This window comes from Limnohabitans sp. TS-CS-82 (assembly GCF_002943475.1).
Genome location: NZ_PTQX01000003.1, coordinates 346,029 through 401,937, shown reverse-complemented (window position 1 = coordinate 401,937; position 55,909 = coordinate 346,029). Strand labels below are relative to the sequence as shown.

At 58.5% G+C, this 55,909-nt stretch carries 59 protein-coding genes (2 of these 59 only partly in view); 18 read left to right on the top strand and 41 right to left on the bottom strand.

Annotated elements, in window-relative coordinates; all coding sequences use genetic code 11:
• The 5 genes from lptB to argS all read right to left on the bottom strand — a co-directional run.
• Window positions 1-142, bottom strand: the beginning of a protein-coding gene (gene lptB / locus C5F52_RS09655) for an LPS export ABC transporter ATP-binding protein (RefSeq protein ID WP_369952004.1). 647 nt of this gene lie to the left of the window's left edge; the window shows 142 of its 789 coding nt (coding positions 1-142); its start codon is at window positions 140-142; the stop codon falls past the left edge of the window.
• Window positions 139-699, bottom strand: coding sequence for a lipopolysaccharide transport periplasmic protein LptA (gene lptA, locus C5F52_RS09650; protein WP_104798128.1), 561 nt, complete (start codon window positions 697-699; stop codon window positions 139-141). Before lptA ends, lptB begins: the two co-directional genes overlap by 4 nt.
• Before the next feature lie 97 nt (window positions 700-796).
• Window positions 797-1,447, bottom strand: a complete 651-nt coding sequence (locus tag C5F52_RS09645; RefSeq protein WP_104798127.1) for a thiol:disulfide interchange protein DsbA/DsbL — start codon at window positions 1,445-1,447, stop codon at window positions 797-799.
• Between the two features lie 21 nt (window positions 1,448-1,468).
• Window positions 1,469-2,149 (bottom strand): SPOR domain-containing protein, encoded by a 681-nt coding sequence (locus tag C5F52_RS09640; protein ID WP_104798126.1) that lies wholly within the window; start codon window positions 2,147-2,149, stop codon window positions 1,469-1,471.
• A 24-nt stretch (window positions 2,150-2,173) separates the two neighbouring features.
• The gene (gene argS, locus C5F52_RS09635; RefSeq protein WP_104798125.1) at window positions 2,174-3,883 is read right to left on the bottom strand and encodes an arginine--tRNA ligase; all 1,710 of its coding nucleotides are present in this window, start codon (window positions 3,881-3,883) and stop codon (window positions 2,174-2,176) included.
• Window positions 3,884-3,938: 55 nt separating this feature from the next.
• Here argS and C5F52_RS09630 point away from each other — a divergent pair, with 55 nt between their 5' ends.
• Together C5F52_RS09630 and C5F52_RS09625 are read left to right on the top strand one after the other, a co-directional pair.
• Complete coding sequence (locus C5F52_RS09630) at window positions 3,939-4,994, top strand: glycosyltransferase family 2 protein (protein ID WP_236657801.1); 1,056 nt, start codon at window positions 3,939-3,941, stop codon at window positions 4,992-4,994.
• A gap of 4 nt (window positions 4,995-4,998) precedes the next feature.
• Window positions 4,999-5,370 (top strand): GtrA family protein, encoded by a 372-nt coding sequence (locus C5F52_RS09625; protein ID WP_104798123.1) that lies wholly within the window; start codon window positions 4,999-5,001, stop codon window positions 5,368-5,370.
• On the opposite strand, the gene C5F52_RS09620 is transcribed toward C5F52_RS09625, so the two are convergent.
• Genes C5F52_RS09620 through C5F52_RS09610 form a run of 3 tightly spaced genes read right to left on the bottom strand, consistent with a single transcriptional unit; the run spans window position 5,293 to window position 8,816 of the window.
• Window positions 5,293-7,002, bottom strand: a complete 1,710-nt coding sequence (locus C5F52_RS09620; protein ID WP_104798122.1) for a glycosyltransferase family 39 protein — start codon at window positions 7,000-7,002, stop codon at window positions 5,293-5,295. The genes C5F52_RS09625 and C5F52_RS09620 overlap by 78 nt on opposite strands.
• A gap of 36 nt (window positions 7,003-7,038) precedes the next feature.
• On the bottom strand, window positions 7,039-7,878 hold the full coding sequence (locus C5F52_RS09615; RefSeq protein WP_236657800.1) for a ChbG/HpnK family deacetylase: 840 nt from the start codon (window positions 7,876-7,878) through the stop codon (window positions 7,039-7,041).
• A complete protein-coding gene (locus tag C5F52_RS09610) occupies window positions 7,875-8,816 on the bottom strand; it encodes a LysR family transcriptional regulator (RefSeq protein ID WP_104798121.1) in 942 nt (313 codons plus the stop codon). The genes C5F52_RS09615 and C5F52_RS09610 overlap by 4 nt, the downstream gene beginning before the upstream one ends.
• A 55-nt stretch (window positions 8,817-8,871) precedes the next feature.
• Between C5F52_RS09610 and C5F52_RS09605 the strand changes: the two genes are divergently transcribed.
• From C5F52_RS09605 to C5F52_RS09595, 3 genes are all read left to right on the top strand, one after another.
• Complete coding sequence (locus C5F52_RS09605; protein ID WP_104798191.1) at window positions 8,872-9,912, top strand: SLAC1 anion channel family protein; 1,041 nt, start codon at window positions 8,872-8,874, stop codon at window positions 9,910-9,912.
• A gap of 130 nt (window positions 9,913-10,042) precedes the next feature.
• Window positions 10,043-12,262, top strand: coding sequence for a malate synthase G (locus C5F52_RS09600; protein ID WP_104798120.1), 2,220 nt, complete (start codon window positions 10,043-10,045; stop codon window positions 12,260-12,262).
• A 105-nt stretch (window positions 12,263-12,367) separates the two neighbouring features.
• Window positions 12,368-12,763: a hypothetical protein gene (locus C5F52_RS09595; protein ID WP_104798119.1), complete on the top strand. Its 396-nt coding sequence runs from the start codon at window positions 12,368-12,370 to the stop codon at window positions 12,761-12,763.
• Here C5F52_RS09595 and C5F52_RS09590 read toward each other — a convergent pair.
• On the bottom strand, window positions 12,729-13,940 hold the full coding sequence (locus C5F52_RS09590) for an FAD-binding domain-containing protein (protein ID WP_104798118.1): 1,212 nt from the start codon (window positions 13,938-13,940) through the stop codon (window positions 12,729-12,731). The two genes, C5F52_RS09595 and C5F52_RS09590, sit on opposite strands and share 35 nt — an antisense overlap.
• 47 nt (window positions 13,941-13,987) lie before the next feature.
• On the opposite strand from C5F52_RS09590, the gene C5F52_RS09585 reads away from it, so the two are divergent.
• Entirely contained in the window at window positions 13,988-15,463 is a 1,476-nt protein-coding gene (locus C5F52_RS09585) for an MFS transporter (protein ID WP_104798117.1), read from the top strand.
• Between the two features lie 64 nt (window positions 15,464-15,527).
• Window positions 15,528-16,301 carry a class II glutamine amidotransferase gene (locus tag C5F52_RS09580; RefSeq protein WP_104798116.1) on the top strand — a complete coding sequence of 258 codons (774 nt, stop codon included), beginning with the start codon at window positions 15,528-15,530 and terminating at the stop codon, window positions 16,299-16,301.
• Window positions 16,302-16,305: 4 nt separating this feature from the next.
• Here C5F52_RS09580 and gshB read toward each other — a convergent pair whose 3' ends face one another.
• The 11 genes from gshB to C5F52_RS09525 all read right to left on the bottom strand — a co-directional run bounded on the left by gshB (window position 16,306) and on the right by C5F52_RS09525 (window position 28,731).
• Window positions 16,306-17,253, bottom strand: a complete 948-nt coding sequence (gene gshB / locus C5F52_RS09575) for a glutathione synthase (protein WP_104798115.1) — start codon at window positions 17,251-17,253, stop codon at window positions 16,306-16,308.
• A 3-nt stretch (window positions 17,254-17,256) separates the two neighbouring features.
• Entirely contained in the window at window positions 17,257-19,128 is a 1,872-nt protein-coding gene (locus C5F52_RS09570) for a potassium transporter Kup (protein WP_104798114.1), read from the bottom strand.
• An 8-nt stretch (window positions 19,129-19,136) separates the two neighbouring features.
• Entirely contained in the window at window positions 19,137-20,432 is a 1,296-nt protein-coding gene (gene gshA, locus C5F52_RS09565) for a glutamate--cysteine ligase (RefSeq protein ID WP_104798113.1), read from the bottom strand.
• Between the two features lie 81 nt (window positions 20,433-20,513).
• Window positions 20,514-21,794, bottom strand: coding sequence for a glutamate-5-semialdehyde dehydrogenase (locus C5F52_RS09560; RefSeq protein WP_104798190.1), 1,281 nt, complete (start codon window positions 21,792-21,794; stop codon window positions 20,514-20,516).
• 14 nt (window positions 21,795-21,808) lie between these two features.
• A complete protein-coding gene (gene holA / locus C5F52_RS09555) occupies window positions 21,809-22,879 on the bottom strand; it encodes a DNA polymerase III subunit delta (RefSeq protein WP_104798112.1) in 1,071 nt (356 codons plus the stop codon).
• Between the two features lie 2 nt (window positions 22,880-22,881).
• Window positions 22,882-23,388 (bottom strand): LPS assembly lipoprotein LptE, encoded by a 507-nt coding sequence (gene lptE / locus C5F52_RS09550; protein ID WP_104798111.1) that lies wholly within the window; start codon window positions 23,386-23,388, stop codon window positions 22,882-22,884.
• A gap of 9 nt (window positions 23,389-23,397) precedes the next feature.
• A complete protein-coding gene (leuS, locus tag C5F52_RS09545; RefSeq protein ID WP_104798110.1) occupies window positions 23,398-26,172 on the bottom strand; it encodes a leucine--tRNA ligase in 2,775 nt (924 codons plus the stop codon).
• A gap of 141 nt (window positions 26,173-26,313) precedes the next feature.
• A complete protein-coding gene (locus C5F52_RS09540) occupies window positions 26,314-26,766 on the bottom strand; it encodes a biopolymer transporter ExbD (RefSeq protein WP_104798109.1) in 453 nt (150 codons plus the stop codon).
• Window positions 26,766-27,392 (bottom strand): MotA/TolQ/ExbB proton channel family protein, encoded by a 627-nt coding sequence (locus C5F52_RS09535; protein ID WP_104798108.1) that lies wholly within the window; start codon window positions 27,390-27,392, stop codon window positions 26,766-26,768. The genes C5F52_RS09540 and C5F52_RS09535 overlap by 1 nt, the downstream gene beginning before the upstream one ends.
• A 26-nt stretch (window positions 27,393-27,418) precedes the next feature.
• Window positions 27,419-28,237: a 4-hydroxy-tetrahydrodipicolinate reductase gene (gene dapB / locus C5F52_RS09530; protein ID WP_104798189.1), complete on the bottom strand. Its 819-nt coding sequence runs from the start codon at window positions 28,235-28,237 to the stop codon at window positions 27,419-27,421.
• A gap of 20 nt (window positions 28,238-28,257) precedes the next feature.
• Window positions 28,258-28,731: an outer membrane protein assembly factor BamE gene (locus C5F52_RS09525; protein WP_104798107.1), complete on the bottom strand. Its 474-nt coding sequence runs from the start codon at window positions 28,729-28,731 to the stop codon at window positions 28,258-28,260.
• A gap of 153 nt (window positions 28,732-28,884) precedes the next feature.
• Between C5F52_RS09525 and fur the strand changes: the two genes are divergently transcribed.
• Complete coding sequence (gene fur / locus C5F52_RS09520; RefSeq protein ID WP_104798106.1) at window positions 28,885-29,319, top strand: ferric iron uptake transcriptional regulator; 435 nt, start codon at window positions 28,885-28,887, stop codon at window positions 29,317-29,319.
• Between the two features lie 6 nt (window positions 29,320-29,325).
• Here the strand turns inward: fur and hprK are convergent, their stop codons facing one another.
• From hprK to hpf, 3 genes are all read right to left on the bottom strand, one after another.
• A complete protein-coding gene (gene hprK / locus C5F52_RS09515) occupies window positions 29,326-30,273 on the bottom strand; it encodes an HPr(Ser) kinase/phosphatase (protein ID WP_104798105.1) in 948 nt (315 codons plus the stop codon).
• The gene (locus C5F52_RS09510) at window positions 30,270-30,734 is read right to left on the bottom strand and encodes a PTS sugar transporter subunit IIA (RefSeq protein WP_104798104.1); all 465 of its coding nucleotides are present in this window, start codon (window positions 30,732-30,734) and stop codon (window positions 30,270-30,272) included. The genes hprK and C5F52_RS09510 overlap by 4 nt, the downstream gene beginning before the upstream one ends.
• Before the next feature lie 99 nt (window positions 30,735-30,833).
• Window positions 30,834-31,163, bottom strand: a complete 330-nt coding sequence (gene hpf / locus C5F52_RS09505) for a ribosome hibernation-promoting factor, HPF/YfiA family (protein ID WP_104798103.1) — start codon at window positions 31,161-31,163, stop codon at window positions 30,834-30,836.
• A gap of 279 nt (window positions 31,164-31,442) precedes the next feature.
• On the opposite strand from hpf, the gene corA reads away from it, so the two are divergent.
• Window positions 31,443-32,429, top strand: a complete 987-nt coding sequence (gene corA / locus C5F52_RS09500; RefSeq protein ID WP_104798102.1) for a magnesium/cobalt transporter CorA — start codon at window positions 31,443-31,445, stop codon at window positions 32,427-32,429.
• 43 nt (window positions 32,430-32,472) lie between these two features.
• On the opposite strand, the gene C5F52_RS09495 is transcribed toward corA, so the two are convergent.
• From C5F52_RS09495 to C5F52_RS09475, 5 genes are read right to left on the bottom strand one after another with little or no spacing between them, the layout of a single operon-like run.
• Window positions 32,473-33,234 carry a 5'-methylthioadenosine/adenosylhomocysteine nucleosidase gene (locus C5F52_RS09495; protein WP_104798101.1) on the bottom strand — a complete coding sequence of 254 codons (762 nt, stop codon included), beginning with the start codon at window positions 33,232-33,234 and terminating at the stop codon, window positions 32,473-32,475.
• The gene (locus tag C5F52_RS09490; protein WP_104798100.1) at window positions 33,231-34,907 is read right to left on the bottom strand and encodes a long-chain-fatty-acid--CoA ligase; all 1,677 of its coding nucleotides are present in this window, start codon (window positions 34,905-34,907) and stop codon (window positions 33,231-33,233) included. Before C5F52_RS09490 ends, C5F52_RS09495 begins: the two co-directional genes overlap by 4 nt.
• 2 nt (window positions 34,908-34,909) lie before the next feature.
• Window positions 34,910-36,394: an NAD(P)(+) transhydrogenase (Re/Si-specific) subunit beta gene (locus C5F52_RS09485; protein ID WP_104798188.1), complete on the bottom strand. Its 1,485-nt coding sequence runs from the start codon at window positions 36,392-36,394 to the stop codon at window positions 34,910-34,912.
• Between the two features lie 11 nt (window positions 36,395-36,405).
• Entirely contained in the window at window positions 36,406-36,729 is a 324-nt protein-coding gene (locus C5F52_RS09480; protein ID WP_104798099.1) for an NAD(P) transhydrogenase subunit alpha, read from the bottom strand.
• An 18-nt stretch (window positions 36,730-36,747) separates the two neighbouring features.
• Window positions 36,748-37,878, bottom strand: a complete 1,131-nt coding sequence (locus tag C5F52_RS09475) for a Re/Si-specific NAD(P)(+) transhydrogenase subunit alpha (RefSeq protein WP_104798098.1) — start codon at window positions 37,876-37,878, stop codon at window positions 36,748-36,750.
• Between the two features lie 102 nt (window positions 37,879-37,980).
• On the opposite strand from C5F52_RS09475, the gene C5F52_RS09470 reads away from it, so the two are divergent.
• A complete protein-coding gene (locus C5F52_RS09470) occupies window positions 37,981-38,481 on the top strand; it encodes an NUDIX hydrolase (RefSeq protein WP_104798097.1) in 501 nt (166 codons plus the stop codon).
• 7 nt (window positions 38,482-38,488) lie between these two features.
• Window positions 38,489-39,616: a tRNA 2-thiouridine(34) synthase MnmA gene (mnmA, locus tag C5F52_RS09465; protein ID WP_104798096.1), complete on the top strand. Its 1,128-nt coding sequence runs from the start codon at window positions 38,489-38,491 to the stop codon at window positions 39,614-39,616.
• A gap of 23 nt (window positions 39,617-39,639) precedes the next feature.
• Here the strand turns inward: mnmA and C5F52_RS09460 are convergent, their stop codons facing one another.
• The 3 genes from C5F52_RS09460 to C5F52_RS09450 form a co-directional block, all read right to left on the bottom strand.
• Complete coding sequence (locus C5F52_RS09460) at window positions 39,640-39,870, bottom strand: hypothetical protein (RefSeq protein ID WP_104798187.1); 231 nt, start codon at window positions 39,868-39,870, stop codon at window positions 39,640-39,642.
• A gap of 138 nt (window positions 39,871-40,008) precedes the next feature.
• Window positions 40,009-40,788, bottom strand: coding sequence for a hypothetical protein (locus tag C5F52_RS09455; RefSeq protein WP_146100059.1), 780 nt, complete (start codon window positions 40,786-40,788; stop codon window positions 40,009-40,011).
• Window positions 40,789-40,798: 10 nt separating this feature from the next.
• Entirely contained in the window at window positions 40,799-41,272 is a 474-nt protein-coding gene (locus C5F52_RS09450; RefSeq protein WP_104798094.1) for a J domain-containing protein, read from the bottom strand.
• Window positions 41,273-41,467: 195 nt separating this feature from the next.
• Here C5F52_RS09450 and C5F52_RS09445 point away from each other — a divergent pair, with 195 nt between their 5' ends.
• Entirely contained in the window at window positions 41,468-41,953 is a 486-nt protein-coding gene (locus C5F52_RS09445; RefSeq protein WP_104798093.1) for a DoxX family protein, read from the top strand.
• A 168-nt stretch (window positions 41,954-42,121) separates the two neighbouring features.
• Here the strand turns inward: C5F52_RS09445 and C5F52_RS09440 are convergent, their stop codons facing one another.
• From C5F52_RS09440 to C5F52_RS09410, 7 genes are all read right to left on the bottom strand, one after another.
• Window positions 42,122-42,694 (bottom strand): sigma-70 family RNA polymerase sigma factor, encoded by a 573-nt coding sequence (locus C5F52_RS09440; protein ID WP_104798092.1) that lies wholly within the window; start codon window positions 42,692-42,694, stop codon window positions 42,122-42,124.
• A gap of 15 nt (window positions 42,695-42,709) precedes the next feature.
• Window positions 42,710-42,991, bottom strand: a complete 282-nt coding sequence (locus tag C5F52_RS09435; RefSeq protein ID WP_236657799.1) for a putative DNA-binding domain-containing protein — start codon at window positions 42,989-42,991, stop codon at window positions 42,710-42,712.
• On the bottom strand, window positions 42,958-43,749 hold the full coding sequence (locus tag C5F52_RS09430; RefSeq protein WP_236657798.1) for a DUF692 family multinuclear iron-containing protein: 792 nt from the start codon (window positions 43,747-43,749) through the stop codon (window positions 42,958-42,960). Before C5F52_RS09430 ends, C5F52_RS09435 begins: the two co-directional genes overlap by 34 nt.
• A 7-nt stretch (window positions 43,750-43,756) precedes the next feature.
• Entirely contained in the window at window positions 43,757-43,939 is a 183-nt protein-coding gene (locus tag C5F52_RS09425; RefSeq protein ID WP_104798090.1) for a hypothetical protein, read from the bottom strand.
• A gap of 165 nt (window positions 43,940-44,104) precedes the next feature.
• Window positions 44,105-44,602, bottom strand: coding sequence for a single-stranded DNA-binding protein (gene ssb, locus C5F52_RS09420; protein ID WP_104798089.1), 498 nt, complete (start codon window positions 44,600-44,602; stop codon window positions 44,105-44,107).
• Window positions 44,603-44,629: 27 nt separating this feature from the next.
• Window positions 44,630-45,817: an MFS transporter gene (locus C5F52_RS09415; protein WP_104798088.1), complete on the bottom strand. Its 1,188-nt coding sequence runs from the start codon at window positions 45,815-45,817 to the stop codon at window positions 44,630-44,632.
• Between the two features lie 127 nt (window positions 45,818-45,944).
• Window positions 45,945-46,646 carry a glutathione S-transferase family protein gene (locus C5F52_RS09410; protein ID WP_104798185.1) on the bottom strand — a complete coding sequence of 234 codons (702 nt, stop codon included), beginning with the start codon at window positions 46,644-46,646 and terminating at the stop codon, window positions 45,945-45,947.
• 128 nt (window positions 46,647-46,774) lie between these two features.
• On the opposite strand from C5F52_RS09410, the gene uvrA reads away from it, so the two are divergent.
• Window positions 46,775-49,861 (top strand): excinuclease ABC subunit UvrA, encoded by a 3,087-nt coding sequence (gene uvrA, locus C5F52_RS09405; RefSeq protein WP_104798184.1) that lies wholly within the window; start codon window positions 46,775-46,777, stop codon window positions 49,859-49,861.
• A 1-nt stretch (window position 49,862) separates the two neighbouring features.
• Here the strand turns inward: uvrA and C5F52_RS09400 are convergent, their stop codons facing one another.
• Window positions 49,863-50,333, bottom strand: a complete 471-nt coding sequence (locus C5F52_RS09400) for a peptidylprolyl isomerase (protein ID WP_104798183.1) — start codon at window positions 50,331-50,333, stop codon at window positions 49,863-49,865.
• A 77-nt stretch (window positions 50,334-50,410) separates the two neighbouring features.
• Here C5F52_RS09400 and C5F52_RS09395 point away from each other — a divergent pair, with 77 nt between their 5' ends.
• The 4 genes from C5F52_RS09395 (at window position 50,411) to C5F52_RS09380 (ending at window position 53,373) form a co-directional block, all read left to right on the top strand.
• The gene (locus tag C5F52_RS09395) at window positions 50,411-50,806 is read left to right on the top strand and encodes a glutaredoxin (RefSeq protein WP_104798087.1); all 396 of its coding nucleotides are present in this window, start codon (window positions 50,411-50,413) and stop codon (window positions 50,804-50,806) included.
• Between the two features lie 73 nt (window positions 50,807-50,879).
• Window positions 50,880-51,440: a cytochrome b gene (locus C5F52_RS09390; RefSeq protein WP_104798086.1), complete on the top strand. Its 561-nt coding sequence runs from the start codon at window positions 50,880-50,882 to the stop codon at window positions 51,438-51,440.
• Between the two features lie 19 nt (window positions 51,441-51,459).
• Entirely contained in the window at window positions 51,460-52,071 is a 612-nt protein-coding gene (locus C5F52_RS09385) for a CYTH domain-containing protein (RefSeq protein ID WP_161499676.1), read from the top strand.
• 105 nt (window positions 52,072-52,176) lie between these two features.
• A complete protein-coding gene (locus tag C5F52_RS09380; RefSeq protein ID WP_236657797.1) occupies window positions 52,177-53,373 on the top strand; it encodes a serine hydrolase in 1,197 nt (398 codons plus the stop codon).
• 42 nt (window positions 53,374-53,415) lie between these two features.
• On the opposite strand, the gene pyrF is transcribed toward C5F52_RS09380, so the two are convergent.
• Entirely contained in the window at window positions 53,416-54,267 is an 852-nt protein-coding gene (pyrF, locus tag C5F52_RS09375; protein WP_201746992.1) for an orotidine-5'-phosphate decarboxylase, read from the bottom strand.
• Window positions 54,268-54,371: 104 nt separating this feature from the next.
• Here pyrF and C5F52_RS09370 point away from each other — a divergent pair, with 104 nt between their 5' ends.
• A complete protein-coding gene (locus C5F52_RS09370) occupies window positions 54,372-55,253 on the top strand; it encodes a DMT family transporter (RefSeq protein ID WP_104798180.1) in 882 nt (293 codons plus the stop codon).
• Here C5F52_RS09370 and C5F52_RS09365 read toward each other — a convergent pair.
• On the bottom strand, window positions 55,250-55,909 hold the 3' portion of the coding sequence (locus tag C5F52_RS09365; protein ID WP_104798084.1) for a uracil-DNA glycosylase. The gene runs 342 nt beyond the window's last position; 660 of the gene's 1,002 nt are visible here — the last part of the coding sequence; its start codon lies beyond the right edge, outside the window; its stop codon occupies window positions 55,250-55,252. The genes C5F52_RS09370 and C5F52_RS09365 overlap by 4 nt on opposite strands.

Here is a 55,909-nt window from a genome sequence, read left to right as displayed (position 1 = left end):
CCACTTCGCCCTTGTTCACCGCAATCGAAACGTCGTGCACCACCTTGCGGCTGCCATACGACTTTTGCAAGTGGCGTGCTTCCAAGCGGCTCACAGCCGCAGGCGCAGTCGTTGACGTGGCGGGAGACAAGGGAACGATCACTTTTTATCTTTGTCCAAAGTTTTGTTGCGCGGCGCCAAAGTCACGCGGACGCGGCCGCCCGTGGCCTTGTCACCGTCTTCGGGGCGTTGTCCATCGATGGCAAACACATCGGTCAAGTTGTCATAGGTGATGAGCTTGCCGGTCATTTGGTCGCCCAGCACAGCGCCTCGGTAACGACGCACCTCGGCTTGGTCGATCAGCTTGATGCGGTCGGCGCGGCCGTCGTATTCAATGCGCAAGCCTTCGCCTTCCATGAATTCATCAACGCCTTCGCGTTTTTGACGAAAGAATGCGCGCTTGTTGGGCTCCGGCAGGACGATGCCGAATTGGTAGCCATCGGGGTCTTGGCGAATTTCAATGCGCGAGCCGCGCAGAATCATGGTGCCTTTGGTCAGCACGGCACGCCCGGTGAACACGCTGACTTGCTTGAGTTCATCGTGCACCAAGCTGTCAGCCTCGATGTTCATGGGCTTGTCGCGGTCAGCTTTTTCAGCCCACACCGCAGCTGGGGCAAACGCCACCAGCAAGGCGATCAACAGGGAAAGAAAAGAGTTCAAGGCACGAATATTGCTGTATTTAACTGAGGCTGATTCTAACCACGCCCCAGACAGCGCCTTCAGGCCTCCCGCTGGCCACCTTGGCGGCCACTCAGGCTCAGCGGCCGCGGCGCACTTCTGCTAACAAATAATCGGTCACTTGAACGGCACGCTCCATGCTGCCCGTCAACGAACCGTCGGTGTAGAAACGACCGGCAATGCCCAAAGCAGGCACACCTTGCACCTTGAACGCCTCTTGCAACTGGGTGGCGCGGCGGGCTTTGGTGGCCACGCCAAAACTGTTGAAGGTTTCGGTGAACTTTTGCTCGCTCATGCCGTTTTTGCCAGCCCAAGCCGCCAAGGCCGCGCCGGTGTTGAGCGTCTGGCGCTCGGTATGGATGGCGTGAAACAGCTTGCCGTGCATGGCATCCACCACGCCCAAGGATTCAAACACGTAGTACGCACGCTGTTGCGCTTCAAAGTCGTCACGGAAACGCACGGGCACGCGCTTGACCACCACGTCTTTGGGCAAGGCCTTGATCCAAGCGGCGAAGCGTGGTTCAAATGCGTGGCAATGCGGGCAGCTGTACCAAAAGAACTCGATCACTTCGATCTTGCCGGCATCCACTTCGGTGGGCACGCGCTTGTCGAGCGAGATGTACTCAATGCCTTCTTCCGGCTTCTTACCGGCAGCAGGGCCTTGGGCTTGTGCGAACAAGGGCAAACCAGCCATGGAAATGGCGGTCAAAGAAAAATCACGACGTTTCATAAGTCACCCTAGAAAGAAAATTTAACGTTGCACCCGCACCATCGCGGAGTCGAGATGCGCAGCTTCGAGCTTGGCGCGCACGCGTTCAGCTTCGGTTTTGTCCAAAGGCCCGACGCGAACGCGGTACACGGTGCGGCCGCCTTGGTCGCGTTCGCTGACCTTGGCGTCCAGACCCAACAAGCCCATTTTGGCGCGTTGCGCGTCGGCCTCTTCGGGCGTGCGGTAAGCACCGGCTTGCACAAAATAAATGAACGGGTCCGCGGCCATGGGCATCGGAGCGGGCTTGTTGGCATCCACAGCCTTGGGCTCGGCGGGCTTCAAATCAGCTTTGGCTTTGGCCAAATCGCCCAAGGGGTCGGCGCTTTTGGGGTCGATCTTGACGGCGGGGTCAGGCTTGGGCTCCACAGGTTTGGCCACCGGCTTCACGTCGGCTTTGACCTCGGGCTTAGGGGCCTCTGGCGCGGCGTCAGCTTTGTCTGTCGATTTGGCGGGGTTCTTGCCGTAGAGCGGGGCGTTGGGGTCCCAATCTTTGTTTTTCTTTTCTTCGGCCGCGTCTTGCTCTGCCGAGCGGGTCATGCCCTTGTTCATGAAAGGCATGGGTACCTTGGTGACGTAAACGGCCACGCCCAAGGCCACCGTCATGCCCACCACCAGGCCCATGATGAAACCCACCAAGGTTCCGCCGCGTTGTTGATTCAACATTGAAATAGGTCTCCGAAGACGGGGTTACATGCTGGCAGGCGCAGACACACCCAACACCGCCAAGCCATTGTGCAGCACCTGCGCGGTGGCAGCCACCAGCGCCAAGCGCGCTTTTTTCACGGCTTCATCATCCACCAAGATGCGCTCGGCATCGTAGTAGCTGTGGTAGCTGGCCGCGAGGTCGCGCAAGTAGAAGGTCACGTCATGCGGCGCAAAGTCGGCCGATGCTGCACTGAGCATGGCGGGGTACTTAGCCAGTTGCAGCATGAGGGCTTGGGCTTGCGGGCTTTCCAACGCTGACAAATCCACCCCTTGCAAAGAGGCGACATCGCCGCCGTCTTTGTCGGCCCAGGCACGCAGCACCGAGCAAATGCGGGCGTGGGCGTATTGCACGTAGTACACGGGGTTGTCGTTGTTCTTTTGCACGGCCAAGTCCACGTCGAAGGTGTACTCGGTGTCGGGCTTGCGGCTCAGCAAGAAGAAACGCACCGCGTCTTTGCTGGTCCACTCGATCAGGTCGCGCAGGGTCACGTAGCTGCCCGCACGCTTAGAAATCTTCACTTCTTCGCCGCCGCGCATCACGCGCACCATGGTGTGCAACACGTAGTCGGGGTAGCCCTCAGGAATGCCCACATTGGCGGCTTGCAAACCAGCGCGCACGCGGGCAATGGTGCCGTGGTGGTCGGTGCCTTGGATGTTGACCACCTTGGTGAAGCCACGCTCCCACTTGGTGATGTGGTACGCCACGTCCGGCACAAAGTAGGTGTACGTGCCGTCTGTCTTTTTCATCACACGGTCTTTGTCGTCGCCGTAGTCGGTGGACTTGAGCCACAAGGCGCCGTCTTGCTCGTAAGTTTTACCAGCAGCTTGCAAGCGGCTCACCGCATCGGCTACCTTGCCGCTGGTGTAGAGGCTGCTTTCCAAGTAGTAATTGTCGAACTTGACGTCAAACGCTTTCAAGTCGAGGTCTTGCTCGTGGCGCAGGTAGGCCACGGCGAATTCGCGCATGCCGTCCACGTCGTTCACATCGCCGCTGGCGGTGAATTCGCGGTCATCGGACTTGACGGTTTTGCCAGCCAAGAAATCGGTGGCAATGTCTTGGATGTAGTCGCCGTTGTAAAACGCTTTGCTCTCTGGGTTCTCAGGGTCCACCGGCCAGCTGGCGTCGCCGGGCTTGATGCCTTGGGCGCGGAAGTGCGTGCTCTTGGCCAAGGTGTTGATTTGCACGCCCGCGTCGTTGTAATAAAACTCGCGGTAAACGTTGAAACCTTGCGTGGCAAACAAATTACAAATCGCATCGCCCAGCGCGGCTTGACGGCCGTGGCCCACGTGCAACGGGCCGGTGGGGTTGGCAGACACAAACTCGACCAACACACGTTGGCCGTTGTCGGCTTGAAAGCCAAATTGTTCTTTGGCCACCAACACCTCGCGCACGATTTGCTGTTTGGCGGCGGGCTTCAAACGGATGTTGATAAAGCCGGGGCCTGCAATCTCGATGTCTTGCACCCACTGTTGGTACACGGGCGCGGCCAACAGCGCGTCGCGCAGCTGTTCGCCGAGCTGACGGGGGTTGAGCTTGAGGGGTTTGGCCAACTGCATCGCAGCTGTCACAGCAAAGTCGCCATGCGCGGCGACCTTGGGCGATTCAAAAGCAGCCTTGTTGCCGGAACCGGGCAACAAACCGTCGAGGGCTTGGCTCAGAGCGGCCAGCAATTCTTGTTTAACTTGGAGCATGGCGAGATTTTACGGGGCGGCCCTCACTTTCACGGGGCACGCCTTATTTTTTGGCATGATCTACCCCTATATGCGCGACGCCCACACACTCCCCCAACCCGACCGTTTCCAATACACCCCCACCCTGTCGTGCGTCATGCCCGCTTACAACGAGGGACAAAACTTGGGCACCGTGGTGCCGCAGGTGCTGCAAGCCTTGCAGGCGCTGGGCTCACAAGTGGAAATCGTGCTCATCAACGACGGCAGCCGTGACGACACGGCGCAGGTCATGCAAGCCTTGTGCGAAGCGCACCGCGAAGTGGTGGGCATCAACCTGTCGCGCAACTTTGGCAAAGAAGCCGCGCTGACCGCCGGCATCGACGCGGCGCGCGGCGAGGTGGTGGTGCTGATGGACTCCGACGGCCAGCATCCCGTGTCGCTGGTGGCCGACATGCTCAAGCGCTGGCGCGAGGGCTCGGACGTGGTGTACGCCATTCGCCGCACGCGCGATGACCAATCGGCCTTGCACGCGGGGCTGACAGGCATGTTTTACAAGCTCATCAACATGGGCAACCGCGTGAAAATTCCTGCGCACGCGGGCGACTTCCGTTTGATGGACCGCCGGGTGGTGGACGCCCTCAAATCGCTGCCCGAGCGCAACCGGTTCATGAAGGGCTTGTACGCTTGGGTCGGCTTTGCCAGCACCGCCATTGACTACGAGCCACTGCCCCGTGCCGCGGGCGAGAGCAGCTTTGGTTTGCGTGGCTCATTTGCCTTGGCCTTGACAGGCGTTTTGGCGTTCTCCATTGCCCCACTGCGCGCCTTGACATTGGTCGGCTTGCTGCTCGCCACCGTCGCCTTGGGCTACGGCGCTTGGGTGGTGGCCGAATATTTCATGTGGGGCATTGATGTGCCAGGCTATGCCACGCTGGTGGTGGGCATGATGTTTTTCAGTGGCATTCAACTGCTGTCCATCGGCATCTTGGCCGAGTACGTGGGGCGCATTTACGAAGAGGTGAAGCAACGACCCATGTATTTGGTGAGTCACCACTGGGGCTCAGGCTTGGCTTTGGCCCCCGTCAAGGCGCCAGCGCCTTCGATGGCTCAATTCGACAACGAACACCCGATCTAAAACGATGCACAGTGGTTTTTGGTTTTTGGTGGTGGGCAGTGCGGCAGCCGCCACCCACATGGGCGTGTTTGAGCTGACCAAAGCCCATCTGTGGCCCGAGTTGGCCAATGCCGCTGGGTTTTGCGTGGCGTTTGTGGTGAGTTTTGCGGGTCACCGTCGCTTGAGTTTTCAAGACGCAGGCACCAGCTTTTGGCAAAGCTTGCGCCGATTTGCAGCGACCGCCCTTGCGGGCTTTGTCGCCAACGAACTCATGTTTGTGGTGCTGCTGCGCGGCTTGAATTTGCCAGACTGGCTGGCCTTATTTTTTGCCCTGGTCTTTGCATCCGCGCAGACCTTTTTGCTCAGCCGCTTCTGGGCTTTTCGCCGACGCGCTTGACGCCGACGCAGTTGCCGCCGTCGCACCTGAGGCGGCCGCACTGGATTGGTACAGGCTCCAAGCGCGGCCTGCCAACACCAACTCAAACCCAGCGTGTTGCGCCATGTTGAGCGTGGTCGAGGTGTTGGGTGCCACCACCCATGCGTGTGGTGTGTGCTTCAAGCTGTCTAAACGCGACAAGGGCACCAAGCTGCGGGCGGCTTGTGCATCAAAGTCGGCGCCTTCAAACAGCTCACGGCGCCAGTTGTCGCCCGCGGTTTGACGCAAGGTGTCCCAGTCTTGAATCACCTCCAGCGGTTGCATGACTTGCGCGTAGAACGGCAAATCGTAGGGGTACTCGTCCACGGCAGCCACCACGTCTGAGGCGCGGGCTTGACAAGCGAGGACCTCGGCCACATCCAAGCTGCTGTGTTTTTGGGTGTAGCGCTCCGCCGCCACTTGCGCACCCACCGCCAGCGCCACATTGAGCCCCACGACGACAGCAAACACCCGATCACCCCAAGCACGCGGTGCCACATGACGCTGCCACCAGAGCGCCGCGAGCAGCGCCAGCGGGGGCATGACGGGCAAGGCGTAGCCAATGAGTTTGGAGTTGGGGATGGAGAGAAATCCCAAAATGGCGATCAGCCAAATCCAGCACAGCGCGGTCCAACGCGGGTCCACGCTCACGCCAACGTCTACGCGCAGTTGTTCATGTGACGTATTTGCCGAAGGCGTTGTTGAAGAAGGCGGCATGCGGCCTTGACCGTTCAACGCAGTCAGGCGCTCGCGCAAACTGCGTCCAGCACTGGCGACCACCAAGAACACCCACGGGAACATCAACACCACGACGGCAAGCCCGTAAAACCACCAAGGTCTGGCGTTGTTAAAGGTGGTGGCGGTGTAGCGACCGAACTGATGCTTGCCAAACATATAAGCCAACATATCGGGATGCTCGCGCGCCGCCAGCACAAACCACGGCAACGCCACGGCCGCAAACAACAGCATGCCGCTGAACCAAGGCAAGGTCCACACCTTGCGCCATTGCCGCGTCCACGTCACCCAAAGGCACAACACCAAACCGGGCAACAGCAAACCAATCAAGCCTTTGCTCAAGACACCCAACGCGCAGGCGATGAAGCCCGCGCGTGCCCAACCCGCATGCACGCCATCCGCGTGCATCAACGCCCGGGCAAAACACCAAATGCCCACGCCCATCCACGTCGCGACCATCGTGTCGTGGTTCACGTATTGGCCGCCTATCAAAAACGCCAAGCTGCTGCCCAACATCCAAGCCGCGCGGTTGGCCACGGTCACGCCTGCGATGTGGCGCGCGCACGCCCACAACAAGCCAGCCATCAGCATGGCATGCAAAGCCACCACACAACGCGCCGCCCAAGGCGTGACGCCCAGCACCGCCATGGCACCGGCTTCGAGCCAGTAAAGCAAAGGGGGTTTGTGAAAGAAAGGAATGCCGTCCAAGCGCGGCGTGAGCCAGTCACCGCTCATCACCATCCATCGGCCCACCTCTGCGTAGCGCCCCTCATCGGGCAAGGCCAAAGGACGCAAAGCGGCCAAGACCAGCAACAACAGCGGCAGCACGCACAGGGCCCAAGTGCGACCGCGTGCGGAGAAAAAAGAAGAAGAGGTCATGTGAAAACGCAGGTGAGGCGCAGCGAAGGTGCGCGGTTAAACCGAGGCCATAGGCAAACCACTGCCTCGGACCAAGCGAACGCCAGCATCGCGCAAATCTTGGACAAAGTCGTGGCTGGCCAAATAGGCAAATTCACGGGCGCGGGCGGGGCCAATGTCGTCATCCGCTTGGGCCGAAGCGGCGGGGTGACACATGATGAGCGCGGGGCTTGCCGAGGCCTTGGGCAAATCAGCCAGCCAACCTTGCATGCGTTTTGCATAGTCGGCCACGCTGCCGTCAAACGCGTAGGCCCCCGACAAAGGGCCAACCGTCGGCCAGTGGTGGTCATCCGCCCAAGCTTGTAAAGTTTTCGAACCCATCGTAGAAATCACGCGTGCTTTGAACCCCGCTTGTGCCACGTTAGAAATACGCAACCACGGACGCGGCGCAGCGCTGCCGTAACGGCGCATCAGCACCTCGGTCAGCGCATCACGCAAACCCTTAAATTGGTGCACATGCTGGTGGCCATCGACATGGTCTGGCGCGGCGTGCCAATGTTGTTCAAAGGCGTCGAGTTGGCGCTCTATCTCATCGCGCAAGGCGGAGACATCGAAGCGGCGCAGCGCAGCACGGCGCATCACCGCACTCAAACTCCCGCCAAAACCGGCGCTTTGGGCAAAGGTGCTGGTCCAATCCAAATGCAAGCCCACATCCAAACGACCGCGCAAATCGCGCAAGGCAGGGGCATCTTCGGACCAACGGGGCGAGCGCGTCATCACGCTGGTGGCGCTCAAACGGCCCAGCACCACCAAGGCAACGATGCCTTGTGAGGTGGGCGCGTTGACCGCGTAGTCGTCGGCGCACAGCACCACGTCTCGGATGGACGCGATGCTCATGCGGCAGCGCTCCAGTACGCGGCTTGGCCGTAGTGGTCCTTGAGAAAATCGATCCACAAACGCAGACGCAGCGGCAGGTGCTTGCGCTGCGAAAAAATGGCGTAAATGCCGTTGGGCGGCGCGGCAAAGTCATCCAACACCGTCACCAACTGGCCGCTGCTCACCTCAGCCTCCACCTCCCAAGTGCTGCGCCAAGCGATGCCGTAACCTGCCATGCACCAGTCGTGCAGCACTTGGCCATCGGAGCAATCCATCGGGCCGCTGGGGCGCAAGTGAATCACCTCATGACCCGCTGCCTCGCTGGCTTTGGCGGGAACGGGCACACGAAAGGCCCAGCCACGGGTTTGCGACGCATCGCTGGAGAGCGTGAGACAACGCAAGCGCATCAAGTCATGCGGGGTTTGGGGCGTGCCGTAGCGTTTCAAAAATTCAGGCGTGGCCACGCACAGGCGGCGGTTGTCGGCCATGCGCACACTGACCAGCGAGGAATCGGGCAAATCGCCCACACGCACGGCGCAATCAAACCCTTCGGCGGCCAAATCGACCACGCGGTCGCTGAGGTTGAGCGACACCGTCACGTCGGGGTGCAGGGTGTGAAACTTGGGCACCAAGGGCGCCACATGGCGACGCCCAAAGCCCGCAGGGGCCGTGATGCGCAAATGGCCACTGGCTTTCAAGCCACCCGCGCTGACGCTGGCCTCGGCGTTGGCGACATCGGCCAGCAAGCGTTGGCAGTCTTCTAAAAAAGCGGTGCCTTCATGGGTGAGCGTGATGCGCCGCGTGGTGCGCACCAAGAGCTTGACGCCCAAGTGCGCCTCCAAACTGTCCAAACGACGCCCCATGATGGCGGGCGCGACACCTTCGGCTACAGCGGCCGCGGTCAAGCTGCCCTTTTGGGCCACCGACACGAAGGACTCGAAGACTTTGAGTTTGTCCATGCGGTGGATTATCCACGGGGGCTGGCGCAAAGCGCCACGCCTAGAATCGCGCCTCATGAACGCCAACACCCCCACACATCGCAGCAACACGCAGACCACATGGGTTCACCACGCCACGGCCCGTTTGGCGCACATGGGCCCCGCTTGGTTCGTGTTGGTCATGGGCTGGAGCGGGTTGGCCCAGGCTTGGCTGCGCGCCACCGATGTGCTGGGTGACATGGCGCTGGGCTTGAGCTTGGTCGCTGGCGGATTTGCGCTGTTGATTTTCAGCGTGCTGTGCTTGGCTTGCATCGTTCGGCTGAACGTCCACAACGCCGCTGTCCAAGCCGACTTGAAGCACCCCGTGCGCCATGCCTTCATGGCCACACTGCCGATTTCGATGATGCTGCTGTCTACGTTAGGCGCCGCCCTGTTTTGGAACACGGCCCCTTGGCTCGACCACCTGCTGCGCGCCACGTGGTTGATCGGCTCGCTGTTGGAGCTGGCCGCCACCGTGTGGGTGCTGGGGCGCTGGCTTCGCCCCAAAGAAGAAGGCGGCTTGCAGTGGGCCACGTTCACCCCCGTGTTGTTCATCCCTGTGGTCGGCAATGTACTGGCGCCCTTGGGTGGCGTGACGATGGGGTTTGCGCCTTGGGCCACCGCCCAAATGGGCATCGGTCTGCTGCTGTGGCCGGTGCTGCAAACCTTGCTCATCGTGCGTTTGGTGCAAGCGGGTCCCATGCCTGCGCGCATGAGCCCTGCGCTGTTCATCACCGTGGTGCCGCCGTCCATCATTGGCCTTGACATGCTGCAACTGAATGCTCCCATGCCCTTCGTTTGGGCGCTGTGGGGCGTGGGCGTGTTCTTTTTGATGTGGGCGCTGACGCAACTCGACGCCATGCGCTCGCAAGCCTTTGGCATGGGGCATTGGGGCATGAGCTTTCCCTTGGCCGCCTTCACCACCCTGACCTTGCGCCTGAGCAGCGCCCCCGAAGGCGCTTGGCTTCAGCTGCCCGCCACCGCCCTGTTGGCCATCACCTCTTTGGTGATTTTGGGCTTGACCTTAGGCACTTGGCGCGGCCTGCGCACGGGCACGCTGCTGGTCGCCGAAGGCTGATTAGGCATCTAGAAGTCACGACATCTGAAAAATTTAGCCACGCAATACGGGCGCGGCTTTGACCTAAGATTCGTCTTGAATTTCTGTTTTTGAGATCTGTATTTTTAAAACTACCTGAGAGCGTTGACCCATGACCCAAACCACCACACCACGCACGCAAATTCACAGCCTGCAAGTGGCCACCCAACTGCAAGATTTCATCAACACCCAAGTGTTGCCAGACACCGGCGTGAGCCAGGAAAAGTTCTGGCGCGGCTTTGACGCCATCGTGCAAGACTTGGCCCCCAAGAACATCGCCCTGTTGGCCGAACGTGATCGCATCCAACTCGACATGGATGCTTGGCACACCAAGAACCCCGGCCCGATCAAGAAGATGAAGGCCTACCGCGCCTTCCTCGAAAAAATTGGCTACCTCGTGCCCCAGCCTGCCAACGTCAAAGCCACCACCAAAAACGTGGATGCCGAGTTGGCCTTGCAAGCCGGCCCCCAGTTGGTGGTGCCCGTGTTGAACGCCCGCTACGCCTTGAACGCCGCCAACGCACGTTGGGGCTCGCTGTATGACGCCCTGTACGGCACCGACGCTTTGCCCGAAACCAACGGCGCAGAAAAAGGCAAGGGCTACAACCCCGTGCGCGGCGCCAAAGTGATTGAGTACGCACGCTACGTGTTGGACCGCACGGCGCCTCTGAAGAGCGGCTCGCACATTGACTCGACCGGCTACACCGTGGTCGGCGGCGAGTTGGTCGTGTCCCTGAATAACGGCAAGACCACCAAGCTGGCGAAAGCGGCGCAATTCATCGGTTTCCAAGGCAACGCCGCTGCACCTTCTTCGGTGCTGTTGCAACACAACGGCCTGCATCTGGACATCCAAATCAACCGCAACACCGCCATCGGCGCGTCTGACGCAGCGGGTGTGAGCGACTTGATCGTGGAAGCCGCCTTGTCCACCATCTTGGACTTGGAAGACTCCGTGGCCGTGGTCGACGCCGAAGACAAAGTGCTGGCCTACGGCAACTGGTTGGGCATCGTCAAAGGCACCTTGACCGAGTCGGTCGAGAAAAACGGCAAGACCTTCACCCGTGGCCTGAACGCTGACCGCGTGTACACCGGCAAAGACGGCCAGCCCGTCAAGCTGCATGGCCGCTCGTTGCTGTTCTTGCGCAACGTCGGTCACTTGATGACCAACCCTGCCATTTTGTACACCGGCAAAGACGGCGCCACACACGAGATCCCAGAAGGCATCATGGATGCGGTGATCACCACCGCCATCGCGCTGCACGACTTGCAAGGTCACGGCAAAGACGGCATTCGCAACTCGCGCACCGGCTCGGTCTACATCGTCAAACCCAAAATGCACGGCCCTGCCGAAGTGGCATTTGCCGCCGAGTTGTTTGGCCGCGTCGAAAAGGTATTGGGCTTGGCTGACAGCACCGTCAAGCTGGGCATCATGGACGAAGAGCGTCGCACCAGCGTGAACTTGAAAGCGTGTATCGCCGCCGCGGCCAGCCGCGTGGCGTTCATCAACACCGGCTTCCTCGACCGCACCGGCGACGAAATGCACACCGCCATGCACGCTGGCCCCATGATGCGCAAGGGCGACATGAAGTCCAGCGCTTGGATTCAAGCCTACGAAAAGAACAACGTGTTGGTCGGCTTGTCATGCGGCTTGCGCGGCAAAGCGCAAATCGGCAAAGGCATGTGGGCCATGCCCGACTTGATGGCCGAGATGCTGAAGCAAAAAATTGGTCATCCCAAAGCCGGTGCCAACACCGCTTGGGTGCCAAGCCCCACCGCCGCGGTGTTGCACGCCATGCACTACCACCAAGTCAAAGTGGTGGACGTGCAAAAAGAGTTGGAGAAGGTCGACTACAACAAGGTGCGCGACAGCATCTTGGATGACTTGTTGCAAGTGCCCGTGGTGGCCAAGCCCAAGTGGAAAGACGCCGACAAACAGCAAGAGTTGGACAACAACGTGCAAGGCATCTTGGGCTACGTGGTGCGTTGGATTGACCAAGGCGTGGGTTGCTCGAAAGTGCCAGACATCCACAACGTGGGCCTGATGGAAGACCGCGCCACGCTGCGTATTTCTAGCCAACACATTGCCAACTGGTTGCTGCACGGTGTGGTGACACCCGCGGAAGTGAAAGCCACGTTCAAGCGCATGGCCTCCGTGGTGGACAAGCAAAACGCTGGCGACCCGCTGTACCAAAAGATGGCGGGCCGTTTCAGCAAGAGCGCGGCGTACCAAGCCGCACTCGACTTGGTGTTCAAAGGCAAAGAACAGCCTAGCGGCTACACCGAGCCTTTGCTGCACGCTTGGCGTCTGAAGGTCAAGGCTGGCGCGGCGTAATCTGCCTGCGTTTTGACCTTGCGCAAACGGCCCCTTCGGGGGCCGTTTTTCATGGTCACTCGGCACTATGATTCGGCATACTTTTCACTTCTTTCGAGAAACACCATGACCGCCACTTTTGCCCGAAATTTGATTCGCATCGCTTTGCGCTCCCTGATGGGCTTGGTGCTCATCGTGGCCTTGCTGGCGGGCGGCTACTTGCTGTTCGCGTATCACTTCACCTACTCCAAGGGCGAGAGCGTGGGCTATGTGCAAAAGCTGTCTTACAAAGGATGGGTTTGCAAGACATGGGAAGGTGAGCAAATGCGCGCCTTGGCCAACGTACCGACTATTCCCGAAAAGTTCACCTTCACCGTGCGTGACACCGCCATTGCCGATCAAATCAACGCGCACATCGGTCAAAAAGTGGTGCTGGAATATGCCCAGCACCGCGGCTTGCCTGAGTGCTTTGGCGAAACCCAACACTTCATTGAGTCGGTTCGTTTGGCCCCGACCGAGTAAACGGCAACACCAGCTGCTGCAAGTGGCGCACGTTTTTGGTGACTTGCGTCCACCATTTGAAAAATGAGTCTTGGGGTTTCTCAAGCGGCTTGAACAAGCGGGGTGCGGGTCGCTGAATTAAGTTGACGCGCGGCATCTCAGGCAAGCGCAAATGCGCCACGGTATGCACCTGTGCAGCGGTCGACAAGGCCAAAGCCACTTCTTGCTGAGGGCCGCACCAACGATGAGGCGCCAGACTCACCATGCGCTCCCCGACAAACTGCCAGCGTGCAAGGCTCCAGGGCTGAGCCCATGCCAAGTCAGACCACGCCACCGCCACGCACACCACGTCGTCTGGCAAATCACCGGGCAGGTCTGCCAAATGCCACGGATGCACCAACCACACGGTTTTGTTCAACACGGCGTGATGGGCAGGTGCTGTAAACCCCAAATGTTCAGGTGGCTGCGACAAAACCGTGGGCTCTTCGCAAGGCTCACTCTCGCGACGCTCATGCGCCACCGTGGCACGGTTGTGCGCCAGCAACTCGATGACGTCGTAACTCGCATCCAACACCGTGCCCGGGCTGTGCCAAGACGGAGGAGCAAATTTCTCTAAGCTCTCCGCATTAAACAAATACGGCTTGCTGCTGCTGGTGCCGGCGATCCATTGCCAACTCAAATAGTTGCTGGCCAAGTCGCCATCGAGCAAATGGCTGTACAGCCAATCGGCTGCGACGCGCCAGTGCACTTTGCGAAAGTGCACCAAATAGCTGGCCAACCACATGCGGGCATGGTTGTGCAGATAGCCAGTGGCGTACAGCGTGCGCACCGCTTGGTCAATCACCGGCACATGGGTGCAAGCACAGCGCACATCCTCGGGCACCGCCAAGCTGTAAGCGTCATCGGGCAGCGCCCCTTCATGCAAGGACTGGGCAATGCCGTCCCCCAAGTGCGCGTGTAAATGCTGGTAGTACTCGCGCCAGCCCAGTTCAAACAACAGCTTGTGTTGCACCCCCAAACGGTGCTGTTTGTACATGGCCAAGGCCACCTCGGGCACGCTCAAGAAGCCGTGGGTTAAATACGGCGACAACCCCGTCACGGCGCCATCCAACGCATTGCGCGTCTGGGCATAGTCTCTGGGGTTGACCTGGGCCAACCGCTGCTGAGCGGCTTGGGGCGTGGGAGGAAATGCGTGCATATCGTTTTTGTCAATTGTGCCTTGCCAGCGTGGCTACACTTGCTGGCATGCACGAACCTGGCTCTCTCGCAGACCTCCAAAGCCGCTACGGCACGCGCCACCGCTGGCTGATGTTGACCACGGTGATGATCGGCTCCATGGCGGCCATCATGTCGTCCACCATCATGAACGTGGGCATTCCCGGCATGAGCCTGCACTTTGGCATTGGCCAAGAACAGGCCCAGTGGGTGAGCTCCAGTTTCATGGTGGCCATGACGGTGTCCATGCTCACCACCCCTTGGCTGCTGGCCCGTTTTGGCTACCGCACCACGTATTACGGCTGCATGTGGCTGCTGATGACGGCAGGCATTGGCGGCGGACTGGCCACCGACTACAACTGGGTGCTGGTCGCGCGGGTGAGCGAAGGGCTCGCCGCGGGCGTGGTGCAACCGATTCCCGCCATCATCATCTTGCGCGCATTTGACAACGCCGAACAAGGCCGCGCCAACAGCTTCTTTGGCATGGGCGTGGTGCTGGCGCCTGCCATCGGTCCCAGCATTGGCGGCATTTTGGTGGACTTCATGAGCTGGCGCTCCTTGTTTTTCATGGTCATCCCGTTTTGCCTGGCCTCGCTCTGGATGGCCAAACGCTACGTGCCCATCACCGCGCCCGGTGGCGTGAGCGCCAACCACGGCAAACCCACGCTCGATGTGGGTGGACTCACCCTCGCCACCGTGGGCACCTTGTGTCTGCTCAACGGCTTGGTGTTGCTGCACAGCGGCCAGTGGGGCAACTCGGCGTGGCTGATCGCTGGGGCTTTGTTGTGCATCGTGAGTTTCATTGCTTGGCAGCGCGTGCAGGCCCAACGCGGTGGCCTGCCCTTGATGAATTTGAGCCTGTTCAAGCATCGCCCATTTACCATGGGCACGCTAGTCGCCTTTATTTACGGCATCGCCATGTTTGGGTCGACCTATTTGATTCCGGTTTATTTGCAACTGGGACTGGGGCTCTCGCCCAGCCATGTGGGCACCTTGATGCTGCCATCGGGCTTGTTGCTGGCGGTAACCATCGCTGTGGTGGGCCGCTATGCCAGCACGCACCCCACGCATTTGTTCGTGAGCTTTGGCCTGACGCTGTTGGCGCTGTCGTTCGCGTTGATGCTGCTGGTCAATTTACAAACGGCGCTGTGGGTCTTGGTGGCCTTGGCCATTTTGGGGCGCATCGGACTGGGCTTCATCTTGCCCTCGCTCAACATGGGCGCCATGCGCTCGCTGCATGCCAACCTCATTCCTCAGGGCGCGAGTGCCATTAACTTTTTGCGCATGCTGGGCGGCGCGGCGGGTGTGAGCTTGTGCGGTATTTTGTTGGAATGGCGCTTGGCTGTGCACGGCGACACCCTCAGCAACCCCGCCACCTCGGCCGCGCGACTGGCTGCGTTTGACGATGTGTTTTTGATGTTGGCGGCCGTGTGTGCCTTCGCACTGATTGCGGCTTGGCAAATTCGCGAACCGCGCGTGCCACAGCATGACAAGGTCACACCGTAATCCACGGCTGCGTCCACCCCAAACTTCTCGCCCCTTCTGTTTCTCTTCACCAAGCCCGCCCACCATGTGCCAACTGCTCGGCCTCAACTGCAACAACCCAACAGACGCCACGTTCAGCTTCAGTGGCTTTGCACAGCGCGCGGGCGTCACCGACCACCACGGCGACGGCTGGGGCATTGCGTTTTTTGAAGGCTCAGAACAAGACCGAGGCTTGCGTCATTTCATTGACCATCTGCCCGCCAGCAACTCGCCCGTGGCCGAGCTGATTCGCAAATACCCCATCAAAAGCCGCAACGTCATTGCGCACATCCGCAAAGCCACGCAGGGCGTAGTGGCGCTGGAGAACTGTCACCCCTTTGTGCGCGAACTCTGGGGCCGTTATTGGGTGTTCGCCCACAATGGCAACTTAGAAAATTACAAACCCAACTTGCACGGCAACTTCAAACCCGTGGGTCACACGGACAGCGAAGAAGCGTTTTGCTGGCTGATGCAAGAGCTGGCCAAATCACACGCCAGCGTGCCATCGACCGAAGAGCTCACCTTGACCTTGCGCGAGTTGGTGCCTCAGGTGGCAAAGCACGGCACGTTCAACTTCTTGCTCTCCAACGGGCAGGCGCTGTGGGCCCACGCGTCCACCCACCTCTGGTACATCGAGCGTCAATACCCGTTTGCTACTGCCACCTTGAGCGATCAGGACATGCGCATCAACTTTGCAGAACATGCCAAACCCGATGACCGCGTGGCCGTGGTGGTCACCGCGCCGCTGACCACCGATGAGGTGTGGACGCCATTCAAGCCCGGGGAGTTGAAAGTCTTTGTCGAAGGGCGCGAAGCTTAAAACATCAAGCCGCGGCAGCTTCTAAGGCATCGATGAACATCGCGGCCACATTGAAACCGGTTTGGTCAAAGATCTCTTGAAAACATGTGGGGCTGGTGACGTTCACCTCGGTCAAACAGTCGCCAATCACATCAAGGCCCACCAACAGCAAACCGCGCGCAGCCAACACGGGGCCCAAGGCTTCGGCGATTTCACGCTCGCGCGCCGAGATGGCTTGCGCCACGCCTTTGCCACCCGCCGCCAAGTTGCCACGCACTTCACCGCCTTGCGGAATACGCGCCAAGCAAAAAGGCACCACTTGACCGCCAATGACCAAGACGCGCTTGTCGCCCTGCTCAATCGCGGGGATGAACTTTTGCACCATCACCGTTTGCGCACCGTCACGGTTGAGGGTTTCGACGATGGCACCGAGGTTCAAGCCATCGTCTTTCACACGGAAGATGCCCATGCCGCCCATGCCATCGAGTGGCTTCAAAATGATGTCTCGATGCTGCGCATGAAAAGCGCGAATGGCGTCAGCACTGCGGGTGACCAAGGTGGGGCTGATGAAACGCTGAAACTCCAGAATCGCCAACTTCTCCGGATGGTCACGCAGGGCACGCGGCTTGTTGAACACCTTGGCGCCTTCGCGCTCGGCTTGCTCTAGCAAGTGGGTGGCGTAGAAATATTCGCTGTCAAAGGGCGGGTCTTTGCGCATCACGATGGCATCGACGCTGTGCAGCGCGCAATGCTCATCCACGCCTTGCACCTCAAACCAATCGGCGGCATCACCCGTCAAACGCACACGTTGCACGCGCGCCGTCACTTTTTGGCCGCTTTGCCACACGATGTCTTGCGGTTCACACGCCAGCACTTGGTGGCCGCGCTTTTGCGCTTCGCGCATCATGGCGAAGGTGGTGTCCTTGTAAATTTTGAAGGACGAGAGCGGGTCAGCGACGAACAGAATGTGCATGGTTTAGATCTCGATCTTGCTGCCCAACTCGACCACCGAGTTGCTCGGCAAGTTCAAGAAGTCCGCAGCCGAGCTGGCATTGAGGTGCATTTGTGCAAAGATTTTTTCACGCCAAGGCGCCATGCCCTTGCCAAGCGTTGGCACGATGCTGTCACGCGACAAGAAGTAGCTGGTCGTCATGGGATTGACCTCGCAGCCCATGCCACGCAAATGCGTCAAGGCGCCCGGCACATCGGGGTTGTCTTTGAAGCCGTAATGGATCACCACTTGCCAACACTCATTCGCAAGCGGCGTGATGACCAAGCGCTCGTTCTCAGGGATCCAAGGCACTTCATGGTTTTGCACGTTCACAAACAGGTTTTGCTTATGCAACACTTTGTTGTGTTTGAGGTTATGCAGCAGCGCATTGGGGACCGAGCCTTTGCCCGTGGTCAAAAACACGGCCGTACCGTCCACACGCGCAGGCGGTGACAAAAAGACGGCTTCTAAGAAACTGTCCAAATCCAAAGCTTCTTCTTGGCGAATGTCGTTGAGCAATTCACGGCCATCGCGCCAAATCAGCATGAGCATCATGATGACCGCAGCGATCAGCAACGGGAACCAACCGCCATCAAACAACTTGAGTAAGTTGGAGGCCCAGAAGGTCAAGTCAATGACAAAGAAAAAGCCGGTGGCGCCCAAGCACATCCACAGCGGGTATTTCCAGCTGTAGCGGATCACGAAGAACGTCAGCACGGTGGTGATCAACATGTCAGTACACACCGCAATGCCATACGCCGCTGCCAAATTGCTAGACGACTTGAACATCACCACAGCCAACACGATGACGGCAAACAAGCCCCAGTTGACGAAAGGAATGTAGATTTGGCCCGTGTCTTTGACACTCGTGTGCAGCACTTGCAAACGCGGCAAGAAGCCCATTTGAACCACTTGCTTGGTGACGCTGAATGCACCTGAAATCAGCGCCTGCGACGCGATCACCGTCGCCGCCGTGGCCAACAAAACCAAAGGCAACAGCAACCAATCAGGCGCCATGTTGAAGAAGGGGTTGGCCACCGCATCGGGGTCGCTCAATAGCAAGGCACCTTGACCAAAGTAATTCAAGGTCAGCGATGGCATGACCACCGTGAACCATGCCATGCGAATCGGCTTTTTGCCAAAGTGCCCCATGTCGGCATACAAGGCTTCGCCACCGGTCACACACAGCACCACAGCACCCAAAATCAAGAAGGTGACTTCAGGCTCTGCGATGATGAAACGCAAGGCATGGTGCGGGCTAATGGCCCACAAAATTTCGGGATGCGACGCGATGTGATACAGCCCCAAAGCCGCAATAGCGGCAAACCACACCACGGTGATGGGACCAAAAAACTTGCCAATGCCGCTGGTGCCGCGCTTTTGCACGGCAAACAAACCAAACAAAATCACGATGGTGAGTGGGATCACATATTTCTTGAAGGCCGGAGAAATCACCTCCAAGCCTTCCACCGCAGACAGCACTGAAATGGCAGGCGTGATGACACCATCGCCATAAAACAAACAGGTGCCAAAGATGCCTACGATCAGCATGCGCTGTCGCAGTTTTGGCTTGTCTTTGACGGACATCGAGGCCAACGCCAACATGGCCACCAAGCCACCTTCGCCGTGGTTGTCAGCGCGCAGCACCAAGACCACGTACTTGATGGACACGATGATGGTCAAGGTCCAAAAGAAGATGGACAGAATTCCAAAAATATTGTCAGGCGTGAACTGCACATGGCCCGAGCCAAACACCTCTTTCATGGCGTACAGCACGCTGGTGCCGATGTCGCCGTAGACCACGCCAATGGCGCCCAAGGTCAACGCCGCGAGCGACGATTTAGCATGTTGTTCCATCAGAGATCTCAGTCGTAATTCTCAGCTTCGGGATCGGTAGCCTCTAGCTCATAGCTGGCGGCCAACATGGCAAGGCGTCCAATGACGCCATACATATAAAAGCGGTTCGGTGTGCTCGCACCTGGCTTCATGCCAGGCTGCGGCGTGTGCGCGCTTTGCTCAAACGCCAAGGGCACAAAGCTCGCACCGGGCGCGTTGAGGTTTTCATCCACTCCGCGTTCAGCGTGCACGCGGTAAAAACCGCCAACGACGTAACGGTCCATCATGTAAACCACTGGCTCGGCCACGGCGTCGTTCACGCGTTCATTGGTCAACACGCCTTCTTGAATGATGACTTGGTTCACCGACTGGCCATCTTTGACCACACTCATTTTGTTGCGCGTCTTGCGGTTGAGCACATCCAAATCTTTGACATCGCGCACGGTCATGATGCCCATGCCGTAAGTGCCGTTGTCGGCCTTGACGACCACAAACGGTTTTTCGTTGATGCCGTACTCTTTGTATTTGCGTTTGATCTTGGTCAGCAAGGCATCCACATTGGTCTGCAAGCACTCCATCCCCGTGCCCTCGGCAAAGTTCACTTCGCCACACTGGTTGAACATGGGATTGATCAGCCAAGGGTCGATGCCCAAGAGTTTGCCAAAGCGCTTCGCAACCTCTTCGTAACACTCAAAGTGCTTGCTTTTGCGACGCACACTCCAGCCCGCATGCAGCGGTGGCAACAGGTGTTGCTCGTGCAAGTCTTCCAAAATGCCGGGAATGCCTGCGCTCAAATCGTTGTTGAGCAAGATAGTGCACGGGTCGAAGTCTTTCAGGCCCACGCGTCGCGCGCCACGAATCACCGGCTCCAAGGTGACGCTGTCACCGTTGGGCAAGTTGATGGTGGTGTTTTCTTTGATCTCAGGGTTGATCGACCCAATGCGCACATTCAAGCCAGCCATGTGGAAGATGCGCTGCAGCTGCGCCACGTTCGACAAATAGAAGGTGTTGCGCGTGTGGTTCTCAGGAATCAGCAGCAGATTGCGCGCTTCCGGACAGATCTTCTCGATCGCGGCCATCGCGGCTTGCACTGCCAACGGCAGCATCTCGGGCGTCAGGTTGTTCCAACCGCCAGGGTAGAGGTTGGTGTCCACGGGCGCTAGCTTGAAGCCAGCGTTGCGCACATCCACAGAGCTGTAGAACGGTGGTGTGTGCTCCATCCATTCCAGACGAAACCAGCGCTCAATGGCAGGCATGGAATCGAGAATGCGTTGCTCAAGTTCGTTGATGGGGCCGGTGAGAGCCGTGATGAGGTGGGGAACCATGATGTCCTTCTTGATGGAGCGTCATTCTAGGCCGTCAGGCTGCGCCTCTATTTAGAGGTCCAACCCCATAACAGCGCCGATTCAAACCCGAATCTCGCCTTGTCCCAAAACGACGTATTTGAGCGAGGTCAACCCTTCAATGCCCACAGGGCCACGGGCGTGGAACTTGTCGGTCGAAATGCCAATCTCCGCCCCCAAGCCGTACTCGAAGCCATCGGCAAAACGGGTGCTGGCATTGACCATCACGCTGGATGAATCGACCTCGCGCAAAAAGCGCTGGGCGTGCATGTGGTCACGCGTGAGGATGGACTCGGTGTGGTGGCTGGAGTAGTGGTTGATGTGAGCAATGGCCTCATCCAAACCTGTCACCACCTTGACACTGATGATGGGGCCGAGGTATTCCTCAAACCAGTCTTGCTCGGTCGCGTCTTTCAGATGGGCACCTTGGACGCTGGCGAGGATGGCTTTGGCTTCGGGGCAGCAACGCATTTCCACACCTTTGGCCGCGTAAATTGCACCAATTTTGGGCAAAAACGCGGCAGCCACGCCGCGCGCCACCAGCAAGCTTTCGCTGGCATTGCAGGGGCTGTATTTTTGAGTTTTGGCGTTGTCAGCCACGGTGACGGCCATGGCGATGTCGCACGGATCGTCCACATAGGTGTGGCAGTTGCCGTCTAAGTGTTTGATGACCGGCACTTTGGCGTCGCGGCTGATGCGCTCAATCAAGCCTTTGCCGCCGCGCGGGATGATGACATCCACAAACTGAGGCATGGCAATGAGGTGGCCCACGGCCTCGCGGTCGGTGGTTTGCACCAGTTGCACAGCATCGGTGGGCAAGCCACTTTCGATCAAGGCTTGCTGCACCAGCTTGGCCAAGGCTTTGTTGGACTCAATGGCTTCCGAGCCGCCACGCAAGATGCACGCGTTGCCACTCTTGATGGACAGCGACGCCGCTTCAATCGTCACGTTGGGACGACTCTCGAAAATCATGCCGAACACGCCCAGAGGCACACGCATTTGACCCACACGAATGCCGCTGGGTTGCTCTTTCAAACCTGTGATTTCGCCAATCACCTCGGGCATGGCGGCCAGTTGCTCGCAACCCTGCGCGCAAGTTTCCAGCACTTTGGGGGTGAGCTTGAGGCGATCCACCATCGGCGCGTCGAGGCCTGCAGCGATGGCGCGCTCAATGTCTTTGGCGTTGTCAATTTGCAGTGCATCGATGTTGGCGCGCAGCAAAGCGGCCAAAGCGCGCAAGGCTTTGTTTTTGACAGCGGCAGAGGCTTTGGCCATTTGGGCCGAGGCCGTTTTGGCTTGCGCGCCCAAGGCATTCATGTGGTCAGCGACGTTAAGTTCGGTCATGGTGTGATTCTCTTTCAAGCTTGGCGCGGCATACAAGCACGGCACAAGCGCAAGGCCAAACGGTGCAAAGCCTGCCAGTTATCGGTCGGCCAGTCGGCCACTTTGAGGCCTTTAACAATGCCATCGACTTGGTGCGCCGATTGCAACAACTTCTCCAGCATGCCCACGCTCAAGCGCGGCAACACGCGCTCAAACAAACGCTCACGCGGGCCCCAAATGCGTTGCTCGCGCAGCGCCATGGGCAGGGCTTTGCCTGCGGCCACTGCGTCTTTGACGCGCTTGAGGGCGCGAATTTCTTCGGCCAGCGTGTAGTGCACCAGCACCTCAGCTTCGCCCTCGGCCTTGAGGCCATCGAGCATGCGCTGCACGCGCAGCGGCTGGCCACTGAGCACCGCCTCTGAGAGTTTAAAAACGTCGTAGCGGGCCACATTCAGCACCGCGCGTTCCACCTGCTCAAAGCTCAACTCGCCAGCGGGGTAGAGCAGGCCGAGTTTTTGAATTTCTTGATGCGCCGCCAACAAATTGCCTTCCACCCGATCGGCAAAAAACTGCAAGGTATGTTGGCCCGCCTCCCCTTCACTCACACGTTGCTGCTGCGCGCCCAAGCGGTGCGCAATCCAAGTGGGCAAGGTGTGACGCTCAATCGGGTCAATTTGCACGCTGATGCCGCTGTTCTCCAACGCAGCGAACCACGCCGAACTTTTGGTGGCTTTGTCCAGACGCGGCAGCAACACCACCGTCAACGTGCTGTCATTGCCCACCGCCAACTCCGCGATGTTTTGCAACGCCACGCTGCCGTCTTTGCCGGGCTTGCCCGAGGGAATGCGGATTTCAATCAACTGCTTGTCAGCAAACAAACTCATGGAGCCGCCTGCTGCCAACACTTCGCCCCAATCAAAGTGCGCGCCTGCCACTGTGAACACGCTGCGCTCGGTGAAGCCTTGGGCACGCGCGGTGGCGCGCAGGGCATCTAGGGCCTCTTGCTGCAACAAGGGCTCATCGCCATGGAAGGTGTAAAGACTGCGCAGACCTTTGGAGGCCTGCGTCTGCAGGTGCTGGCTGAATTGCGAGGCGGCGACTTGCATGGTCAGAGCTGACGAATGGAGGCCAAGCGGCGCTGAATTTGTTGCACCAAATCGTTTTCCATGTCGCGGTACAGCAAGCCTTCTTCCGACTCTTTGGACAAGGCACCGGTCTCGTTGAAGTTGATGTCGCGGGTGAGCACCAACTCGGTGTCAGGAATCAACTCTTTGCCCGCCTGCGTGCGCACGCGAAAACGATAGCGCAGACGCAACTGGAATTCACGAATCGCACCTGTGGAGGTGCGCCCCACCACCACTTTCTCACGCAACTCCATCAGTTGATCAAAGATGACTTGGGCACGCTCGATTTGCTTGGGATCGGTGATGACTTCCACTTGGCCGGTCGCAGCCAAACTGCGATGCAGCTTGATGCCCAAAGGCGACACCACAGGCACGCTGCTGAACAAGGTGCTGAACGCGTAGCTCGGCGCCTTGCGCAACTCAAAGCCGCAGCCCGCCAGCCCGACGACGAGGCTGGAGGAGATCAACAAAGCACGGCGTGTGGTGGACATACGCAGCTCTTAAACGACGATGTTGACCAAACGGCCTGGCACGACGATGACCTTCTTCGGCGCAGCACCATTGGCTTGCTTGATGAAGGCGTCGGTGGCCAACGCCGCTTGCTCAATTTGCTCTTTGCTGGCCGTGGCGCTAACGGTGACCGCACCACGCAACTTGCCGTTGATTTGCAGCATCAGCTCCAGCTCGTCACGTTGCAAGGCGCTCTCGTCGACTTCAGGCCAAGCGGTGTCGAGCAAATCGCCCGACTGCTTGGCGTAGCCCAACTCGGCCCACAAATTCGCGCTGATGTGCGGGCAAGCTGGGTAGAGCATGCGCAGCAACACAGACATGCCTTCGCACAACACGGCGTTGTCGCCCTCGCTGCCATCGGCCTTGAAATCTTCCAAAGCGTTGAGTAACTTCATGCAGCCCGACACCACGGTGTTGTATTGCATGCGCTCGTAGTCATAGCTGACTTGCTTGAGCACCACATGCATTTCACGGCGCAAATCGGCGGCTTCTTTGCGTGGCTTGGCGACGCTCAAGTTGCCAGCGGTGGCGGCCTTGAGTGTGGCTTCGTGTTTGAACGCGAAGTTCCACACACGGCGCAAGAAGCGGTAGCTGCCTTCCACGGCCGCGTCGTTCCACTCCAGCGTGGCTTCGGGCGGCGCGGTGAACATGGTGTACAGACGCGCGGTATCGGCGCCGTAACGCTCGATCAGGTCTTGCGGGTCTACGCCGTTGTTCTTGGACTTGGACATGGTGCCCACGCCTTCGTAGTCGATGGCGGTGCCCACGGGCAATTTGCCGTCGCTGCTGTCAGCGGCATTCTTGAGCTTGGCGCCCACCACTTTGCCAGCGTCGTCCAGCACATGCTCGACATCGTGGGGCCAGAAGTAATCTTTGCCACCTTTGGCTGTGCGGCGTGAGTAGATGTGGTTGAGCACCATGCCTTGCGTGAGCAGTTTGGTGAACGGCTCGTCCACTTTGACCAGGCCCATGTCGCGCATGACTTTGGTCCAGAAACGTGCGTAGAGCAAATGCAAAATCGCGTGCTCAATGCCGCCAATGTATTGGTCCATCGGCGCCCAGTACTGCGCACCCTCGGCCACCATTGCGTCGGTGTTGGTGGGGTCGCAATAGCGCATGAAGTACCACGACGAATCCACAAACGTGTCCATCGTATCGGTCTCGCGGCGGGCGGGCTTACCGCACACGGGGCAAGTCACACCGGCGTGGAAACCTTCGTGCTTGTGCAGCGGATTGCCAGAGCCATCAGGGATGCAGTCTTGCGGCAACACCACGGGCAAATCTTTTTCGGGCACAGGCACCGCGCCGTGTTCGTCGCAATGGATGATTGGGATGGGCGTGCCCCAGTAGCGCTGGCGGCTGATGCCCCAGTCGCGCAAACGCCAGGTGGTTTTCTTTTCGCCCAAGTTTTTGGCTGCGAGCAGTTCGGCCACTTTGTTGACGGCTGCTTTCTGGTGCAAGCCGTCGAGTTCACCAGAGTTCACGCACACACCCGCTTTGGTGGCGTACCACTCTTGCCAGGCCGTGGCATCGAATGCCGAAGAGGCGGCATCGGCAGGTGCGCCGGGTGACGATTTTGAGCTTGCGTATGAGGAGCCCGGCGTACCTGTCGAGGCCGCCGCTGCACCGTCAACGCCAAGCGCCACGACTTGCTGAATGGGCAAGTCGTATTTCAAAGCAAACGCAAAGTCACGCTCGTCATGCGCAGGCACGCCCATGACCGCACCATCGCCGTAAGACATGAGCACGTAATTGCCCACCCACACCTCGACCTTCGCGCCGGTCAATGGGTGCGTGACGAACAAGCCCGTGGGCATGCCCTTTTTCTCTTGCGTGGCCAGCTCGGCTTCGGTGGTGCCGCCGCTTTTGCATTCTTCGAGGAAGGCGGCCATTGCAGGGCTGGTCGCCGCAGCGTGCAACGCCAGCGGATGCTCAGCAGCCACCGCGCAGAAAGTGACGCCCATGATGGTGTCGGCGCGTGTGGTAAACACATACATTTTTCCGTCGCCGATGAGCGCGCCATCTGCACCGGCAATGTCGTGCGTGAACGCAAAGCGCACACCTTCGCTCTTGCCAATCCAGTTCTCTTGCATCAAGCGCACTTTGTCGGGCCAGCCGTTCAGCGTGGCCTTTTCGTTGCCGATTTGCACGTGATCCAACAGTTCTTGCGCGTAGCGGGTGATGTCGAGGTAATAGCCAGGAATTTCGCGCTTCTCAACCGGTGCGCCCGTGCGCCAGCCTTTGCCGTCAATCACTTGCTCGTTGGCCAACACGGTTTGGTCCACCGGGTCCCAGTTCACGACTTGAGTCTTGCGGTAGGCGATGCCTTTTTCGAGCATCTTCAAGAAGAGCCATTGGTTCCACTTGTAGTAAGTCGCATCGCAGGTGGCCACTTCGCGTGACCAGTCGATGGCCAAGCCCATCGCCTGCATTTGCTTCTTCATGTAGGCGATGTTTTCGTAAGTCCACTTGGCCGGTGGCACACCGTTTTTGAGCGCGGCGTTTTCGGCTGGCAAACCAAAGGCGTCCCAGCCCATAGGCATCAACACGTTGTAGCCCTTCATGCGCAGGTTGCGCGTGAGCATGTCGTTGATGGTGTAGTTGCGCACGTGGCCCATGTGCAGCTTGCCGCTGGGGTAAGGCAGCATGGAGCAGGCGTAGAACTTTTTCTTGGACGCGTCTTCGGTCACGCGGTAGGCGTCGGCTTGGGTCCAAGTGGCCTGAACGGCGCGTTCGACCTCGGTATGGTTGTATTTGTCTTGCATGGAATCAGTCAGAGAATCCCCGCTGGGGTCGCGAGGCAGCGCCTTCAAACAAAGGCAAAGAATGCACTGATTTTAGGCCTTGGTTTGAGGGCAATCGGGATGCCGAAGAAGGGGACGCTCAGCGAGCGATGACTAGGTTAATTAAGGCGCGGCAACGGGCTGCTTGCGCTCGGTCACAAAGCCAATGCGGTTCATGCCCGCTTGCTGGGCCAAGCCCATGACTTCGACCACACGGCCGTAAGGCACGCGCTCATCGGCACGCAGCTGCACTTCAGGCAATTCGCCATGGTCCATGGCCAAAGCTTTAGAGGCTTGGGCGTTGAGGCTGCGTTTGAGATCCTCCAGCGATGTGGCTTTGTCGTCGAGATACACCACGCCTTTGGCGTCAATGCTGAGCTCGACAAAGCGCGGCGGGGCGCTGCTGGCCTGTGCGCCGTCGGTTTTGGGCAAATCAAGCTTCAAAGCGCTGACCATCAAAGGCGCGGTGATGATGAAGATGACCAGCAACACCATCATCACATCGACCAAGGGGGTGACGTTGATGTCGCTCATGGGCGTTTGGCCCGGCGTGCGCTCAAAACGTCCAAAAGCCATCAGAGATCTCGCAGGTCGTGGGCAAAGCCTTCCAGCTCTTGCTCCAAGCGGTTAATCACGCGGCCCATCACGTTAAACGCCAACACGGCGGGCAAGGCCACGGCCAAACCTGCGGCCGTCATGATGAGGGCCTCGCCGACCGGCCCAGCCACTTGGGCGATGGAGAGCTGACCCGCGCTGGAAATGCCCGTGAGCGCATGGTAGATGCCCCACACCGTGCCTAACAAACCCACAAATGGCGCCGTAGAACCCACCGTCGCCAAGAGCACCTGCCCCGACTGCAAACGATGCAGCACGGCATGCAAAGCATCACGCAGCACACGGGTGCGTTGCGCGGCTTCGTCACCTTGAGCACCCAAGGTGCCGGGCATGCGCTGTTGCTGCGCTTGGACCAACGGCAACAAAACGGCACAACGGTCTAGGGCGCCAAGAACAGCCAAGCCCTGCGCCATATCTCGGGCTTGCCAAAATGCGGCTTTGCCTTGTGCCACATCCGCGCTCACACGACGCAGCAGCCAAGACTTATAAACAATTGCCGTCCATGTGGCGACCGACATGGCCAGCAACACCAGATTCAACGTGACGCTGAACGCATCGCCTTGCAAGGTGGCGTCAAAGAGAGTCATGGCAGGATGGAGACTTGGTGAAAAACTTAGCGCAGGTTCAACACGTCAAACATGTCGAACAGGCCTTTGTCTTTGCCAGCCAAAAAGCTGGCCGCGCGCAAACTGCCTTGGGCGTAGGTTGCACGGCTCGACGACTTGTGGGTCACTTCAATGCGCTCGCCCGTTCCGGCAAACAACACGGTGTGATCACCCACGATGTCGCCACCGCGAATCGTGGCAAAGCCAATGGTGGACGGATCGCGCTCACCGGTGTGGCCATAACGCTCGTACACCGCGCAATCTTTCAGATCGCGGCCCATGGCCTCGGCAATCACCTCGCCCATTTTCAGAGCCGTGCCGGAGGGCGCGTCCACTTTGTGGCGGTGATGCGCTTCGATGATTTCAATGTCGTAGCCCGTGGGCATGGCCTGTGCGGCCATTTGCAACAACTTCAGCGTCACGTTCACGCCCACGCTCATGTTCGGCGCCATGACGATCGCGATGTCTTTCGCCGCTTCGGCAATTTCGGCTTTTTGTGCATCGGTAAAACCGGTGGTGCCAATCACCAACTTCACACCCAACTCACGGCAGACCTTGAGGTGGGCCAATGTGCCCTCGGGGCGCGTGAAGTCGATCAGCACTTGGCTGTTTTTCAAGCCTTGGCGCACATCGGACTCGATGTTGACGCCGCTGGCTTGGCCTAAAAAACCCGTGGCATCGTTGCCAATGCTAGGACTGGCGGACACATCCAAAGCGCCGCTGAGTTGAAACTCCGGCGCGTTGCGCACGGCTTCGATCAACATGTGGCCCATGCGGCCGCTGGCGCCAGCGATGGCAAGTTTCAAAGGAGGTGTCGTGTGAGCCATGGTGCGGGCACTTTCAAAAATCAACGGGCAAGAACTTCAAGCGGCGGATAGGTGGCAGGCTTGGATGGCGCCAACACAGGCGCGACAGACGCCGTAGGCTTGGCGGGGAACTGCGCCAAATCAGCCTCACTGGCTTTCAGTTCGGGAAGTTTTTTAGCAGCTGTGCGCGTGTCGATCTTGGCCGCAAACTCGGCCTCAGAAGGCAATGGATCGCCATCCAATTGGACCAAAGTATCGTTCTTGAAAAACACACTGAAGCGTCGCAACTGTGGCTCTGCGCCTTGACGGCGGATGGTGAACGCGTAGTCCCAGCGATCGCCGTGAAACACGCTGGTCACCAAAGGCGTGCCCAGAATGTCACGCACCGCTTGGCGAGGCATGCCCAAGCGCAGTGCTTGCGCTTGTTCGCGCGAGACAAAGTTGCCTTGCACGACCTCAGGCCGATAAGGTGTGATCAAACTTGAGCACGCGGTCAGCCCTAGGCCGGCAACCATGCAGGCCGCAACGAGCGAGGTGTGCCGACTGAACGACGAGAAAGAGGCTTTTCGACAGAATTCAAACATGGTGTGAAAGGCCGAATTGGGCTGTAACGCTATGATCTATTCATTGTAACGGGCCCCCTGTTTCGCCCGTCTTGGAGAGACCCCATGGCCCACGCCGACGACTTGAAAAACACGGGGCTCAAAGCCACCTTGCCACGACTCAAAATTTTGAATTTGTTTCAGACCAGCGAGCAACGTCACATGACTGCCGAAGATGTGTATCGCCAGCTGGTGCTACAAAACGTGGACATTGGCCTGGCCACGGTCTACCGTGTGCTGATGCAATTTGAGCAAGCTGACATTCTCAAGCGCAGCCACTTTGAAAGCGAGCGCGCCGTCTACGAACTCAACGAAGGCGAACACCACGACCACTTGGTGTGTCTAGATTGCGGGCGTGTGGAAGAGTTTCACGACAAAGAAATTGAAGCGCTGCAAGTCAAAGTGGCCAAACGCCAAGGCTTTGAAATCGCCGACCATGCCTTGAGTTTGTATGCCCATTGCCGCAAGCCCAATTGTGAGCACCGGCCAGCCAAGGCTTAACGCAACTTATCTTTGCGACATGGCACGTTGGTGCCTAGAAATAAATTCTTGGTACGTGTCAACACCGCGGAGTTGCAAGATGGTGTTGCGCACCGCGGCTTCCACCAACACCGCAATGTTGCGCCCAGCCACCACTTGAATCACCACCTTGCGCACAGGCACGCCCAAGACGTCTTGGGTCAGTGGCTCGTGGGGCAGGCGCTCGTAATCGCGCTCTAGCGTCTCTTTGCGGACCAAATGAACGATGAGCTTGAGACGCATTTTGCGACGCACCGCTGTTTCACCAAAAATGGCCCGAATGTCTAGCAAACCGATACCGCGCACTTCCAGCAAGTTTTGAATCAGCTCAGGGCAACGCCCTTCAATGGTGGTTTGGTTGATGCGAAACAAGTCAACCGCGTCGTCGGCCACCAAGCCGTTGCCGCGCGAAATGAGCTCCAAACCCAACTCGCTTTTGCCCAAACCTGACTCGCCTGTGATCATCACGCCCAAGCCCAAAATGTCCATGAACACGCCGTGCATGGAGGTGCGATCGGCAAAGTGCTTCGACAAATACGCGCGCAACACATCGATCACGAAAGCTGCAGACTCGGTGGTGGAGAAAAGCGGAATTTGTGCGCGCTCGCACATGGCAATCAGCTCAGGTGGCGCAACTTGGCCGTCTGCCAACACCAACACGGGCGGCTCCAAGGTCACGATGCGTGCAATGCGACGCGCACCATCAGCCGCAGAGCATTTGGAGATGTAGTTGACTTCGCGCTCGCCCAGCACTTGGGTTCGGTAAGGGTGAATGTAATTGAGGTAGCCCACCAAATCAGCGCCGGAACGCGCTGCGCGAACCGCAACCTCATCAAAATGACGCTCCGAAGCGCCTAAACCGGCCAGCCATTCCCAGCGCAAACTGCTGCGAAAGGCCTCAAACAACAGATCGGCACTGATGACGGTGGGTTTCAAATGGGCACCGAATTCCAGGTTGAAACGATGCGGTGCAATTCAGTCGCGTTGTCGCATGATTTGATTTTTTCGCGCAGGGCCGTATCGCTCAGCAACTCCGCGATTTCTGACAAGATTTCAAGATGCTTTTGCGTGGAGGCTTCAGGCACCAACAAAAAGATCAACAAATTGACGGGTTGTTCATCTGGGGCGTCAAAGCCAATGGGCTGCTGCAACTGAAACACCGCCGCCATGGGCGTCTTCAGACCTTTGATGCGTCCATGCGGGATGGCCACGCCGTGGCCTAAGCCCGTAGAGCCCAAACGCTCGCGCGCAAACAAACTGTCGGCCACCATCGCGCGGCTCAATCCGTGCAGGCCTTCAAACAAAAGACCCGCCTCTTCAAAAGCGCGTTTTTTACTGGTGACCTCAACTTGCACAAGAACTTGTGCGGGAGGCAGGATGGAAGCTAATCGATTCATGGTGTGAGCGCAGATTATGCACCCCTTGTGAGCCGCACTTAAAAACGCAAAAACCGCCAAAAAATTAGCGGTTTTTGCAGATTCAGGCGCCCAAAAAGGTCACATCAGACGCTTGGGGCTTTCGTGATGGTGCTTTTGGAGCTTGTCTTTGTGACGAACCACTTGGCGATCCAGTTTGTCAACCAAGTCATCCACAGCGGCGTACAAGTCTTCATGCGCACTCTCGGCAAACATGTCGTTGCCTTTCACATGGATGTTGCATTCGGCTTTTTGGCGACGTTCTTTTTCAGTCTGATTTTCGATGCTCAAGAGCACTTTCACATCCACGACTTGGTCAAAGTGTCGGGTGATTCGATCTAACTTACCTGTCACATAACTGCGCAATGCGGGCGTAACCTCAAGATGGTGACCACTGATCGTCAAGTTCATACAAAGCCTCCTAGAGTGAATTGGCAGTTTCACTATGCGCCTGCTATCAGGAAAAAACAATAGCTAGAACTCAAAGATTTCGTAAAAAGACCCTGCTGAAAACCCCTAGCCTAGGCGGCCTGAGTGCCATAATTCGGGTCACTTCAACAGCGGAGATCTCTCCTTGGAAACCTACCCTAGTCGGTAGCTTTCGGATCGCATCAGGCCCTCGTGCCGCTCGGATTCGAAAGCTGCATTTCACCTCCTTCGAATTTCGGTGCCACACGCACAAGGAACGCCATGCTCAATATTTTCACGCTGGCCAATGGCCGACTCTTCCAAGAAGAGATCGAGTCGCTGGAAGAACTCTCTAAATTCCAACCCATCTGGGTCGACCTCGAAGCCCCCACGGTCGAGGAAAAACGTTGGATCAAACAGTATTACGGCCTGTCCATCCCTGAGGATGCGATGGACGAAGACATCGAAGAATCAGCGCGCTTCTACCAAGAAGACAACGGCGAACTGCACATCCGCAGTGACTTTTTGATCGCCGACGAAGACGAACCGCGCACCGTCCGTGTGGCGTTCATCTTGAACCAAAACAACGACGCCCTGCGTAGCCGTGGCGTGCTGTTCTCCATCCATGATGAAGACGTGCCCGTGTTTCGCCTGCTGCGCATGCGCGCCCGCCGCGCGCCCGGCTTGATTGAAGACGCCAAAGAAGTGCTGCTCAAGCTTTTTGACGCGGATGCCGAATATTCCGCCGACACGCTCGAAGGCATTTACGACCAACTCGAAAAAGCCGGCAAATTGGTACTCTCCGAAGACGTGACCGACGCCTTGGCCGGGGATGTGCTGGGTGCCATCGCACGCCAAGAAGACTTGAATGGCCGCATCCGCCGCAACGTGATGGACACCCGACGCGCCGTGAGCTTCATGATGCGTTCGCGCATGCTCAATGCCGACCAGTTTGAAGAAGCGCGCCAAATTTTGCGCGACATCGAATCGCTGGACAACCACACCGCGTTCCTGTTCGACAAGATCAACTTCTTGATGGACGCCACGGTTGGTTTCATCAACATCAACCAAAACAAGATCATCAAGATCTTCTCGGTGGCCAGCGTTGCGTTGCTGCCACCTACGTTGATTGCCAGCATCTACGGCATGAACTTCCAGTACATGCCCGAGCTCAACAAAACCTGGGGCTATCCTTTTGCCTTGGCGTTGATGCTGGCCAGCGCCTTGGTGCCTATGTGGTATTTCCGCAAACGCGGTTGGCTGAAGTAAGCCGTCCAAGCCCGCGCAGCTGGGCCACTTAGCCCACCCTGCCTCACGACACAGGCAATTGCGCCAGCAAACGGTCCAACACGGCCACGCTGTAGCGGCTGGCAATGGTTTGGATGAAGCGGGGAAAGTCCACATACGCGGCATCGTCGGCACGGTCTGAGATGGTGCGCACAGCTGCCAAAGGCACGCCGTAATCGTGACAAACCTGCGCGATAGCGGCGCACTCCATCTCCACCGCTAACGCTTGTGGCAAACGCCGCTGCAGCTCAGCACTTTCGAGATCGGTCGACACAAACCGATCGCCACTGGCCACCAAGCCTTGATGAACCTGTGCGGCATCAAGCGGCAAGCCCAACCAGTCGCTGGGCGGCAAACTTTGCACCAAATCAGCCAAGGCCAAGGGCGCCACGGCCAACAAGGCGTCGCTCAAAGCAGCGTCCGACGGAAAGTAGGTCATACCGGTCAACGGCACTTCATGACGCGGGAACAGCGGCGACGCATCCATGTCGTGCTGCACGAACTCGCGCGCCACCACCACATCACCCACATTGACGTGCGGGGCCAAACCGCCCGCGACGCCGGTGAAGACCATGCGCGTCACACCAAATCGCTCAATCAAGGTTGTGGCCGTGGTGGCCGCTGCCACCTTACCGATGCGAGACAGCACGGCGACGACGTCATGCCCCTGCCAGTGCCCAACCCAAAACTCGCGACCTGCGACCACTGTTTTTTGTTCGTCGGGCATGCGTGCCAACACCGCAGCCAGCTCTTCGTGCATGGCGCTGATCAAGGCAAGTCGGGTCATTTTTGATCGCGCAGCTCGCGGCGCAAGACCTTACCCACCGGGGTTTTGGGCAAGTCCGCGCGAAACTCAATCACGCGAGGCAATTTGTAGCCTGTGAGGTTTTGTTTGCAGTACTCGCGCACATCGGCCTCGGTCAAAGCGGGGTCTTTCTTGACGACCACCAACTTCACCGCTTCGCCCGAGCGCTCATCAGGAATACCGATCACCGCGCACTCCAACACACCGGGCAAACTGGCCACCACGTCTTCCACTTCATTGGGGTAGACGTTGAAACCGCTGACCAAAATCATGTCTTTTTTGCGATCCACGATGCGGAAAAATCCACGCTCATCCATCACACCCACGTCGCCCGATTTGAAGAAGCCGTCTGGCGTCATGGCCCGTGCGGTTTCGTCGGGACGCTGCCAATAACCCGCCATCACTTGTGGACCGCGGATGACAATTTCACCCGGAACACCAGGCGCGACCTCGTGGCCATCGTCATCGATGATTTTCATCTCGGTGCTGGGAATCGGCACACCAATGCTGCCGGTGTACGTCGAACTGGTCACGGGGTTACAGCTGGCCGAAGGACTGGTTTCAGACAATCCATAACCTTCGCAAATCGGACAACCCGTCTTCTCCAGCCAAAGCTTCGCGACGGCGCCTTGCACCGCGGTCCCGCCTCCCAAAGACACCACCAAATGCGACCAATCCACCTTGGCGAAATCTGGGTGATTGGCCAAGCCATTGAACAAGGTATTGACCGCAGGAAACATGTGAAAGCGATGCTTGGACAGCTCCTTGAGCACCGCCGGTAAATCACGCGGATTGGGAATCAAGATGGAACAACCGCCCATGCGCATGGTCAGCATCATGTTGATGGTGAATGCGAAGATGTGATACAGCGGCAAAGCGCACACAAACGTGAGCTGCTCATGGGCAGGAACGCGTTTGAGCGCAGGATCATTCCACGCTGCGGACTGCAGCACATTGGCCACCAAATTGCGGTGCAACAACTCGGCGCCCTTGGACACACCCGTGGTGCCACCGGTGTACTGCAGCACCGCCAAATCGTCGCCGGTGATGGCGGGCAGAGTCAGCGTACTGCGCTCGCCTAACGACAAGGCTTCGTTGAAACGCACGGCCTCTGGTAACTCAAAAGCTGGCACCATCTTTTTGACGCGGCGCACCACTTGGTTGACCACAAAACCTTTGAGCAAGCCCAAACGGTCGCCCATGGCGCACAACACCACATGCTTCACGGGCGTTTTGGCAAGGCACTGCTGCAACGTCGCAGCAAAATTTTCCAAAATCACAATGGCTTTAGCGCCCGAGTTTTTGAGCTGCGCCTCTAACTCACGCGGGGTGTACAGCGGATTGATGTTGACCACCACAAACCCTGCGCGCAAGACCGCAGCCACGGCCACCGGATATTGCAAGACGTTGGGCAACATGATGGCCACACGGTCGCCCATCACCAACCCCAGCCCTTGCAGATACGCGGCAAACACTTGGCTCAACCGATCCAACTCGGCATAGGACATGTTGCGTCCCATGAAGTTAAACGCAGGCCGGTCGCCATAGCGCTTGAAACTGTCTTGCATCAACTCCACCAGCGAGACATAGGCGCTGGTATCAATGTCGGCTGGCACGCCTTCAGGGTAGGCACTCAGCCAGGGACGATTCATCATGCTTATTCCACAGCCTTGATCATGTCTTCCACCACTTTCTTCGCATCGCCAAAGACCATCATGGTCTTGTCCATGTAGAACAACTCATTGTCCAAACCGGCGTAACCCGCCGCCATGGAGCGTTTGTTGACGATGATGGTTTTGGCTTTGTAGGCTTCCAAAATTGGCATGCCATAAATGGCACTGCCCTTTTGCAAAGCCGCAGGGTTCACCACGTCGTTGGCGCCCAAGATGATGGCCACGTCGGCTTGCGCAAACTCACCGTTGATGTCTTCCATCTCGAACACTTGGTCGTAAGGCACTTCGGCTTCGGCCAGCAACACGTTCATGTGGCCAGGCATGCGGCCGGCCACGGGGTGAATGGCGTACTTCACGGTGATGCCTTTGTGCATCAACTTCTCCGCCAATTCATTCACCGCATGCTGCGCACGCGCCACCGCCAAGCCGTAACCAGGCACGATGACCACGGTCTCCGCGTTGGCCAAGATGTAAGCCGCGTCGTCGGCGCTGCCGCTCTTGACAGGACGTTGCTCTTGGGCACCCGCCACCGCCGTGGTGGCCTCGGCACCAAAGCCGCCCAAGATCACGCTGAAGAACGAGCGGTTCATGGCTTTGCACATGATGTAACTCAAGATCGCGCCCGAGCTACCCACCAACGAACCCGCAATGATCAACATGCTGTTGTTCAACGAGAAGCCAATGCCCGCCGCCGCCCAACCCGAATAGCTGTTGAGCATGGACACCACCACAGGCATGTCCGCACCACCAATCGGGATGATGATGAGCACACCCAACACAAACGACAACGCCAACATGGCAAAGAACGCCGTCCAACTCTCTGTCGCCACAAACATCAAGCCCAAGCCTAAGGTCGCCAAACCGAACACCAAGTTCAGCATGTGCTGACCGGCAAAGCTCACAGGCGCGCCTTGGAACAAACGGAATTTGTATTTACCCGACAACTTGCCAAACGCGATCACCGAGCCGCTGAAAGTGATGGCACCAATGGCAGCCCCCAAAAACAACTCCAAGCGATTGCCCGCAGGAATCGGGAAGCGTTGAACCATTTCCGTGATCACCAAGCCACTGGCGGTTTGCACACCCGCGGCCACTTCTTGCGGCGCGGCGGTGATGCCAAAAGCCCAAGGCTCAGCCACCGCGGCCACACCAATGAACACGGCAGCCAAACCAATCATGCTGTGCATGAAGGCCACCAATTCGGGCATCTTGGTCATCTCGACGCGTTGCGCCATCAAGGTGCCAGCGCCGCCGCCGACCACCAAGCCCAACAACACCCAGCTCATGCCAATCCCAGAGCCCGACAGTTTGATGATCAAAGCGGCCGTGGTGACGACGGCAATCGTCATACCCGCCATGCCAAACACGTTGCCGCGAATGGAGGTGGTGGGATGGCTCAAACCTTTGAGCGCTTGGATGAAACACACGCTGGCCACCAAGTACATCAAGGTGACCAAATTCATTGACACAAAGTCCATGTTCATGCTTTGTCTCCTGTCGCCGCTTTAGCCGGCTTGTCTTTTTTCTTGAACATTTCCAACATGCGTCGCGTGACCATGAAGCCACCGAACACGTTGACGGCAGCAAGCGTCACCGCCAGCACGCCCATGGTTTTACCCAGCGTGGTCTCGGTCATCGCAGCCGCCAACATGGCGCCCACAATCACAATGGCTGAAATCGCGTTGGTCACGGCCATCAAAGGCGTGTGCAATGCAGGCGTGACGGTCCACACCACGTGGTAACCCACGTAGATGGCCAACACAAAAATAATGAGGTTGATGAGGGTGGGGGAGACGGCATCCATGTTCTTAGGTCCTTGCGATCACTTTTTAACCACGGCGCCATCGCGGGTGACCAAGCAGGCCGCCACGATGTCGTCTTCCAGATCGATGTGCAACGCGCCTTCTTTGTTGATGACGAGCTTCAAAAAGTCGAGCACGTTGCGGGCATAGAGCGCGCTCGCGTCAGCGGCCACCAAGGCCGGTAAATTGGTTTCACCCACCAAAGTCACACCGTGCTTGATCACGGTTTTGCCAGCTTCAGTCAACGGGCAATTACCGCCCACGCCATCGGTGCCTTTACCGGCCGCAATGTCAATGATCACCGAGCCCGGTTTCATGGCTTGCACCATCTCTGCGGTCACCAGCACGGGGGCGGCGCGACCGGGAATCAAAGCGGTGGTGATGACCACATCGGCCTGCGCCACGCGTTTGGCCACTTCCACCTTTTGGCGGTCCAGCCAGCTTTGCGGCATCGGGCGGGCATAGCCGCCCACGCCTTCAGCCGCTTCTTTTTCTTCGGCTGTCTCAAAAGGCACGTCGATGAACTTGCCGCCCAGCGACTCCACTTGTTCTTTCACGCTGGGGCGCACGTCGGTGGCTTCAATCACCGCGCCCAAACGCTTGGCCGTTGCAATGGCCTGCAAACCCGCCACGCCCACGCCCAAAATCACCACGCGAGCTGCTTTGACGGTGCCCGCTGCGGTCATCAACATGGGGAAAAAGCGTTGGTACTTGTCTGCGGCCAACATGACGGCTTTGTAGCCCGCGATGTTGGCTTGGCTTGACAGCACGTCCATGCTCTGCGCGCGGGTGGTGCGAGGCGCAGCCTCCAGCGCGAAGCCGACAGCACCAGCAGATGCCAAACGCTGCAGGCCCTCTGCGTTGAACGGCTCCAACATGCCCACCACAGCGCTGCCTGATTGGATGCAGGTCGCTTCTGCCGCTTCGGGCACGCGAACCTTGAGCACCAACTCCGACGCCCACGCTTGTGCAGCATCGACGATGGACACACCCACAGCCGCATAGGCCTCGTCGGTGATGCTTGCCGCAACACCTGCGCCCGACTGCACGCGCACGGCGTGGCCTTGCGCAATCAATTTTTTAGCCGTCTCCGGCGTGATCGCCACACGGGTTTCACCGGCCGATATTTCGGCAGGAACGCCAATCTGCATGGAAGGCTCCTAATAGAAAAGTTCGTCTCTGTCAGACCGAAGAAAGGTTACACCAGAATTCACATATTCTTGAGACGGACTTACCCGAAAGATAATGATGAAATGAACAAACGTTGGAAACCCAGCGTCACCGTTGCCGCCATCATTGAACGCGACGGACGCTACCTGCTCATCGAAGAACACACGCCCGAAGGCCTGCGACTGAACAACCCCGCGGGTCACCTCGACCCCGGGGAGTCACCTGAGGTCGGTTGCGCCCGCGAAGCCTTTGAAGAAACCACACACACCTTTGCCCCCACCGAGCTGGTCGGCATCTACATGTCACGCCTTGAGCGCCCCGCCCGCGAAGGACGTGCGGCGGAAGACGTGACGTATCTGCGCTTCGCCTATTGCGGCATCTTGGGCGACGCCGTGCCAGAGGCCAAGCTGGACCACGGCATTGTTCGCACCTTGTGGATGACCACCGACGAGGTGCGCGCCAACGCACATCGACTGCGCAGCGCCTTGGTGCTGCGCTGCATCGAAGACCACCAAAATGGCCAACGTTTTCCGCTGGGCATGGTCTACACCGACCCGAGCGTCGCTCGTCCCGCAAAGGGATAATTGGCCCATGGCAAACAACAAACGTGTGGTGGTGGGACTCAGCGGCGGCGTGGACTCTGCGGTCACCGCCTACCTGCTCAAACAGCAGGGCTATGAGGTCATTGGCATCTTCATGAAAAACTGGGAGGACGATGACGACTCCGAGTTTTGCTCCTCCAACATCGATTTCGTCGACGCAGCCGCCGTGGCTGACGTGATTGGCATTGAGATCGAACACGTCAACTTCGCCGCCGAGTACAAAGACCGCGTGTTTGCCGAGTTTTTGCGCGAATACCAAAGCGGCCGCACGCCCAACCCCGACATTTTGTGCAACGCCGAAATCAAATTCAAAGCGTTCCTTGACCATGCCATGCGCTTGGGCGCTGAAAAAATCGCCACGGGCCACTACGCCCGCGTGCGCGAAGTGAATGGCGAATTTCAACTGCTCAAAGGTTTAGACGCCAGCAAAGATCAAAGCTACTTTTTGCATCGACTGAACCAAGCGCAACTGTCTAAAACCATGTTCCCCGTGGGCGAGTTGCACAAAACCGAAGTGCGCCGCATCGCCGACGAGATCGGGTTACCCAACGCCAAGAAAAAAGACTCGACGGGCATTTGTTTCATCGGTGAACGTCCGTTCCGTGACTTCTTGAACCGCTACATCGCGAACGCACCAGGCCCCATCAAAGACGAGCGCGGCCGCAAGATCGGCAACCATGTGGGCTTGAGTTTTTATACGCTGGGGCAACGTCAAGGCTTAGGCATTGGTGGCCTCAAAGAAAAGGGCGCGCAGCGCGGGGGTGGCGAACACCAGCCGTGGTTTGTCGCACGCAAAGACTTGGCCACCAACACCTTGTACGTGGTGCAAGGCCACGACCACCCGTGGTTGCTTTATGGCTCGCTCCAGGCGGACGACTTGAGTTGGTGTGCGCCACATCAACCAGCCCCCGGCCGCTATGCAGCCAAAACGCGCTACCGTCAAACGGACGCGCCTTGCGCACTGAGTTACAACGAAAAAGGCGAGCTGGTGCTCGCCTTTGATGATCCTCAATGGGCCGTCACACCGGGCCAGTCGGCTGTGTTGTATGACGGTGATGTTTGTTTGGGTGGCGGGGTGATTGCCAACGCTGCAGCGCTGAGCACAACACCCGCCTGAGCGGCCACTAAGCCGCCTCGCGCTTACTTTGCAGCGTCTGCTTTAGTAGGCGCAGCGACTTCAGCTTTCTTCGCCTCGTGCTTGGCCTTAGCGCGTTGCTTGCCTTCGGCCTTCACGGCAGGTGCGGCCTCTGCTTTAACAGCAGCGGAGGCAGGTGTCGCGGGCGTGGCTGGTGTCGCAGGAGCCGCAGGTGTCACAGCAAAAGCTGCAGCAGAAAATGCACCAACGATCAAAGTGGCAATCAGCTTGTTCATAAAAGTTTCCTTTAGGTTGTTGAACAACTCCAAGTTGGAGTGCACCTTCAACGAGCCCCGAATGACAAATGTTGACCTGAATATTTAATTATTTGCGTCAACGTTTTGCACAACTTCGCCGTTACGCGCGCTTTGACATCACATCCGTTGCGACCAGTGACCTTGGCATTTAGGGCAGGTGATCTCGATGTGGCGAAAGTAATTGCCTCTGCATTTTTGGCTGCAATGCGGGCAACGCACAATGACTTTGTCGTTCAGCACTTGGGGCGTTTCAATCGCATCTGCGCGCACAAAAAGCGGCGCCCTCAAATCGTAGTGGTTCGATTTTTTGAAATGAATTTGAACACCTGAAACCTGCGCATCCACATGGGCCAAGTCCGCCGTTTCAATGAAGATGCTGGACAACTTATCGCCCAAGCCATCCACCGACTTGTACCAACGCGGCTGAGGCAAGGTGTCAATCAACGCCAAGCCCGCTTTGTTAGGCACCACCTTGTCAGCATGCGGCACCACAAAACGCGACTGCTCCATCAGCAACTTCACGGCATATTGCGAATGGCTTTGGTAGGCGTAAAAGTAATGGCCAAAATACAAACAAGCATCCAAAGCGTTGTCGAACGAATACCACTTGAGCACCAACAAGCGAAGCGTGTTGACCACCGTTTTCGTGTCTTCATTGACGGAGAACAGACGCTCATTGGTGCCTGCAATCAGCACCAAGCGCAACGCCGTCTCAAACCCCAAATCTTGACGCACCCCCTGCGGGTGACCAAACATATTCTTTTGCGCAATACTGCGCTGCGCAATCGCCATCGTTCTGAAAAACTCTGGCATGGCCGCATTCACTTGAGGCAATGTGTCTCGAAATAATTTCGCCTGTTGGGCGTCAGATCTGAGGTGCTCAAATGGGTACGGCATGGCGTGTCACCTAATCTTTGCTGAGATGGGCCACCAACTCAGATTTGATGGTTTCAAAATCAATCGGTTGCGTGGCGCCATCGCGAATCAACGAATACGTGTTGATCCAGCCGTGATGAATGCGGATTCGGCAGTCAAACGCTTTTTCAAACAAATCAATGACCTGAATTTCATCCAACGAGTTTTTGTCGAGCTGGGTTATCAAGGCCTGAGCCTCTTTCGACTTGACCGTGGCAGGTTTACTTTCAACAGAGACCTTCTTCGCGGTCAGCGATGCCCGCAAATCATCATAAATTTTGCGCAGCGTCGGGTTGCCAATGACTGCATACGCTTCGTTCAACACCGCCATCTTGGCCGTGTTTTCGACCTTGTTGGAAAGGTGCCGGTCCGGGTGGTACTTTTGCGCCAAAGCCTTGTACGCAGCTTTGATCACCACCTCTTCTGCATCGTGCAGCAGACCCAATGATTTGTAGTGGTTTTTCATTCCGCAGTAACTGAAATAGATCGTTTATATGTATTGAAAGGCAGCCTCCTAGGCAACAGCGATTCGAGGAGGTTCACCCTATCGTATCTCAGTGATTTCAAGGCTTCAAAAATGAAAAGCCGTGCATTTCATTGTCAGGTTTTCCAAGCGGCGTACGACCCAGTGTGATCTTCACTTTGCATTGAAAGGCTCACGATGTTTGAACGCTTTTTTTCTTGTCAACGCACCATCGGTGCCTACGTAGAGGGCTTAGGCCTACTCGCCTTGCGGCTCTGGGCGGGCTATGAGTTTTTGATGGCGGGCCTCATCAAACTGCAAGACCTCACACAGCCCGAATGGTTTGTCAGTCTGACGTTTCCATTCCCTCACACGCTCTTGAGCGCTCATGCCAATTGGGTTGCCGCAGGCGTGCTTGAATCGGTGTTGGGCACCACCTTATTGCTGGGCTTGTTCAGCCGCTGGTCCAGCGCGGCGTTGCTCTACGTCACCTACGTGGCGGTGTACACCGTGCACTTCGATTTAGGCTGGCAAGGTTGGAACCAAATCGATACCGAACAAGGCCTGGGTTTCAAGGTGCCGTTGATGTTGGCCTTGATGTTGTGGACGGTGTTGACGCAAGGCGCCGGACGTTTCTCGTTAGACCATCTGCGTCACACACGCCGCGGTCATTTGCTGCCTTGATCCTCCAACAAATTGGCTTTGAACTGCGTCAGATAACGACTGAGCAGTTCATCGTTATGGCGAAACGTGCGGCAAGCGCCACAGATCCAAACGTGGCTCAGGGTCATGGTTTTTTTGACCTGCCCCATCTCGTTGATCTGCCCCGAAGACTGAAGAAAAACAAAATCTTTACACCGCATGTGACGCCCCTTCAAACCAACGTTTTCCCAAACACACCTGAATGCTCTTTCGTGCGCGACTCATGCACTGCCAATACAAATCTTTGGTCACCCCCAAATGCGCGCAGATCTCTGTTGCGTCCATGTCCATCAACTCTTTCATGCTGAACACCACCGCCATTTTTTCGGGCAGGCCATTCAAACAAAGATCCAAGACCTCTAAAAACTGTCGCGTCACCAACGCCCCCTCTGGCTCGGCCCAGCGCGACATGTGCTCTTGTGGTTCCCATCGACCTTTGTCGGTGAACCACACATCAAAGTCGTCATCCCCCAGGCCTGGGCTATCCCACTTGTCACGGTATCGACCGCGCAATTTATCAGCCACTTTGTTCTTCAAGATTCCAAACAAATAGGTTTTCAAACTCGCCCGTCCATCAAACTGCCCAGGCTTGGCCCAGTAGGCCAACAGGGTGTCTTGCACGCAGTCTTCGGCATCTTCTGAATGGCTCAGATGCAAGCGCGCAAACTTCAGCATGGGCCCTCGCAAACTTGCCAACACCGTTTCATCAACATCTAAGGGCATGCAAAAAATCTCTCATCATGGGGTGTCTTGGCGCAGTGCGTTGGCCAAATAGGATTCAAAATTGTTGGTAAGTTCGGCATAAAAATGTGACCTCCAACGCGTCTGGGCAATGAAATCTTGCAACAGCAAACGCCAATCATCGTCGTTCAAAGCCGCTTTCAACGCCGGGTATGACGCCGCCATCATTTGCGAGGCCGCCAAATACACATGGTGACGATACACCGCCATGCCTTGGCGGCTGTAACCCTCTGGCACCACATCGGTCAAGCCACGGACGTAGTCAAAGAACGAAGACACAGCATCTCCTGATTGAGGGTGGCCACATCGGGCACATCGTTGTCCCATTCCAGCAGCACATCCAAACTGTGCTGCTCCGCCAAAGCCATGGCCCATTGCGCAGTTTGTGCGTCCACACCCGCACTGTGGGTGTCGATGAACATCTCAAAACGTGGATCAAATTCATGACCCGCCACATGCAGGTAACTGACTTTCGACACATCAATGCGCGACACATACGTGCACGGCGACTCCCATCGGTGGTTCTTCCAATTCACCACCACATTGTTGAGATCTAACAAAATTCGGCAGCCTGCAAGTTGCACCACCGTTTGCAAAAACTCCGACTCTTGCAACTCCCCCACATTCGTGTAGTACGTGCTGTTTTCCACCGCCATGGCAAACCCCAGCGTGTCTTGCACGCGTTGAATCCGATCCGCCACACGGCGTGCCTGCGCGTGCGTGAAGGGAATGGGGAATAAATCGTAAAGTTGGTGCGCGTCACCACTGGCGGCCAAGTGGTCCGAATAAAACGACGTACCCAACTCGCGCATGAGCGTGCGAACTTGAAGCAAAAAATCGCGTGAGATTTCGCTGTCCCCGCCCAAGTTCAGAGACACGCCATGCAGCCTGATCTCGCGCCCCGTTTGCAATATCTCATGCAAACGAGCGCGATCTCGGTGTATCCAGTTTTCTGGGCACACCTCAAAAAAACTGGCCGACAGAGATGACAAGCTCCAGTCCGTCATCTCTCGACGGTAGCCAAGCCCGACAGACACAGGCGACTTACTTCTTAGAGCAACTGGCTTCTTTTTTGGAGCAGCTGGCCTCTTTGTCCATTTTTTGAGTCGCCTCTTTTTTCGAGCACGATCCAGCGCCACATTTTTGATCTTTCGCCGTTTGCGCCATGGCAGCGCCAGCCACGACCACAGAGGCCAAAGCGATGATGGATTTGAGTTTCACGTTCATAAGATCTCCTAACAATTCACAAGGTTGTGCAGCCGCTGAAATGAAGCTACTGATGACCTAGTCGTGCAAAGAGACAAAACCTGACACCCATCAAGAAAAAAACCAGCAAATCGATGATTTGCTGGTTGTTTCAAAGGCTTGGTCGCTGCCAAGTTTTCAAATGGTTCAAAACGGAATGTCGTCGTCCATGTCGTCAAACCCACCGCGTGCAGGCGCGGGCGCTGGGGCTTGACGTTGTGGCGCAGGCGCGGCTTGGCGAGGTGCCGCAGGACGGCTGTAGCCGCCGCCTTCGTCGCCACCGCCACCACCGGGGTTGCCCATGCCTTCACGGCCACCCAAGAGTTGCAGTTCAGTGGCAATGATGTCCACGGTGTTCTTTTCTACGCCGGTGGTTTTGTCGGTGTAGACGCCGTATTTCAAGCGGCCTTCCACGTAAATGGGGCGGCCTTTTTTGACGTATTCGCCAGCGATTTCGGCCAAGCGGTCATAAAACGTGACGCGGTGCCACTGGGTGTCTTCAATCATCTCGCCGCTGTTTTTGTCTTTGCGGCGGCTCGATGTCGCCACGCTCACGTTGGCCACGGCTTGGCCGCTGGGCAGGTAGCGCACTTCGGGGTCGCGGCCGCAGTTGCCGACGAGAATCACTTTATTAACGGATGCCATGGGTAAATTCCTCCAGATAGGGGCTAATTATGCGTTCTTGGGGGTGGTCACTGGGCGGGCGGGCGCGACCATCGGCCACGCTACCACCAGCCACACCAGCATCAAGGCGGCACAAGTCAAAAACAAACCTTGCGTGCCATAGTTCTTCACGAGCTGACCGCCCATCAAGCCACCGGCAAAAAATCCCAGCGACTGCAGGGTGTTGTACACGCCCATGGCCGCGCCGCGGGACGCAGCGGGCGCCAAACGCGAGACCAAGCTGGGCTGCGTGGCTTCCAACACGTTGAAGCCACAGAAAAACACAAACAGCAACACCGCCAAAGATGTGATCGACGGCGCACCCGACGACACCCACAGCAACGCCGCCTGCACCAACGCAATCAAGGCAATAGCGCTCAAAAACACAGCCCGCAAATAGCCGCGACGCTCCATCGGGAACACGCCGCCCATCACCACAAACGAGGCCAACACGGCGGGCAGGTAAATTTTCCAATGGTCATCTTTGAGCAAACCCGCTTGCACCAAAAAGGCCGGAATGGCGACCCACATGGCCAATTGCACGGCGTGCAGCACAAACACGCCCACGTTCAAACGCAGCAACGCAGGGTTGCTTAAAACTTGGCGCAACCCGCCGCGCGCCGCATCTTTGTGCAACACGGGTTCCGCGGGCACCGCCCAAATCACCACGGCCACACCGGCCAGCGCCAGCACAGCGGTCAACACAAACAAGCCCGACAAACCGATCCAGCCTGCCAACAAGGGCGACAGCACCAGCGACAGCGCGAACATCAAACCAATGCTGGCCCCCACCAAAGCCATGGCCTTGGTGCGCACGTTGTCACGGGTCAAATCGGCCAGCAAAGCAGTCACAGCAGCCGACACAGCGCCAGCGCCTTGCACGGCACGCCCCACCAACAACTGGCTCAAGGTGTCGGCCATGCCCGCCATGGCGCTACCTAAGACAAACACCAGCAGGCCCAGCACGATCACGCGCTTGCGCCCAAAGCGGTCCGAAGCGATGCCAAACGGAATTTGCAACACACCCTGCGTGAGGCCGTAAATGCCCATCGCCAAGCCAATCAAGGCCGGGTCGTCACCGCCGGGGTACTTGCGGGCTTCCAAGGCAAACACTGGCAAGACCAAAAACAGGCCCAGCATGCGCAGAGCGAAGATAGACGCGAGCGAGCCACTGGCACGACGCTCAATGGGCGTCATCGTGGGGCTGTCGTCTAAAGAGGGGTCGGGGGTTAAGTTCATCGTCACAGGGGGAATTGTCCTGCATTTGGGCTTACCGATTCCCAAGCTAATTTGCCGCCAATACGGTCGTCAGCGGCTGATCAACTCACGCGAAGAAACGGTTTTCCACGCGCTGGGCATAGGCCACAAGGTTCTTGTGTGATTTGGACCTTGCCAATAACGGTGTATCAAAGTGCTCGCACATGCCAGCATAAACAAAGGCTCCCACACTTGCATCGGCTGCACAAGGCGATGCGCCGCCCAGCCAATCATCATCACCCAAAACCTGCGCCAGCGCATCAATATCGCGGCAAGCCAACTGCGTGATTTCTGCCTCGGTATGTCGCCCGAGTCCTTGAGCATGCAACATTTTGCGAGTCTTGTTTCGCATGGCTGCACGAACCAACGGGCGAATCAACGCAGGCGCTTTGTTGAAGAAAGTGGCAGGGCCTTTGTTGAAGTTCTCATCCACCATCCAGCGGAAATACACGGCAGCGAAATACAGATGCTCTTCACACATTTTTTCAACAGCCCACACCACGCCCTTTTGCTGCGGCGTCAAATGCACGTCGAAATCAAGCCCGTACTTTTGCTCAAGATGAAAACGAATCAAAGTTGAATCGGCAACCGTCACGCCGTCGTCCACAAGGAAGGGGCGCTTGCCTTTGGGGCCAAGGTTGGGGCCGCCCGCAAACACGTCTGTCGTGTAGGGCTGGCCTGACAAATTCAGCAACGCTATGGCCTTCATGACGAAGGGGCTGGGGTCGGGTTGGCCAAAGGCCGGGCCGAATGTGTGCAAAGTGATCACCGGCACTCCTGATTCTGGGGTTAACAATAGCTTCAAGAAGAAAAATAAATAATACTTTAGATTTATTTATATATCTTGTTAACTCTTCAGGAAGTTCACACATGAGCCGTCATCAACCCGCCACTATCATGGCGGGTTGCCCTTCATTCGACTGCCCCGTGAACAAACCTACCGACGGCGCCTACTTAGGCCAAGCCATGCACCACCCCTCTGCCATGCGAAACATCAGCATTCGCGGAGCGCGCACGCACAACCTGAAAAACATCGACCTCGATATTCCGCGTAACCAGTTGGTGGTGATCACGGGTTTGTCGGGCTCGGGCAAATCTAGCCTTGCGTTTGACACGCTGTATGCCGAAGGCCAGCGCCGCTATGTGGAAAGTCTCTCGGCCTACGCCCGCCAGTTTTTGGGCCGCTTGGACAAGCCCGATGTGGACCTGATTGAGGGCCTGTCGCCCGCCATCAGCATTGAGCAAAAAGCCACCAGCCACAACCCGCGCTCCACGGTGGGTACGGTGACCGAGATTCACGACTACCTGCGCTTGCTGTTTGCCCGCGCAGGCACGCCGTATTGCCCCGACCACAACTTGGCGCTGCAAGCGCAAAGCGTGTCGCAAATGGTGGACGCCGTCATGGCGCTGCCCGAAGACACCAAGCTCATGCTGCTCGCGCCCATCGCGCGCAACCGCAAGGGCGAGTACAGCGAAATCTTCACGCAATTGCAAGCGCAGGGCTATGTGCGCTTTCGCATTGAAGGCAAGGTGTACGAGTACGACGAACTGCCCGAGCTGAAGAAAACCGAGAAGCACGACATTGACGTGGTGGTGGACCGCATCAAAGTGCGCCACGAAGCGCCCGCACCCGCAGCGCCCCCTGCGCCTCTGGCCGAACCCAGCATTGGCGACATCGCCATCACCCCCACCGCGCCGCCGCCCCCCGCCTTGCGCCAGCGCTTGGCCGAGAGCTTTGAAGCCGCCTTGCGTTTGGCCGAAGGGCGCGCCATCGCACTTGAAATGGACACGGGCGCAGAGCACAGCTTCAACGCCAAGTTTTCGTGCCCGCAGTGCACCTACTCCATCAGCGAACTTGAGCCCCGCTTGTTCTCGTTCAACTCGCCCGTGGGCGCGTGCCCCTCGTGCGACGGCTTGGGCCACCAAGACTTTTTCGACCCCGCACGCGTGGTGGCGTTTCCGTCACTCAGCTTGGGCAGCGGTGCCATCAAAGGCTGGGACCGCCGCAACGCGCATTACTTCACGATGCTGGAGAGCTTGGCCAAGCACTACAAATTTGACCTCGACGCCCCCTTTGAAAACCTCAGCCCCGAAGTGCGCCAAGTGCTGCTTTACGGCTCGGGCGAGGAAGAAATCAAATTCAACTACAGCTTGGACAGCGGCGCCTCAGGCGGTAAAAAGCTCAGCAAAAAGCACCCCTTTGAAGGCATCTTGGTGAACATGGAACGCCGCTACCACGAGACCGACTCGGTGGTGGTGCGCGAAGACTTGGCCCGCTACCGTGGCACGCGCGCTTGCGTGGCCTGCGGCGGTACACGCCTGCGCCGCGAAGCGCGCAACGTGCGCATTGGCGACGGCGAACAAATGCGCGGCATTTTTGACATCAGCCACACCACGCTGGGCGAATGCTTTGGCTACTTCAACACCCTGCAACTGCAAGGCGCCAAAGCCGAGATTGCCGACAAAGTGGTGCGCGAAATCGCCTCACGCCTGAAGTTCTTGAACGACGTGGGCCTGAACTACCTCAGCCTTGACCGCAGCGCCGACACCCTGTCGGGCGGCGAAGCGCAACGCATTCGCCTTGCGTCACAAATTGGCTCGGGCCTCACCGGCGTGATGTACGTGTTGGACGAGCCCAGCATCGGCCTGCACCAACGCGACAACGATCGCCTGATCGACACCCTCAAACACCTGCGCAATATTGGCAACAGCGTGATCGTGGTCGAGCACGACGAAGACATGATCCGTTGCGCCGACTTCTGCGTGGACATGGGCCCCGGCGCGGGCGTGCACGGCGGCCAAGTGATGGCCAGCGGCACACCCGCCGAAATTGAGGCCAACCCCAACTCGCTGACCGGCCGCTATTTGGCGCAAACCCTGCGCATTGACGTGCCGACAAAGCGCAACAGCTTTTGGCCCGTACCCGCCGACGACCTGGCCTACAACCGCAAGCTCGACAAAGACGCGAGCGAACACCAAGTCATCCGCATCAAAGGCGCGCATGGCAACAACCTCAAAAACGTGACCGCCGACTTCCCCGTGGGCTTGCTCACCTGCGTCACGGGCGTTTCGGGCTCGGGCAAATCCACCTTGGTCAACGAAACGCTGTACACCGCCGCCGCGCACGCCATTCACCGCGCCCACGACGAGCCTGCAGCACACGACGAAATCACGGGCCTCGACTACTTCGACAAAGTCATCAACGTCGACCAGTCGCCCATTGGCCGTACGCCCCGCAGCAACCCCGCCACCTACACCGGCTTGTTCACGCCCATTCGGGAACTCTTGGCCGAAGTGCCCATGGCGCGCGAGCGCGGTTACGGCCCTGGGCGATTCAGCTTCAACGTGGCCGCAGGCTCAGGCGGCGGCCGTTGCGAAGCCTGCCAAGGCGACGGCATGGTGAAAGTCGAAATGCACTTCTTGCCCGACGTGTATGTGCCCTGCGACGTGTGCGCGGGCTTGCGCTACAACCGCGAAACCTTGGAGGTCATGTACAAGGGCAAAAACATCGCGCAAATTTTGACGCTCACCGTCGAAGCCGCGCTGGTGTTTTTCAACGCCGTGCCCAACATCGCCCGCAAGCTGCAAACCTTGATGGACGTGGGCCTGTCGTACCTGCAACTCGGCCAAGCTGCCACCACCCTCTCAGGCGGTGAGGCACAACGCGTGAAGCTGGCCTTGGAGCTGAGCAAGCGCGACACCGGCCGCACGCTCTACATCTTGGACGAGCCCACCACCGGTCTGCACTTCGCAGACATTGCGCTGCTGCTGAAAGTGCTGCAACACCTGCGCGATGCGGGCAACACCATCGTCATCATCGAACACAACCTCGACGTCATCAAAACCGCCGACTGGCTGATTGACATGGGGCCCGAGGGCGGCTCGGGCGGCGGTATGGTGGTGGGTGTGGGCACGCCCGAAGACCTGGCGGCCAACCCTGCCAGCTTTACCGGCAAGTACTTGAAGCGCTTGCTAGCCAGCTGATTTAATGCTGATGCCCATGCGCGCCATGCACATGGCGATGGGTAATTTCTTCGGCGGTAGCGGCACGCACAGCTGTCACGGTGCAGCTGAAACGCAGCGCTTGACCGGCCAATTCGTGGTTGCCGTCTAGGTGCACTTCAGGCCCTTTGATTTTCACCACGTTGAACACGCGTGGCTGGCCATCTTCGCCTGCGCCTTGCAACTGGCCGCCCACTTTCACGCCGGGTGGAAATTCAGCTTTAGGAATGACGCGCACCAACGATTCGTCGCGCTCGCCAAAGGCGTCTTCTGCGCTCAATTCCAGCGTGACGGCAAAGCCCACGGCTTGGCCATTGAGGGCTGCTTCAACCTTCGGAAAGATGTTTTCATAGCCGCCGTGCAAATAGGCCAATTGCCCCGAGTCCAAGGGCTTGCCTGTGGGTGTGGTGACTTGGTATTTGATGGTGACGGCCGTGTCTTGAATGATCTGCATGGCTAGGCTTTGAATGAAAAACGCCATTGTCCACGACCTCGCGGTAGCCCCCGCATCAAGCCTTACCATTCCCTCCCATGAAACCTATCATCCGTGCCTTTTTCAAAACCCTGCGCCTCGTGCTGGGCCCCGTCATGTTGCTCAAAGAGCGCCTCACCCAACCAAAGGGCGTGGTGCGCGAACCCGCCGCGCAAACCACGGTCAACCTGCAATGCCAAAACCTCGCGCTGTACCAGTTCAGCACCTGCCCGTTTTGCATCAAAGTTCGCCAAGAAATGCGTCGCCTGTCGCTGCCCATCGACAAGCGCGACGCGCAACACGACAGCGCCCACCGCGCCGAATTGCTGCAAGGCAGTGGCGCCACCAAAGTGCCTTGCCTGAAGATCACCGACGCCAATGGCCAAACCCAGTGGCTGCATGACTCGGCCGCCATCGTGACCTACTTGCGCGCGCGTTTTGCGGCGGCGGCTTGAGGCGCTCAAACGTGCGCCTCATCAAATCGTCATTCTTCCCCTGCACAATCGCGTTCTTTTTCGGGCGACAACGATGACCACCACACACACCCACTACGACCCCTTGAGCCGCGCACTCCATTGGCTCACCGCCGTCGCGGTCATCGCCGCCTTCATCCTTGGGCCCGAGCACTTTGGCCGCGAAATGCGCCAAGGCTTGGACCCCGCCACACGCATCGACATCGTCTTGCACGAATCGCTGGGCGTGTTGGTGATGGCGCTGACGCTGCTGCGCCTGCTCTGGGTCGCCGTGCGTCCCGCCCAACCCAGTTTTGACATGCCCGCTTGGATGCGCATCGCATCCAAAGCCACGCAGGGCCTGCTGTGGTTGATGCTGTTGGCGGTGCCCGTTTCTGCCATCTTGACACTGGGCAGCGAAGGCCATCCGCTGACGCTGTTGGGCGGCATTCGCGTGAACGAGATGCCTTTCATCGCGCAATCTGTGATCGCTGAGATGGCCGACTGGGGCGAGATGCACGAACTGCTGGGCAATGCCATCATGTGGCTGTCTGGGCTGCATGCCGTTGCGGCCATCTATCACCACCGCGTTCTCAAGGACGGCGTGCTGCTCTCGATGCTGCCGCCACGCGGCTAAAGCAGGCTTCAACCGCGCCATGGAAACCGAACTCAAGCTCACCCTGCGCCAGCAAGACGTGCCCGCGCTGTTGGCGCATCCGCTGCTGGCCGCACCTGCCCAGGTGCAACGCTTGCTCAACACCTACTTTGACACGCCCGCCTTGGACTTGAAACAACGCCGCATGGCCGTGCGCGAGCGCTTGGCGGGCACGCAGTGGTTGCTCACAGTAAAAACCGCTGGCAAAAGTGAGAACGGGTTGTCCCGCCGCCAAGAGTGGGAAGGCCCGACCACACCAGGCGCCTTGCAGTTCGACGCGCTGGTGGACGACGCAGCGCTGGCCACCGACCTGATGGCGCTGCGGCCGAATTTGAAAGCGCTGTTTTGCACCGACTTTGAACGCCAGCGCTGGGTGGTAACGCACGAAGGGGCTCAGATCGAAGTGGCCCTCGACCAAGGCCGCATCCATGTGCCCGGCACCGCGTTGCAAGAGCCGCTGTTGGAGCTGGAACTCGAACTGCTCAGTGGCCCCGAATCGGCACTGATGGCGCTGGCCAATGTGCTGCGCCAAACCCCGCAAGGCACAGTCGCGCTCACGCCCAGCGATGCCAGCAAAGCGCAACGGGGCATGGCGTTGTGGGCGCAGACCTGAACCTTCACGATTGAAAGCAAGCACCGCAGCAGGGCTTCGGTTGCTTTAGGTGATACCCCGTTGTCCGGCGTTGGGTTACAAAACGTTCATCTCAAGGAACGTCCGATGACCACAACCATGCTCCACACCGCACCCGCTCAACCTCTGCCCCACGCTCAACCCGCCGACGTGGGCCTGTGCCCCGAGCGCACGCAGCGCCTGATGGATGTGCTGCGGCGCGAGGTGGCCAGCGGGCGTTTGCCTGGGGCCGTGGCCGTGGTTGCCCGCCGCGGCAAGATCGCCTTGTTCGAGGCCGTGGGCCAGCAAGACCCAGCCACCGGCACGCCCATGCAGACCGACAGCATCTTCCGCATTTATTCGATGACCAAACCGGTCGTGTCGGTGGCGGTGATGATGCTGGTCGAGCGTGGGCTGCTGTTGCTCAGTGACCCCGTCAGCCGCTGGCTGCCCGAGTACGCCAACCAGCAAGTCGCCACCGCCCATGGTTTGGAGCCGGTGCGTAACCCAGCCACGGTGCAAGACCTGCTGCGCCACACGGCGGGGCTGACGTATGAATTTTTGGGCACGTCCTCCGTTCAACAGCAATACGGCCAAGTCAAGATCGGCTCACGCGAGCGCAGCAACGCCGAGTTTTCGCAAACGCTGGCGGCGATGCCCTTGCAGTTCCAGCCCGGCAGCGTGTGGGCCTACAGCCGCGCCACCGATGTGCTGGGCAGGCTGGTCGAGGTGGTCAGCGGGCAGGGCTTGGGCGCATTTTTGCAAGCCGAAATCTTTGGCCCGCTGGGCATGGTGGACACCGGCTTTGCCGTGCCGCCCGCCCAGCACCACCGCATTGCCGAGCCCTTTGCGCACGACCCAGACGGCGGTGTCCCCATGAAGGTGATCGAACCTCGCCAAGTGCCCGCCATGGAGGGCGGCGGCGGCGGTCTCATGTCCACCGCGATGGACTACGCCCGCTTTTTGCAATGCCTACGCAACCGGGGCGAGCTGAACGGCGTGCGCCTGCTGGGCCCGCACACGGTGGACTTCATGACGGCCGACCATTTGGGCGACATCCCGTCCGATGGCCCCTTGCTGCCCCCGGGCCACGGCTTTGGTCTGGGCTTTGCGGTGCGCACGCAACTGGGCGTGTCGCCCGTGCCGGGCTCGGTGGGCTTGTATTACTGGGGCGGCATCGCAGGCACCACGTTTTTTGTGGACCCCGCGCTGGACCTCTACGCCATGCTGATGATTCAGGCGCCCAACCAGCGAGACTATTACCGGCCGTTGTTTAGGGATTTGGTTTATGCGGCGTTGGTGTGAGTCACAGGCAACACCATCAAAACAACGAATCGCTGGCGTACCTTAGCCTTTAGCAGCCTGCAAAGTCTCACGCGTTTGCAAGGCCACACGTCGCGCAGCATCGGCGAAGTCATCGCCACTGGACGCATACAAAATCGCACGCGACGAGTTGACGATGATGGGGCCCGTGGTCACTGGGCCATTTGCACCGTCGGCCACACGCAAGCCCGCTTTCACGGTAGCCACCGCATCGCCGCCTTGGGCGCCCACGCCGGGGATGAGCAAGGGCAAAGTCGGGGCCAATTCGCGCACACGTTCGATTTCTTTCGGGTAGGTCGCGCCCACCACCAAGCCTAGTTGGCCGTTCAGGTTCCAAGGGCCTTGGGCCAAACGCGCCACATGTTCGTACAGCAAGGGCTGGCCATCCACCGACGCCAAACGTTGGTTTTGCAGATCGTCACCGCCGGGGTTGGAGGTGCGGCACAGCAAGAACGCGCCTTTGCCGTGGTACTTCAAATAGGGGGCCACCGAGTCCCAGCCCATGAACGGCGAGAGGGTGACGGCGTCGGCACCGTAGCGCTCGAAGGCTTCGATGGCGTATTGCTCAGCGGTAGAGCCAATGTCGCCACGCTTGGCATCCAAGATGATCGGCACTTGAGGCGCAACGCGGCGCATGTGTTCCATCAAACGCTCCAACTGGCCTTCGGCGCGGTGCGCGGCGAAGTAGGCGATTTGGGGCTTGAAGGCCATGGCCAAGTCGGCGGTGGCGTCGACGATTGATGCGCAGAAGTCGTAAATCTTGTTCGAGTCGCCCTTGATGCGGTCGGGGAACTTGGTGGGTTCGGGGTCAAGGCCCACGCAGAGCATGGAGTTGTTTTGGCGCTCTGCGCTTGCAAGCATGTCGAGGAAGGTCATGCCGTGATTTTAGAAGGCTTAACATGCCCTTCATGAATGCGCAGCACACACCCACGCCTGCTTCACAGGCCACCCCAACGCCCATCCCCAACACGGGCGCACGCCTGCCGCTGCTGACACGCCGCCAACTGTGGACGCTGGTCGCACTCACCGTGGTCTGGGGCCTGAACTGGCCCATCATGAAACTGGGCGTGACGGGCTTTCCACCGCTCACGTTTCGCAGCTTGTCGATGATCGCGGGCTTGCCCTTGCTAGGCTTGGCACTGGTGGTGATGAAGGTGCCGTTTCGCATTCCGCGCGCGCACTGGCGCGAGTTGTTGGTGCTGGCGGTGTTCAACATGTTTGTGTGGCACATCTTGGTGATCTTGGCGATTCCGCTGCTGTCCAGCGGACGGGCGGCCATCTTGGGTTACACCATGCCCATTTTTTCAGCCATGTGCGGCGTGTGGTGGTTCAAGGCGCCGTTGCGGCCGCGTCAGTGGCTGGGCGTGCTTGCAGCGGCGGTGGGCGTGTTGCTGCTGCTGTGGAATGAGTTGACCCACTTTGCCGGTCAGCCTGTGGGCGTGTTGATGGTGTTGGTCGCGGCGGCCACTTGGGCTTACGGCACACAACGCCTGCGCCATACCCACTTAGAGGTGCCCACGTTGACCATTGCGTTTTGGATGACCACCCTCACCACGCTGCTGATGATCGGCTTGAGCGTCGCCACCGAACAAGACCGCTGGCAAATGCCCACCACCAGCACCGCGTGGGCCATTGCCTACAACGCCGTGGGCGTGTTTGCCTTTGCACAAGCCGCGTGGCTGACCTTGGCACGCGGCCTGCCGCCCGTGGCCTCGACCTTGAGCGTGATGTTCATTCCCGTGCTGGGCGTGTTCAGCGGCGCGTGGGTGCTGGGCGAGGTGCTGCACTGGCAAGACTGGACCGCTGTGGCACTGATGGTGGTGGCCATTGCCTCGGTGCTGTGGCCGGCCAAATCCAGTTAAGGCTGATCGCTGACCTGCGCCATGGCCAAACACAAATCAGCCCACACCTTGGCTTTTTCGGGCAAGTTGCGCAGCACGTAAGCGGGGTGGTACGTCACCACCACCGGCACGCCGTGGTAGCGCCGCACTTGGCCGCGCAGCTTGCCAAGAGGCGTGGTATCCAGCTCAGGCACGGTGTCTTGCAGCAAAGCCTGAATCGCCACACGGCCCATGGCCACGATGACTTTGGGCTTGAGCAAGGCCACTTGTTGTTGCAGATAAGGCGTGCATTGCGCCGCCTCTTCGCGCTTGGGGTTGCGGTTGCCCGGCGGGCTGCACTTGAGCACGTTGGTGATGAACACGCCGCCCGCATCGGGCGCTGCGCCTTTTAAAGGGCCGGTGCGCGATTGGCCGCAGGCGCGCAACATGTTGTCGAGCAACTCGCCCGCAGCGCCCACAAAGGGCTCGCCCTGCGCGTCTTCCGCTTCGCCCGGCGTTTCTCCCACGATGAGCCAGTCGACCTTGGGCGCTTGAGCAGCTTCGCCGTCGTTGCCCACGGGGATAGGACCACCCACGCCAAAGACGGTGTTTTTTCGGGTGCCGCACAAACTACACGCTTGGCAAGTGGTGACCGTGGTTTGCAAAGTGGGCCAGTCCATCTGGTCCAAGCCTTCAGG

Coding starts and splice junctions, on each gene's coding strand:
- C5F52_RS09495 (WP_104798101.1), bottom strand. CDS start 33,234: ATGACCCGACTTGCCTTGATCAGCGCCATGCACGAAGAGCTGGCTGCG.
- C5F52_RS09535 (WP_104798108.1), bottom strand. CDS start 27,392: ATGACTCTCTTTGACGCCACCTTGCAAGGCGATGCGTTCAGCGTCACG.
- fur (WP_104798106.1), top strand. CDS start 28,885: ATGGCCCACGCCGACGACTTGAAAAACACGGGGCTCAAAGCCACCTTG.
- C5F52_RS09595 (WP_104798119.1), top strand. CDS start 12,368: ATGACCGCCACTTTTGCCCGAAATTTGATTCGCATCGCTTTGCGCTCC.
- C5F52_RS09470 (WP_104798097.1), top strand. CDS start 37,981: ATGAACAAACGTTGGAAACCCAGCGTCACCGTTGCCGCCATCATTGAA.
- C5F52_RS09510 (WP_104798104.1), bottom strand. CDS start 30,734: ATGAATCGATTAGCTTCCATCCTGCCTCCCGCACAAGTTCTTGTGCAA.
- mnmA (WP_104798096.1), top strand. CDS start 38,489: ATGGCAAACAACAAACGTGTGGTGGTGGGACTCAGCGGCGGCGTGGAC.
- C5F52_RS09475 (WP_104798098.1), bottom strand. CDS start 37,878: ATGCAGATTGGCGTTCCTGCCGAAATATCGGCCGGTGAAACCCGTGTG.
- C5F52_RS09415 (WP_104798088.1), bottom strand. CDS start 45,817: ATGACGCCCATTGAGCGTCGTGCCAGTGGCTCGCTCGCGTCTATCTTC.
- C5F52_RS09560 (WP_104798190.1), bottom strand. CDS start 21,794: ATGACCGAACTTAACGTCGCTGACCACATGAATGCCTTGGGCGCGCAA.
- C5F52_RS09580 (WP_104798116.1), top strand. CDS start 15,528: ATGTGCCAACTGCTCGGCCTCAACTGCAACAACCCAACAGACGCCACG.
- C5F52_RS09480 (WP_104798099.1), bottom strand. CDS start 36,729: ATGGATGCCGTCTCCCCCACCCTCATCAACCTCATTATTTTTGTGTTG.
- C5F52_RS09450 (WP_104798094.1), bottom strand. CDS start 41,272: ATGAAAAACCACTACAAATCATTGGGTCTGCTGCACGATGCAGAAGAG.
- C5F52_RS09425 (WP_104798090.1), bottom strand. CDS start 43,939: ATGAACGTGAAACTCAAATCCATCATCGCTTTGGCCTCTGTGGTCGTG.
- uvrA (WP_104798184.1), top strand. CDS start 46,775: ATGGCGGGTTGCCCTTCATTCGACTGCCCCGTGAACAAACCTACCGAC.
- C5F52_RS09610 (WP_104798121.1), bottom strand. CDS start 8,816: ATGGACAAACTCAAAGTCTTCGAGTCCTTCGTGTCGGTGGCCCAAAAG.
- gshB (WP_104798115.1), bottom strand. CDS start 17,253: ATGCACATTCTGTTCGTCGCTGACCCGCTCTCGTCCTTCAAAATTTAC.
- C5F52_RS09620 (WP_104798122.1), bottom strand. CDS start 7,002: ATGACCTCTTCTTCTTTTTTCTCCGCACGCGGTCGCACTTGGGCCCTG.
- C5F52_RS09380 (WP_236657797.1), top strand. CDS start 52,177: ATGACCACAACCATGCTCCACACCGCACCCGCTCAACCTCTGCCCCAC.
- pyrF (WP_201746992.1), bottom strand. CDS start 54,267: ATGACCTTCCTCGACATGCTTGCAAGCGCAGAGCGCCAAAACAACTCC.
- C5F52_RS09630 (WP_236657801.1), top strand. CDS start 3,939: ATGATCTACCCCTATATGCGCGACGCCCACACACTCCCCCAACCCGAC.
- hpf (WP_104798103.1), bottom strand. CDS start 31,163: ATGAACTTGACGATCAGTGGTCACCATCTTGAGGTTACGCCCGCATTG.
- gshA (WP_104798113.1), bottom strand. CDS start 20,432: ATGGTTCCCCACCTCATCACGGCTCTCACCGGCCCCATCAACGAACTT.
- corA (WP_104798102.1), top strand. CDS start 31,443: ATGCTCAATATTTTCACGCTGGCCAATGGCCGACTCTTCCAAGAAGAG.
- C5F52_RS09600 (WP_104798120.1), top strand. CDS start 10,043: ATGACCCAAACCACCACACCACGCACGCAAATTCACAGCCTGCAAGTG.
- C5F52_RS09640 (WP_104798126.1), bottom strand. CDS start 2,149: ATGTTGAATCAACAACGCGGCGGAACCTTGGTGGGTTTCATCATGGGC.
- leuS (WP_104798110.1), bottom strand. CDS start 26,172: ATGCAAGACAAATACAACCATACCGAGGTCGAACGCGCCGTTCAGGCC.
- dapB (WP_104798189.1), bottom strand. CDS start 28,237: ATGGCTCACACGACACCTCCTTTGAAACTTGCCATCGCTGGCGCCAGC.
- C5F52_RS09540 (WP_104798109.1), bottom strand. CDS start 26,766: ATGGCTTTTGGACGTTTTGAGCGCACGCCGGGCCAAACGCCCATGAGC.
- C5F52_RS09400 (WP_104798183.1), bottom strand. CDS start 50,333: ATGCAGATCATTCAAGACACGGCCGTCACCATCAAATACCAAGTCACC.
- C5F52_RS09570 (WP_104798114.1), bottom strand. CDS start 19,128: ATGGAACAACATGCTAAATCGTCGCTCGCGGCGTTGACCTTGGGCGCC.
- C5F52_RS09455 (WP_146100059.1), bottom strand. CDS start 40,788: ATGCCGTACCCATTTGAGCACCTCAGATCTGACGCCCAACAGGCGAAA.
- C5F52_RS09615 (WP_236657800.1), bottom strand. CDS start 7,878: ATGAGCATCGCGTCCATCCGAGACGTGGTGCTGTGCGCCGACGACTAC.
- C5F52_RS09590 (WP_104798118.1), bottom strand. CDS start 13,940: ATGCACGCATTTCCTCCCACGCCCCAAGCCGCTCAGCAGCGGTTGGCC.
- C5F52_RS09605 (WP_104798191.1), top strand. CDS start 8,872: ATGAACGCCAACACCCCCACACATCGCAGCAACACGCAGACCACATGG.
- C5F52_RS09445 (WP_104798093.1), top strand. CDS start 41,468: ATGTTTGAACGCTTTTTTTCTTGTCAACGCACCATCGGTGCCTACGTA.
- C5F52_RS09625 (WP_104798123.1), top strand. CDS start 4,999: ATGCACAGTGGTTTTTGGTTTTTGGTGGTGGGCAGTGCGGCAGCCGCC.
- C5F52_RS09385 (WP_161499676.1), top strand. CDS start 51,460: ATGGAAACCGAACTCAAGCTCACCCTGCGCCAGCAAGACGTGCCCGCG.
- holA (WP_104798112.1), bottom strand. CDS start 22,879: ATGCAAGTCGCCGCCTCGCAATTCAGCCAGCACCTGCAGACGCAGGCC.
- C5F52_RS09440 (WP_104798092.1), bottom strand. CDS start 42,694: ATGCCCTTAGATGTTGATGAAACGGTGTTGGCAAGTTTGCGAGGGCCC.
- lptE (WP_104798111.1), bottom strand. CDS start 23,388: ATGTCCACCACACGCCGTGCTTTGTTGATCTCCTCCAGCCTCGTCGTC.
- C5F52_RS09395 (WP_104798087.1), top strand. CDS start 50,411: ATGAAACCTATCATCCGTGCCTTTTTCAAAACCCTGCGCCTCGTGCTG.
- C5F52_RS09460 (WP_104798187.1), bottom strand. CDS start 39,870: ATGAACAAGCTGATTGCCACTTTGATCGTTGGTGCATTTTCTGCTGCA.
- C5F52_RS09390 (WP_104798086.1), top strand. CDS start 50,880: ATGACCACCACACACACCCACTACGACCCCTTGAGCCGCGCACTCCAT.
- argS (WP_104798125.1), bottom strand. CDS start 3,883: ATGCTCCAAGTTAAACAAGAATTGCTGGCCGCTCTGAGCCAAGCCCTC.
- C5F52_RS09525 (WP_104798107.1), bottom strand. CDS start 28,731: ATGGTTGCCGGCCTAGGGCTGACCGCGTGCTCAAGTTTGATCACACCT.
- C5F52_RS09645 (WP_104798127.1), bottom strand. CDS start 1,447: ATGAAACGTCGTGATTTTTCTTTGACCGCCATTTCCATGGCTGGTTTG.
- ssb (WP_104798089.1), bottom strand. CDS start 44,602: ATGGCATCCGTTAATAAAGTGATTCTCGTCGGCAACTGCGGCCGCGAC.
- C5F52_RS09490 (WP_104798100.1), bottom strand. CDS start 34,907: ATGATGAATCGTCCCTGGCTGAGTGCCTACCCTGAAGGCGTGCCAGCC.
- C5F52_RS09585 (WP_104798117.1), top strand. CDS start 13,988: ATGCACGAACCTGGCTCTCTCGCAGACCTCCAAAGCCGCTACGGCACG.